At 67.1% G+C, this 57,671-nt stretch carries 49 protein-coding genes (2 of these 49 cut by a window edge); 23 read left to right on the top strand and 26 right to left on the bottom strand.

Going from position 1 to position 57,671, the window contains the following annotated elements:
* The 3 genes from CH42_RS02535 to CH42_RS02525 form a co-directional block, all read right to left on the bottom strand.
* Positions 1-1,088, bottom strand: partial view of an aspartate aminotransferase family protein gene (locus CH42_RS02535; RefSeq protein WP_082309249.1) — the 5' portion only. Its footprint begins 193 nt before the window's first position; 1,088 of the gene's 1,281 nt are visible here — the first part of the coding sequence; its start codon is at positions 1,086-1,088; the stop codon falls past the left edge of the window.
* An 18-nt stretch (positions 1,089-1,106) separates the two neighbouring features.
* Positions 1,107-2,054 carry a C-terminal binding protein gene (locus CH42_RS02530; RefSeq protein WP_053351640.1) on the bottom strand — a complete coding sequence of 316 codons (948 nt, stop codon included), beginning with the start codon at positions 2,052-2,054 and terminating at the stop codon, positions 1,107-1,109.
* Between the two features lie 222 nt (positions 2,055-2,276).
* The gene (locus CH42_RS02525) at positions 2,277-3,998 is read right to left on the bottom strand and encodes a helix-turn-helix domain-containing protein (protein ID WP_239683923.1); all 1,722 of its coding nucleotides are present in this window, start codon (positions 3,996-3,998) and stop codon (positions 2,277-2,279) included.
* 311 nt (positions 3,999-4,309) lie between these two features.
* On the opposite strand from CH42_RS02525, the gene CH42_RS02520 reads away from it, so the two are divergent.
* The gene (locus CH42_RS02520) at positions 4,310-4,804 is read left to right on the top strand and encodes a TetR/AcrR family transcriptional regulator (protein ID WP_156322446.1); all 495 of its coding nucleotides are present in this window, start codon (positions 4,310-4,312) and stop codon (positions 4,802-4,804) included.
* A 312-nt stretch (positions 4,805-5,116) separates the two neighbouring features.
* Here the strand turns inward: CH42_RS02520 and CH42_RS02515 are convergent, their stop codons facing one another.
* The 3 genes from CH42_RS02515 to CH42_RS02505 are packed head-to-tail and all read right to left on the bottom strand — an operon-like array spanning position 5,117 to position 9,178.
* Positions 5,117-5,770 (bottom strand): response regulator, encoded by a 654-nt coding sequence (locus tag CH42_RS02515; RefSeq protein ID WP_053351637.1) that lies wholly within the window; start codon positions 5,768-5,770, stop codon positions 5,117-5,119.
* On the bottom strand, positions 5,767-6,915 hold the full coding sequence (locus tag CH42_RS02510; RefSeq protein ID WP_162231056.1) for a sensor histidine kinase: 1,149 nt from the start codon (positions 6,913-6,915) through the stop codon (positions 5,767-5,769). Before CH42_RS02510 ends, CH42_RS02515 begins: the two co-directional genes overlap by 4 nt.
* A gap of 25 nt (positions 6,916-6,940) precedes the next feature.
* Entirely contained in the window at positions 6,941-9,178 is a 2,238-nt protein-coding gene (locus tag CH42_RS02505) for an MMPL family transporter (RefSeq protein WP_075205209.1), read from the bottom strand.
* A gap of 192 nt (positions 9,179-9,370) precedes the next feature.
* Here CH42_RS02505 and CH42_RS02500 point away from each other — a divergent pair, with 192 nt between their 5' ends.
* Both CH42_RS02500 and CH42_RS02495 read left to right on the top strand, forming a co-directional pair.
* Positions 9,371-9,991 (top strand): TetR/AcrR family transcriptional regulator, encoded by a 621-nt coding sequence (locus CH42_RS02500; RefSeq protein WP_075205208.1) that lies wholly within the window; start codon positions 9,371-9,373, stop codon positions 9,989-9,991.
* Positions 9,992-10,247: 256 nt separating this feature from the next.
* Complete coding sequence (locus CH42_RS02495; protein WP_162231055.1) at positions 10,248-13,517, top strand: glycosyl hydrolase; 3,270 nt, start codon at positions 10,248-10,250, stop codon at positions 13,515-13,517.
* Positions 13,518-13,765: 248 nt separating this feature from the next.
* On the opposite strand, the gene CH42_RS02490 is transcribed toward CH42_RS02495, so the two are convergent.
* The 5 genes from CH42_RS02490 to CH42_RS02470 all read right to left on the bottom strand — a co-directional run bounded on the left by CH42_RS02490 (position 13,766) and on the right by CH42_RS02470 (position 18,225).
* Positions 13,766-14,065, bottom strand: a complete 300-nt coding sequence (locus CH42_RS02490) for an MTH1187 family thiamine-binding protein (protein ID WP_053351633.1) — start codon at positions 14,063-14,065, stop codon at positions 13,766-13,768.
* 58 nt (positions 14,066-14,123) lie between these two features.
* The gene (locus tag CH42_RS02485) at positions 14,124-15,605 is read right to left on the bottom strand and encodes a DHA2 family efflux MFS transporter permease subunit (RefSeq protein ID WP_275575608.1); all 1,482 of its coding nucleotides are present in this window, start codon (positions 15,603-15,605) and stop codon (positions 14,124-14,126) included.
* A gap of 97 nt (positions 15,606-15,702) precedes the next feature.
* Positions 15,703-16,098, bottom strand: a complete 396-nt coding sequence (locus tag CH42_RS02480; RefSeq protein ID WP_053351632.1) for a cytidine deaminase — start codon at positions 16,096-16,098, stop codon at positions 15,703-15,705.
* Positions 16,099-16,180: 82 nt separating this feature from the next.
* Positions 16,181-17,323, bottom strand: coding sequence for an ABC transporter permease (locus CH42_RS02475; RefSeq protein WP_053351631.1), 1,143 nt, complete (start codon positions 17,321-17,323; stop codon positions 16,181-16,183).
* A complete protein-coding gene (locus CH42_RS02470) occupies positions 17,320-18,225 on the bottom strand; it encodes an ABC transporter ATP-binding protein (RefSeq protein ID WP_053351716.1) in 906 nt (301 codons plus the stop codon). The genes CH42_RS02475 and CH42_RS02470 overlap by 4 nt, the downstream gene beginning before the upstream one ends.
* Positions 18,226-18,374: 149 nt before the next feature.
* On the opposite strand from CH42_RS02470, the gene CH42_RS02465 reads away from it, so the two are divergent.
* The 3 genes from CH42_RS02465 (at position 18,375) to CH42_RS02455 (ending at position 20,804) form a co-directional block, all read left to right on the top strand.
* Positions 18,375-19,661 (top strand): sensor histidine kinase, encoded by a 1,287-nt coding sequence (locus CH42_RS02465; protein ID WP_053351630.1) that lies wholly within the window; start codon positions 18,375-18,377, stop codon positions 19,659-19,661.
* The gene (locus tag CH42_RS02460; RefSeq protein WP_053351629.1) at positions 19,658-20,371 is read left to right on the top strand and encodes a response regulator; all 714 of its coding nucleotides are present in this window, start codon (positions 19,658-19,660) and stop codon (positions 20,369-20,371) included. The genes CH42_RS02465 and CH42_RS02460 overlap by 4 nt, the downstream gene beginning before the upstream one ends.
* Before the next feature lie 70 nt (positions 20,372-20,441).
* A complete protein-coding gene (locus CH42_RS02455) occupies positions 20,442-20,804 on the top strand; it encodes a DUF3817 domain-containing protein (protein ID WP_053351715.1) in 363 nt (120 codons plus the stop codon).
* A gap of 30 nt (positions 20,805-20,834) precedes the next feature.
* Here CH42_RS02455 and CH42_RS02450 read toward each other — a convergent pair whose 3' ends face one another.
* On the bottom strand, positions 20,835-21,857 hold the full coding sequence (locus tag CH42_RS02450) for a LacI family DNA-binding transcriptional regulator (RefSeq protein ID WP_053351628.1): 1,023 nt from the start codon (positions 21,855-21,857) through the stop codon (positions 20,835-20,837).
* Between the two features lie 250 nt (positions 21,858-22,107).
* On the opposite strand from CH42_RS02450, the gene CH42_RS02445 reads away from it, so the two are divergent.
* The 6 genes from CH42_RS02445 to rhaI all read left to right on the top strand — a co-directional run bounded on the left by CH42_RS02445 (position 22,108) and on the right by rhaI (position 28,543).
* On the top strand, positions 22,108-23,637 hold the full coding sequence (locus CH42_RS02445) for a sugar ABC transporter ATP-binding protein (protein ID WP_053351627.1): 1,530 nt from the start codon (positions 22,108-22,110) through the stop codon (positions 23,635-23,637).
* Positions 23,634-24,665, top strand: coding sequence for an ABC transporter permease (locus tag CH42_RS02440; protein WP_053351626.1), 1,032 nt, complete (start codon positions 23,634-23,636; stop codon positions 24,663-24,665). Before CH42_RS02445 ends, CH42_RS02440 begins: the two co-directional genes overlap by 4 nt.
* Positions 24,662-25,729 (top strand): ABC transporter permease, encoded by a 1,068-nt coding sequence (locus CH42_RS02435; RefSeq protein WP_053351625.1) that lies wholly within the window; start codon positions 24,662-24,664, stop codon positions 25,727-25,729. Before CH42_RS02440 ends, CH42_RS02435 begins: the two co-directional genes overlap by 4 nt.
* A gap of 68 nt (positions 25,730-25,797) precedes the next feature.
* Positions 25,798-26,847: a rhamnose ABC transporter substrate-binding protein gene (rhaS, locus tag CH42_RS02430; RefSeq protein WP_053351624.1), complete on the top strand. Its 1,050-nt coding sequence runs from the start codon at positions 25,798-25,800 to the stop codon at positions 26,845-26,847.
* A 145-nt stretch (positions 26,848-26,992) separates the two neighbouring features.
* Entirely contained in the window at positions 26,993-27,346 is a 354-nt protein-coding gene (locus CH42_RS02425; RefSeq protein ID WP_053351623.1) for an L-rhamnose mutarotase, read from the top strand.
* Between the two features lie 27 nt (positions 27,347-27,373).
* Positions 27,374-28,543 (top strand): L-rhamnose isomerase, encoded by a 1,170-nt coding sequence (rhaI, locus tag CH42_RS02420; RefSeq protein ID WP_053351622.1) that lies wholly within the window; start codon positions 27,374-27,376, stop codon positions 28,541-28,543.
* Positions 28,544-28,688: 145 nt separating this feature from the next.
* Here the strand turns inward: rhaI and CH42_RS02415 are convergent, their stop codons facing one another.
* On the bottom strand, positions 28,689-29,450 hold the full coding sequence (locus tag CH42_RS02415) for a DeoR/GlpR family DNA-binding transcription regulator (protein ID WP_053351621.1): 762 nt from the start codon (positions 29,448-29,450) through the stop codon (positions 28,689-28,691).
* 142 nt (positions 29,451-29,592) lie between these two features.
* Here CH42_RS02415 and CH42_RS02410 point away from each other — a divergent pair, with 142 nt between their 5' ends.
* From CH42_RS02410 to CH42_RS16305, 4 genes are all read left to right on the top strand, one after another.
* Positions 29,593-31,635, top strand: coding sequence for a bifunctional rhamnulose-1-phosphate aldolase/short-chain dehydrogenase (locus CH42_RS02410; protein ID WP_053351620.1), 2,043 nt, complete (start codon positions 29,593-29,595; stop codon positions 31,633-31,635).
* On the top strand, positions 31,632-33,125 hold the full coding sequence (locus CH42_RS02405; RefSeq protein WP_053351619.1) for a rhamnulokinase: 1,494 nt from the start codon (positions 31,632-31,634) through the stop codon (positions 33,123-33,125). The genes CH42_RS02410 and CH42_RS02405 overlap by 4 nt, the downstream gene beginning before the upstream one ends.
* 10 nt (positions 33,126-33,135) lie before the next feature.
* Positions 33,136-34,401 carry an alpha-hydroxy acid oxidase gene (locus CH42_RS02400; RefSeq protein ID WP_053351618.1) on the top strand — a complete coding sequence of 422 codons (1,266 nt, stop codon included), beginning with the start codon at positions 33,136-33,138 and terminating at the stop codon, positions 34,399-34,401.
* 769 nt (positions 34,402-35,170) lie between these two features.
* The gene (locus CH42_RS16305) at positions 35,171-35,773 is read left to right on the top strand and encodes a hypothetical protein (RefSeq protein ID WP_156322445.1); all 603 of its coding nucleotides are present in this window, start codon (positions 35,171-35,173) and stop codon (positions 35,771-35,773) included.
* A 170-nt stretch (positions 35,774-35,943) separates the two neighbouring features.
* Here the strand turns inward: CH42_RS16305 and CH42_RS02390 are convergent, their stop codons facing one another.
* Positions 35,944-38,484, bottom strand: a complete 2,541-nt coding sequence (locus CH42_RS02390; RefSeq protein WP_053351616.1) for an MMPL family transporter — start codon at positions 38,482-38,484, stop codon at positions 35,944-35,946.
* 194 nt (positions 38,485-38,678) lie between these two features.
* Between CH42_RS02390 and CH42_RS02385 the strand changes: the two genes are divergently transcribed.
* Positions 38,679-39,263: a TetR/AcrR family transcriptional regulator gene (locus CH42_RS02385; RefSeq protein ID WP_053351615.1), complete on the top strand. Its 585-nt coding sequence runs from the start codon at positions 38,679-38,681 to the stop codon at positions 39,261-39,263.
* Between the two features lie 56 nt (positions 39,264-39,319).
* Here the strand turns inward: CH42_RS02385 and CH42_RS02380 are convergent, their stop codons facing one another.
* Entirely contained in the window at positions 39,320-39,919 is a 600-nt protein-coding gene (locus CH42_RS02380) for a GNAT family N-acetyltransferase (protein ID WP_053351614.1), read from the bottom strand.
* Between the two features lie 48 nt (positions 39,920-39,967).
* A complete protein-coding gene (locus tag CH42_RS02375) occupies positions 39,968-40,441 on the bottom strand; it encodes a MarR family winged helix-turn-helix transcriptional regulator (RefSeq protein WP_075205207.1) in 474 nt (157 codons plus the stop codon).
* Between the two features lie 76 nt (positions 40,442-40,517).
* Here CH42_RS02375 and CH42_RS02370 point away from each other — a divergent pair, with 76 nt between their 5' ends.
* Together CH42_RS02370 and CH42_RS02365 are read left to right on the top strand one after the other, a co-directional pair.
* A complete protein-coding gene (locus CH42_RS02370; RefSeq protein ID WP_053351612.1) occupies positions 40,518-40,886 on the top strand; it encodes a VOC family protein in 369 nt (122 codons plus the stop codon).
* Positions 40,887-41,148: 262 nt separating this feature from the next.
* Complete coding sequence (locus tag CH42_RS02365; protein ID WP_053351611.1) at positions 41,149-41,967, top strand: DUF1684 domain-containing protein; 819 nt, start codon at positions 41,149-41,151, stop codon at positions 41,965-41,967.
* Between the two features lie 171 nt (positions 41,968-42,138).
* Here CH42_RS02365 and CH42_RS02360 read toward each other — a convergent pair whose 3' ends face one another.
* From CH42_RS02360 to CH42_RS02325, 8 genes are all read right to left on the bottom strand, one after another.
* On the bottom strand, positions 42,139-44,343 hold the full coding sequence (locus CH42_RS02360) for an FAD/NAD(P)-binding protein (protein ID WP_053351610.1): 2,205 nt from the start codon (positions 44,341-44,343) through the stop codon (positions 42,139-42,141).
* Positions 44,340-45,362, bottom strand: a complete 1,023-nt coding sequence (locus tag CH42_RS02355) for a transporter substrate-binding domain-containing protein (protein WP_053351609.1) — start codon at positions 45,360-45,362, stop codon at positions 44,340-44,342. Before CH42_RS02355 ends, CH42_RS02360 begins: the two co-directional genes overlap by 4 nt.
* 132 nt (positions 45,363-45,494) lie before the next feature.
* On the bottom strand, positions 45,495-46,505 hold the full coding sequence (locus tag CH42_RS02350; protein WP_053351608.1) for an ABC transporter substrate-binding protein: 1,011 nt from the start codon (positions 46,503-46,505) through the stop codon (positions 45,495-45,497).
* A 61-nt stretch (positions 46,506-46,566) separates the two neighbouring features.
* The gene (locus tag CH42_RS02345) at positions 46,567-47,454 is read right to left on the bottom strand and encodes an amino acid ABC transporter ATP-binding protein (protein ID WP_239683922.1); all 888 of its coding nucleotides are present in this window, start codon (positions 47,452-47,454) and stop codon (positions 46,567-46,569) included.
* A 10-nt stretch (positions 47,455-47,464) separates the two neighbouring features.
* On the bottom strand, positions 47,465-48,508 hold the full coding sequence (locus CH42_RS02340) for an amino acid ABC transporter permease (RefSeq protein ID WP_075205206.1): 1,044 nt from the start codon (positions 48,506-48,508) through the stop codon (positions 47,465-47,467).
* The gene (locus CH42_RS02335; RefSeq protein ID WP_082309243.1) at positions 48,505-49,128 is read right to left on the bottom strand and encodes a GNAT family N-acetyltransferase; all 624 of its coding nucleotides are present in this window, start codon (positions 49,126-49,128) and stop codon (positions 48,505-48,507) included. Before CH42_RS02335 ends, CH42_RS02340 begins: the two co-directional genes overlap by 4 nt.
* Positions 49,125-50,537: an NtaA/DmoA family FMN-dependent monooxygenase gene (locus tag CH42_RS02330; protein ID WP_053351607.1), complete on the bottom strand. Its 1,413-nt coding sequence runs from the start codon at positions 50,535-50,537 to the stop codon at positions 49,125-49,127. The genes CH42_RS02335 and CH42_RS02330 overlap by 4 nt, the downstream gene beginning before the upstream one ends.
* Positions 50,534-51,850: an LLM class flavin-dependent oxidoreductase gene (locus CH42_RS02325; RefSeq protein WP_053351606.1), complete on the bottom strand. Its 1,317-nt coding sequence runs from the start codon at positions 51,848-51,850 to the stop codon at positions 50,534-50,536. The genes CH42_RS02330 and CH42_RS02325 overlap by 4 nt, the downstream gene beginning before the upstream one ends.
* A 273-nt stretch (positions 51,851-52,123) precedes the next feature.
* Between CH42_RS02325 and CH42_RS02320 the strand changes: the two genes are divergently transcribed.
* Both CH42_RS02320 and CH42_RS02315 read left to right on the top strand, forming a co-directional pair.
* The gene (locus CH42_RS02320; RefSeq protein ID WP_053351712.1) at positions 52,124-52,645 is read left to right on the top strand and encodes an NADPH-dependent FMN reductase; all 522 of its coding nucleotides are present in this window, start codon (positions 52,124-52,126) and stop codon (positions 52,643-52,645) included.
* Positions 52,642-53,208 carry a flavin reductase family protein gene (locus CH42_RS02315; RefSeq protein WP_082309242.1) on the top strand — a complete coding sequence of 189 codons (567 nt, stop codon included), beginning with the start codon at positions 52,642-52,644 and terminating at the stop codon, positions 53,206-53,208. Before CH42_RS02320 ends, CH42_RS02315 begins: the two co-directional genes overlap by 4 nt.
* 132 nt (positions 53,209-53,340) lie before the next feature.
* Here CH42_RS02315 and CH42_RS02310 read toward each other — a convergent pair whose 3' ends face one another.
* Together CH42_RS02310 and CH42_RS02305 are read right to left on the bottom strand one after the other, a co-directional pair.
* Complete coding sequence (locus CH42_RS02310; protein ID WP_239683921.1) at positions 53,341-54,393, bottom strand: alpha/beta hydrolase; 1,053 nt, start codon at positions 54,391-54,393, stop codon at positions 53,341-53,343.
* A complete protein-coding gene (locus tag CH42_RS02305) occupies positions 54,390-55,022 on the bottom strand; it encodes a TetR/AcrR family transcriptional regulator (RefSeq protein WP_053351605.1) in 633 nt (210 codons plus the stop codon). The genes CH42_RS02310 and CH42_RS02305 overlap by 4 nt, the downstream gene beginning before the upstream one ends.
* 172 nt (positions 55,023-55,194) lie before the next feature.
* On the opposite strand from CH42_RS02305, the gene CH42_RS02300 reads away from it, so the two are divergent.
* Both CH42_RS02300 and CH42_RS02295 read left to right on the top strand, forming a co-directional pair.
* Positions 55,195-56,424 carry an MFS transporter gene (locus CH42_RS02300; protein ID WP_239683920.1) on the top strand — a complete coding sequence of 410 codons (1,230 nt, stop codon included), beginning with the start codon at positions 55,195-55,197 and terminating at the stop codon, positions 56,422-56,424.
* A 62-nt stretch (positions 56,425-56,486) separates the two neighbouring features.
* On the top strand, positions 56,487-57,671 hold the 5' portion of the coding sequence (locus tag CH42_RS02295) for an amidohydrolase (protein WP_053351603.1). 459 nt of this gene lie beyond the right edge of the window; only the first 1,185 of its 1,644 coding nucleotides appear in the window; the start codon lies at positions 56,487-56,489; its stop codon lies off the right edge, out of view.

Here is a 57,671-nt window from a genome sequence, read left to right as displayed (position 1 = left end):
GGCACTGCGCGGAGCAACGAGCCGCGGCCGCGCACCTCCCAGCCGGAGTCTGCGATGCGCTCGCCCACAGCGGTGCGCACTGCATCACCGAGACGGTTGAGTCGCTGCACCTGCCCCGCGGTGTAGAGGCGCACTGCTGCTGCGCCCGCGGCCATACTGACGGGGTTGCCCGAGAACGTGCCGCCGTGCGGCAGGTTGCCGGCGCGCGTCGGATCGACCTCAGCCATGAGTGCGCCGAGCCCGGCCACAGCACCCACGGGGAATCCTCCGCCGATGAGCTTGCCGGTCGTGAGCAGATCGGGCTCGACGCCGTACTCGCCGCTCAGGCCGCTGTAGCCGAGACGCAGGCTGATGGTCTCATCGATGATGAGCACGATGCCGTGCTTTGTTGCGAGATCGCGTGCAGCTCGAACGAACTCCTCGGTGATGCTGAGCAGGCCGGCGCGGTTCGGCAGTAGATCGAGAATGATCGCCGCGTACGCCTGCGGCGCCGACTCGACCGCCTGCGTCAGAAACTCGATGTCATTCAACGGCACCGCGGTCACATCGTCGATGACGCCCTGAGGCACACCCTTCGTGTACGACGGCCCGCCGGGCACCAACGCGACGTCCGATGTCCCGTGGTAGCCACCCTTGGTCACAATGACCTTGTCGCGACCGGTCGCGGCACGCGCGATTCGCAACGCCGACATCACAGCCTCGGTGCCCGAGTTGGTGAAACGCACCTGGTCGAGCGACGGCAAGCGCTTCAGCAGCAGCTCGGCGAGCTCCCACTCCCAGAGGTTCGGAATGCCCCAGCTTGAACCGGCCGAAAGCGCCTTCGTGGCGGCTTCGGTGATCTCCGGGTGCGCATTGCCGTGGATCAGCGAGGTGAAGTTGTTGTTGGCGTCGATGAGCTCGCGCCCTCGGTCGTCCCACACCCGGAAGCCGACGCCGCGAATCGCGTACGGGCTGGGCTCCCCCGTGAAGTAGGTCGAGCGCCCATAGCCGCCGGGCAGCAGCGGAAAACCGCGCGGGCCGCGACGCAGGTGGGGATCTTCGGCGAGCACTTCGTGCTTGATGCGCTCAGTGGCGGTATTGGTATTCACGTCGTTGTCTCCCGATTCTCAGTTCACAAGGTCGATCAGCGGCTGCCCGGTGAGCGCACGGCGAACGCGGTCGACGGCACCCTCCTGCAGCGCACCCGTTGAGCGATTCGAACGCCAGGCGATATGCGGCGTCAGAATGGTGTTGGGCGCGTTGCGCAACGGGTGCTCGGCGTCGAGCGGCTCCTGCGCGAAGGTGTCGATGCCGGCGCCGGCGATATGGCCGCTGATCAGTGCTTCAGCCAGAGCCGCCTCGTCGACGAGCCCCCCGCGAGATACATTGACGACGACTGCGCCGCGGCGCATTCGTCCGAGAACCTCGCCCGAGATGAGGTTCCAGGTGTCATCGGTCAACGGCAGGTGCAGCGACACCACATCCGAGTTCTCGAGAATGTCGTCGAGCTCGGCGAGCGCGAACTCGCTCTCGGACACGAAGGGGTCGTAGGCGCGCACCTGCGCACCGACTGCGGTGTACATTCGCGCGACGTGGGCACCGATGCGCCCAAGACCGACGACGCCCACCTCCAGCTGCGAGAGCACCGGGGTGTCGTAACCGATGATGCCGCCCCAGGCGAAATCGCGAATCGCGGCATCGCCCGCGGGGAGGCGACGCGCGAGTGCGAGACCCATTGAGAACGCGTGCGATGCGACTTCTTCAGATGCGGTGCCCGGCACGATTGAGACCGGGATGTTCGCTGCGGACGCCGCATCGACGTCGATGTTGTCATACCCGATCCCGTAGCGAATCACTGCCTTGCACTGCTGCATGGTCGGGAAGTCGCTCGCCGTCAACTTGGCGTAGGGCGTAATCATCACGATCTCAGCCCCGGCGAGGCCCTCACGGAACTCATCGACATCGCTTGCGGCGACGAGCTCGTAGTTGAGCTCCTTCGCGAGCGCGTGCTCGCGGTCGAGATCGGGGAAGTGGTGGGGAGCGACCAGGATGGTCCCCTGTCCTTCGCGGTTCATGTGCAGCAATCCTGTTCTCGTCTGTGACGGTTGAGGTCCGCAGTCGAAATCGAGTTCCGTTCGCGGGGTGTGACCATTCCACCGCCCGCAAGCGAGCGCGAAACGTCCCAGATCGGTACACGGGAAGACGCCGAAAAAAGGCGTACTGCTGAGACCGTGGATTGCACGGTCTCAGCAGTACGCCTGGGTATCGTGCCGCGTCAGCGGCGGGTGTGAATCGAGTTAGAGATCGAGCCCCCGACTGCGGAAAAAGTCCATGCGCCGATAGAGCGTCGAGCGGCCGATCTGCAGCATCGATGCCGCCAGACGACGATTTCCCTGTGCCTCGCGCAATGCACTGCGAAGCTCGCTGTACTCGGCCTCTTCAAGACGTGACAAACGCCCGGTCGACGCAACGCGCTGGAACGAGATCGGCAGGTCATCCATTGTCGCCTCGCCGCCCCGTGCGCGTTCGACCGCATTGATCACGACCGATCGCAACTGCTCAACGTTGCGTTCCCAGTCAGAGTTCATGAGCGCCGAAAGCATCTTCCGAGAGAGCGACTTATCTCCGAGATCGGCGGCAATGGCTTGCGCGAGCAACGGGATGTCTTCCCGCCGGTTGCGCAGCGGCGCCACTTCGAGTTCAAGGGCACCGCAGAACTCAGAGATGCGGAGAGTGGTCGGTGTCGCGCGATGCGCGGTCAAGATCACCTTTGCCGTCGGGTGCGCCCCGATGGTGCGCACGAGCTCGATGCCGTCGAGCTGACTGAGTTCGTCGGCGTGGCCGATCACCAGCGTGTCGGGATGTGCGCCAAGTGACTGGGCCACTTCCTCGGTGAGCGACAGCGAACTGTTGCGATGGCGCGCATCGACGAAGACGCTGCTGCCGCGCAGCGCTGCAATCGCACCGGCGAGCCGCCGCTTCCCCGTGCCCGCTTCGCCAATGATGACTGCTGACCGAGATTGCTCGATGGCGCGGGCGGCCAGGGCAAGCGTCGTTTCAAACTCCTCGCTCGCACCGACGAGTCGCTGGCGCAGCTGAGTGAGAGCGAAAGTTTGCGTGGTCGGCTCGGAGGTCGTCGCGGGGGCTGTGCTCGCCGCCCGGCGCAGCGTACGTTGTTCCGCGCGCGGCCTCACCGTGACGATCGCGCCAACGCTCGCCCCTGAGAGCTGCACCGCCGTCAGTGTCAGCTCAGCCGAGCCGACCCCGCTGAGCGACACCGTCGCGGTACTTGAGCGACCCGATGACATCACCGACTTTGCATAGCCCTCGATGATGGCGAGATCGTTGTCTTGGAGGCGGGAGGTTGCCGCCGCGTTCATGAGCGAGTTCTTGCCGTCCATGGCGATGATAGGGGTGTCTCCCCTGCGCCGAGTCACCGTGAGGTACTCGTCAAGCAGGGCCCGCTCTTTCGACGACGTGCGCGTGGCGATATCGTGCTCGATGCGCGACGATACTCCCTCGAGCATGAGCAGGGTCGACGCGGGATCAATGTGCGACACTCTCGCTTCGGGGAACGTTAAACCGACCACTGCACGCACACGGTTGTGGAACGGGTCGCGGACGAGCGAACCGAAGCACCAGTTGCCCCGCATGTCTTCCCGGAAGTGTTCTTCGGGCGCGAGCCAGACGCCGCGACCTTCTTCGAGCGCGAGCCCCTCGCCGTTGCTGCCGCAGCTCTCTTCAAGCAGCGAGTATCCCTCGGGAAAACTGTCATCCGCCCGCAAGAAACTGGGGTGAATGAGCGCACCGTTCGGCGCCGTCAAGCTCACGTAGCCGCCGAGGTCGGACGCGACCTCATCAAGCTTGCGGAGGTGCGGTTCTGCGGCGCTGAGCGTGTACTCATCGACTCGACCGGCATCGACCATGCCTCGATCGGCCGAGCCGTCCACGCCCGCAGCTCGGCTGCGGTACCACGAGCGGGCGATCATCGGGCGCACGCCCGTAATCTCCGCATCCAAGGCCTCGAGAATTGAGTCTCGGGCTCGATCGGCGACTCTGAACTCGTTTACGCGCCGGGTCGAAACAATTGCATGACCAGTCATCGCGCACCTCCTGAATCTCCACACTGAGTGTCGGAATATGCGACGAAAGTAACACAGAAACATCACGCTCTGATGTCTGGAAAAGTCGAAAACGGGACACTCCGATTGGCAGAACATCCGAATGGGCGTCCCAACTTGGTGCAGGCGCACCGCTGGCATCGCGGTCACCGTAGGCTTCGAAGACGTCCGTGCACGATTTGCGGTACTTGGGCAGATCGGAGAATTGCATGACCTCGACGGCGCCATCCGAACCGCGGAAGCAGGTCATCACACGCGCGGCACTCTGCGTGATCGAGGAGGGCGGCTTGCGTGCGGCCAGTTTCCGACGCATCGCTGCGCGGGCGGAAGTGCCTTTGGGATCGCTGACCTATTACTTCTCAGGAATCGAGGAACTCCTCGACCAGGCGTTCACCATGTACGAGCACGCACTTCGCGCAGAGACAGTTTCGATGGCGCAGACATGTCGTGTGGAGGAGACTTGCACTGCTTCGAATCCTCAAGGACCGCATCGAAACTTTCCGGCGTTCTCTTCGCCGGCGTTCTTTGATCTCCTCGCGCACCGGAGCCGACAGGGTCGGGTCGCGCAGTTACTCGCCGATCTCCAAGAACTGTTTACAGTGTCGAGCCAGCCGCGGGGGGACTGCGTCTGCGCAGCGAGCATTGATCCGATTGCGCTGCACTTTGCCGTGAGCGATCACGAATCCGTAAGCGCCGAAGCCTGATCAGCTAAACGTCACCCTCGAACCCGGTGAGCGTCAATCGTGTGAGATCTCGGACGCGCTTCCTCGAAGCGGCTAGCGTGGAGACTTGGTACAGAGAAGGGGAGATTTGCACCTGCCGGCAAAGCCCTCCTTTTCGCGACAAAGACCGATTGGATTGGCCCATCTCATCCCGCGTCGGGTCGACGCAATCATCAGACCTGTGGCGCCCGCCAACCCGGACGCCATCACAGGCGCGATCCGGGGTCACGTTTCGGCGGAAAGCACCAATTCGTGATGTGCTTATTCGATCGCCCGAGTGGCGAGGGCCGGATGTCACATCAGCCCGCTGCGGTAGGCAAAGGCGACGAGCTGACCCCGGTCACGAGCATCGACCTTCGCCATTGCGCGGTTGAGGTGCGTCTTCACGGTATACGGAGAAATCGACATCTCGCGCCCGATCTCCTGGTTGTCAAGGCCGCGCGCGGCAGCGACCGTGACATCACGCTCACGAGCGGTCAGCAGGTCCAGGCGCGCCGCAAGCTCGGGATCGTGGAGCGGCTTCTGGCTACTCGCCAGATGACGGGTGACCGCTCGTGAGGCTCGCGGCGACAGTGTTGCTTCGCCGCGAGCCACACGTTCGACGGCCGCGATCAGCGCCTCGGGATCAGCCGACTTGCTGATGAATCCATCTGCGCCCGCGGCGAGGGCCTCGAGCACTTCCTCGTCGCCGTCGAACGTGGTGAGCACCAGAATCCCGCACCCGTCCGGCGCACCCGGCGCCCGGAGTTCCCCGATGCCGTGCAGCCCGTCGGCACCGGGCATACGGAGGTCCATGAGCACCACGTCCGGGCGGGTCTGCCGCACAGCGATTGCGCCCCGTTCACCGTCGGCGGCTTCGGCGACGATCTCCATCGCTGCCGATTCGAGAATGCTCCGAATTCCGGCACGAATCATCGCCTGATCGTCGACGAGCACGATGCGGATCATCGGGCTCCCCCGTCTCGAGCGTGCAGCGGCAAAATCGCACACAACTGCCATTCGCCGCTGCTGGCCTCGGCCGCGAACTCGCCGTGCACGCTGTCGGCCCGTTCCCGCATGCCGACGAGACCAAAGCCTGCGCCGCCGCTCGATGAGGCCTCGATCGTGTTGGAGACCTTGAGGAAGACGCGATCCTGCGTCGCCTCGATCGCCACGCGCACCCCACCATCTCCATGTTTGCGTGCGTTCGTCAGCGCCTCCTGCAGGATGCGGAAGAGTGCGAGCTCGACTGCGACCTCCATGGGCGGCAGATCTCCCTGCGTAAAATCGACCTGCATCCCTGCGGACCGTGCTGTGTCAATTAGTGCCGGGATTCCGGCTACTCCTGGAACCTCTGCAGTATCGCGCTCCTCGGGGTGATCTGCGCGGAGCACGGTCACGATGTCTTGCAGCTCTTCGATCACACGTCGGCTGGTCTCGCGCACCAGTGTGACCGATTCCCGTGCTCGCGCATCGTTCTCGCCGATGTGCCGGGATGCGGCGCCCGCGTGCACCGCGATCACGGAGACCGCGTGCGCGACCGAGTCGTGCAGATCGCGAGCAATACGCAATCGTTCCTCGCCGACACGTCGTGCGATTTCGTTCTCGCGATGGGCGATTGCGACGGCCGCCCGCTCTTTCAAGGCCTCAACGGAGTCGGCGTTCGCCCGAAGTGCGAGCCCAGTGGCAACGACCGCGCACGTCCACACCGGCAGCACGAGCGCCACGGGCTCATAGGGCAGTTCACGGAACACGACGATCGCTCCGGCGTACAGCAGTAGCGCGTGTGCCGCTCCGATCGCGACAGCGGTTTTCCGCCGAGCTCGAATGGCGAGAGAGAAGAGCACGACCTCGGCCATCACCCACACCGGCACCGCCAGACCGGGGTGAGCGAAGACGGCCGCGCTGCACGCCAGCGCCAAGCCGGCCGAGGTGCGAAGAAGGCATCGCCGTGCGCAAACCGCGGCAGCGGCGAGTGCGAGTTCGACGAACTCGATCCCACCGCCACCGCTGACGACCTGGGAGATACCGGCGATCAGTGCGATGACCGCAGCAATATCGAGCACCCATTCCCAGCGGGTCAGGCTGTGCGCTACTGCCGGTGACGCTCCCATAGTCAGCATTCTCCCACCCGGACCTTTAGTTCCGGCCTGCCCCCACCGCGTCTCGCGCGGAGACGGGACGAGGAACATCGGTCTCACGGTGGTCGATATGCATGCCTCCGGCCTGCGCAGTGGCCGAAGAGTCGGTATCAAGGTTTGCGCCTTCGACATCAATCGTCGGCAAGAGCCGGTCGAGCCAACGTGGCATCCACCATGCGGCACGGCCGAGCAGCGAAAGCGCCGCCGGCACGAGCACCATTCGCACGACGAAGGCATCAGCAATCACACCGATGGTCAGCGCGAAGGCTATCGACCCGACGAGCGATGAGTGGCTCATCGCGAACCCTCCGAACACGGCCGCCATGATTGCCGCGGCGGCAACCACGATGATCGCGGAGTGGTGGAATCCAGTGCGGATCGCATCGATCGGAGCGAGTCCGCGAGTGTGCGCTTCGTGCATGCGAGACACCAGGAAGACCTGATAGTCCATTGCGAGGCCGAAGAGGATGCCCGTCACCACGATGGGCAGCAGGCTCAGCAGAGGATTCCCCTGCGGCGATGGCACGATCGCATCAAGCCATTCCCATTGGAAGACGGCGACCGTCGCTCCCAGCCCGGCGCCCAGTGAGAGGAGAAACCCGATCGTTGCGATCAGCGGAATCAGGAGCGAACGGAACAGAATGATCATGAGAACGAGTGACAGCCCGACAATGATCGCGATGTACAGAAGCAGCGCTGACTGCAGTTGCTCGTTCGAGTCGAGACCGATCGCGGTGCCGCCGGTGACGAGGAGTTCGGCGCCGTCATCCGGGTCGCTGAGGGCTCGAATATCGTGCACGATGTCAGAGGTTCGTTCGTCGAGTGGGCCGTACTTCGATATCACCGTCAGCATTGCGACGGTGCCGTCGCTGGACACGGCAGCGGGCACCACCATGGCAACGTTGTCTACTTCTCCCAGTTCGGTCAGGAGCGTCGGTACCTGATCCGCAATCGCATCTTCCTGAGCGATCACGACGAGCGGATCTTGCGCTCCGACACCGAATTTATCGGCGACGAGCGTGTAGGCCACGCGCTGCGATGAGTCCGGATCCTCTCCGCCCGGCATATTGAGCGCCGTTTGCATCGAGAGCACTGGCACTGCGGTTACGGCGAGCACAGCGATGCCGGCGAGCAGGCTGACCACGCGATGTCGCGTCACGAACCGAGCCCAGCCGCCGATGAACCCGGAGCGTTCTGCAGCAGGCTGACCGACCTGCGCACGGTCCCGTCGCGATAGTGCGCGGTGTCCCATGAACGCCAGCATGGCAGGCACGAAGGTCAGCGCCATCAGCACGGCCACTGCGACAGCAAACGCCGCCGCGAGGCCCATTTCGCCGAGGAACGTGATGCCGACCACGGTGAGAGCGGTCAGCGCGATGACAACGGTCGCTCCGGCAAAGACGACGGCGGAGCCGGCCGTTCCGACCGCGGTGCCGATGGCATCGGGCACGGAGCGCCCGTCACGCAGTTCGGTGCGGAAGCGCGCGAGGATGAAAAGCGTGTAGTCGATGCCGACGGCAAGGCCGAGCATGACGGCGAGGATCGGGGTCAGCGATCCGATCGGGGTGATCGCGGAGAACGCCAATACACCGAGAATTCCGACGCCGACGCCCACTAGCGCGCTCAGCATGTTCGCTCCGGCCGCAACAAGTGAGCCAAAAGTGATGAGCAGCACCAGGAACGCAAGTGCGGCACCAACGACCTCGCTGGGCCCGAGAATGTCTGGGACGCCGTCCCCGAGCGACCCCCCAACTTCTGCGTTGAGACCTACATCTCGCAGCTGCTGGGCGACGTCGGTGATGTCATCAACCATGCGATCCGGGTCAGCGCCGGCCTCCACTTTCACCGTGGCGACAACCGTGCTTAAGTCTTCTGAGATGTACGGCATCGCGGGGTCGAACGGGTCTGAGACCGACACCACGCCGTCTACTGATCGCGCTGCGGCGAGGGCATCGGAGATGCTGGAGGCCGTCGCCGGATCGGTGATCTCACCGTCTGGCCGCTCTGCAACGAGCTGCAGCGTGCCCTCACCATCGCCGTCAGAGGGGAACTGATCTTCGAGCACAGTCATCGCTTTGCTGGAAGGAGTGCCCGGCACATCAAATCCACCATCTCCGAACTTCATTCCGGAGAGCGCTACCACCGCAAGAGTGCCGAGCAGCACTAGCCACGTCAGCACCGTCGCCCAACGGTGTCGTGCCGCGGAACGGCCGATTCGAGAGAGCCAGCGAGCCATAAATTTCCTTTCGTTGCGGACGCAATTGTGCACCGCTACCAGCCTGCGGCCGCACGGCGACAAGCGCGTCCTCCATGCGCAGCGACCGATGTACTGCAGATGCAGTAGCTTTGCGAGACAGTTGCCCTCCAGCGCACCAGCACCGCAATGCCGCAAGTGCCGCAAGTGCCGCAGGTGCGAAATACTTGAATCGTGACGACTCCTCCCGCCCGGCGCCCGCGCGGTCGCCCACGTTCGAGTCGAAGTCGCGATCTCATTCGCTCAGCAGCAGCACGTCTCTTTCTCGAGCGAGGATTTGACGCGACGAGCATGCGCGACGTGGCGACGGAAGCCGGCGTGGATCCCGCTCTCGTGTCCCGCAACTTCGGCTCAAAGACCGCGCTCTTTCTCGAAACGCTACAGGTCACCGATCGCTATGAGTCGCTCACTTCGGGCCCTCTCGCAACGCTCGGTGCCGCGATGCTTGACCGCTTGTACGGCGTCAACGGTGTAGCCCCGCGGTCCGAGCTGGTCGCGGTGATGGGAGCACTCGGCCAGACAGCAGTGCGCGAGTACCTTCTCGATTCGATGAATACCCACATTGTGGGCCCTCTTGCCCTTCGGTTGGCCGGCTCGGACACCCATTTGAGAGCCGAACTCATCGGCGCGCAACTGCTCGGGCTCGAACTGTCGTGGTGGGTGCTCGCTGAGGAGCAGGCATTGCCCCTCACACAGATCGTGCGATATTACGGTCCGGCGATCCAGATGCTCATCACGCCTCCACAGGGTAAAGGTGGCCGCATCGACAGATTTACGTCACCACCGATGACGTAAATCATTGACACCCCTGCGAGCGCTACATACACTGACGATGGCCGAACGTCGGCCACGATCGGCCCACCACTCAATGAGGAGTTGGATGCATCACATCCTCGCGTGAACTGCGCCATTCGTGAGCCAATCCCCTTCCCCGCAGTATTCGGGGTGACCCCGCACTCTGAGCGGAGTTGAGGCTCAACGCAGCTTTCCGAGCCCGGGTGCAACCCACTGACGAGCGATGCGGTCGATCGAGTCACCAAGGGATTACCGCATGAAAAAAATGAAACGATTCAATTACGCGACCCGGCGAGCCGGAGGTGCGCTGTTCGCCTCCGCAGCATTGTTCTCCTCATTGCTTATCGCGAGCCCGTCACCAAGCGCGGCCGTCGACGACGCGCCAGCAGCAGGCACGTTCGCGGCGGGCTTCGCACAGCCCGCCGCCGACTACCTCCCCTCGAACCGCTACTGGGTCGCCGCTGGCACAGGCGATCCTCAGCAGGTGCGCGCAGACATCGAAGCACAAGCGAGAAACGGAATCGGTCGGGTCACCTTCAACGACCTCGTGCTCGCTCAATATTACGGCGCCGACAAGGCATTTGGATCGCCGGCATGGACCGCGAAACTCACCGAAGCCGTGCGCGCTGGCATCGACAACGACGTGCAAGTTGACGCGCTGATCGCCCCGGGCTGGTCAGCGGGGTCAAATCGCGTCACACCCGACTCCCCCGGATCCGCGAAGACGCTGGGAAGCGCCCGCTCCGAGCCCCTTGCCGCCGGCGCAACATTCTCCGGCCAGATCCCACTGTCGAGTCTCGCGTCAGGCGTGCAACAACGTGAGCTCGTCGGCGTGCTCGCCGTCCGCTGCGAGAACGGATGCACCGATGCCCCGACAACACTCGCCGCCGATTCTGTCGTTGACCTCACTGAGCAGGTCGTACGCGATAGCGCCGACAACGCGGGGAACGGCCTGACTGTCGAATGGACGGCGCCCGAAGCGCCTGAAGACGGCACGTGGCTGGTGCTTTCGTACTTCAGCCAAGGCAGCGGCCTGAAGCCGACGGCCGGCATGGATGCGAACGTTCGCGGCACCGTCCTCGTCGATCACTATAGCCGCGAGGGCACCGATGCTCTCATGTCCACCTGGAACGAAGAAGTACTTACGGAGGAGCTACGCGCCCTCCTTGCCGAAAACGCGGGATCCATGTGGCTTGATTCTCTCGAGCTCACCGAGGCTTCAGATTGGACGCCGAGTCTGCTGCAGGACTTTGAAGCACGTCGTGGCTACTCACTCGTTGCTGGCCTCCCCTCGATCTCACTCGAATCGCCCGAATTCGTGTTCTCCGACGGTTCCGACGAGCGATATCGCTCAGACTGGAAGCAGACGATGAGCGAGAACTTCATCGAGTACCACCTCGCACCGTTGCGCGAGTGGTCACACGATCTCGGCATGACCCTGCGTTACCAGACCTACAGCAGCTCAGGCCCGGTTGCGATGTCGCCGAGCGACGCGTGGCAAGCAGTGGACGTCCCCGAATCTGAATCGCAGGATTCCCGCGCAGTCGCTTCCGCAGCGGCATTGCAGGGGACATCTCTCGTTCCGACCGAATGCTGTGCATTCATCAACTTCGGCAACAGCTCGTGGCGTCAGCAATGGTCTGACGTGCTGTACCGCGTGAATCAGACCTTGTCGACCGGCTCGACCCTGGTGGAGTTCCATGGTTTTCCCGAGCAGAACGTCTCGGACTTGATGTTCATCTTTGGGCAGAACGAATGGCCTGGCTGGTCACCGTTCATTCCGGTCACAGGGATCGCCGAACCGTGGGATACCCGCCAGCCCTCGTGGGGGCATCAGACGGCAATCAACGAGTATCTCGGCCGCAGCCAATACGTACTGCGACAGGGCGCACTTTCCACAGACTTCGCAGTGTACGCCGACGACGTCAACGCGATGGGAGACGGACCCCTCTCCGAACCGGCTCTCGCCGGCGCTGGATACAGTTGGGGCTACTTGAGCAGCTCCGATCTGAGCGCACAGGGCGTAACAGGCGGTGTACTGGCCGCCGACGGTCCGGGATACCGCGCGCTCGTGATCCAGAACCAGCAGACATTCTCGGTAGCCTCGGCAGAACGAGTACTCGGGTACGCGCAGGCTGGCCTGCCAGTGATCCTCGTCGGCGAGCAGCCTTCACGCGCCGTCAATACAACTGGCGCGACCAATGAAGACGCAAAGCTCGCAGCCGTCTGGTCAGAGATCACCGCGCTCGACAGTGTCGTATCGGTCGGATCGACCGCTGAGCTCGCGGGCGCACTGTCGGCCACTGGGGTGTCACCTGCCGCTCAAGTCGCCGAACCGAGTGGCCTGCAGATCATGCATCGCACCTCGCCGTCCGAGGATTACTACTTCTTCTTCAACGCATCGGATGCCGCGCTGTCGACGAGTGTTTCGCTCAGCGGAACGGGTTTCGCATACAGCATGGACCCCTGGAGCGGCGATACGGGCATCGTGCCCGGCACAATCCGTGGAGACGGCGCCGTCACTGTTCCGGTGAACCTGCAGCCGGGCGAGACGGGCATCTTCGCGGTCACCGCAGACCCTGAAGGCCTGGGGTTCGCACCTGCACCAGCCGATCCGATCGTCGCGGCTTCGGCACCGCTCGTGACGACCGAGGATGCCGTTCGTGTGCGCGTCACCGAGCCGGGCACGGTCACCGCCACGACTGCGGGTGGCGTCGAACTCGCAGCGGAGGTGACCAATGTGCCGGTCGCACCCGAGTTCGCACCGTGGACCTTGGAGATCGAATCGTGGCAACGACCGGCGACCGGATTCACGACCGACAAGATCGCACTTAAACCGCTCACGATCACGCCGAACGAAGACGGCAGTTTCCCGACTTGGGACGCCCTGGGGTATCCCGACACTTCGGGCATCGGCCACTACCGATCATCGTTCTCACTGCCCGAAGACTGGAGTAACGCCGCCGGTCTCATCTTGCAGCTCGGACCGCAGGCTCACACCTACGCGGTCACGGTCAACGGGATGGAGTTGCCCGTCAGCCAGATCGACACAACGGTCGATCTTGGCCCCGCCGTGCAGGCCGGCGACAATGAGATCGAGGTTTCCATCGCGACCACCCTGCGTAACGCGGTTGCCAGCCAGTCTCCGGCCCAGGTCGGAGGCTCGGGCCTCGAGCGCCAGATATACGGAATGACCGGGCCGCTCGTGGTCTCAGCGTATCTCGATGTGCAGCCGCTGGCCCCGGGTGACGATGAGGCCGAGGTCGATGCGGATGCGGATGCGGACGCAGGGGTCGCGGCAGACGCTGATTCCTCTGCGGCCGCAGAAGCCGATGCGGGTGGCGCGGGTACTGCGGACGCTGACGGTGCCGCCGGTTCCGACAGTTCGGAGGGCGCACCGACGGCCTCAGAACGACCCAATGGGAAGTTGAGCCAGACTGGCGGAGCCCCGTTGTGGGGTGCCGCATTGGTCGCGCTGCTACTGCTCGCGGGTGGGGGCTTTGCGCTGATGCGCCGCCGTCGCTGAACATCGACGGAGTAGACCTGTCTGGTGTGGTCGCGCACGTGAGGTCGCGACCACGCCAGCACTCACTTACAGCAGCGGAGCGAAGCCGCTACGCTTCATTAGGCCGGCACACAGTGCCAACCTCGCTACTCATCGACGTCGCAACAGGCCCGATCAAACACTCAGCCAAGGGTCCCGCGTCGCCGTGGCAAAACCTTAAAGCGGATGCCAGACCGATCACGGGCATTGCGACCGCTGGCTGCACTCACTTACTTGCCCTCGATCGCCGCCTCCAACCGCTCCAACTTCCCGTCAAGCTCACCCTCGAACCCGGGGCGGATGTCGGCTTTCATCACGAGCGACACCCGCGACCCGAAGGGCAGCACCGCCTCGGTCGCGCGCTTCACGACGTCGAAGACCTCATCCCACTCACCCTCGATCTCGGTGAACATCGACGACGTGCGGTGCGGCAGCCCCGAGGCGCGCACGATCTTCACCGCCTCGGCGACGGCATCTGAGACGGAGGCGTTGCCGGTGCCCGACGGGGCGACGGAGAAGGCGAGAATCATGAAGGATCCGTTCGTTCGGGGCGGGGTGATGCAGGTGGGGCGTTCGCGACTCGGGAGGTCAGGCTTCGGCGGGCACCTCGACCGGCCGGGTGGTCGCCTTCTGCGGGCGTCGACCGAACCAGAGCGAGATGATGGCACCGAGCAAAATGGCGGCGATCGGCAGGTACAGCGACTGCCCCATCGCTGCAGCGAAGCCCGCGTGCAGCGCCTCGGGCAGCTGGCCCGCGGCCCCCGAGGACTCACCGCCGCTCATACCATCGGCCGCGCCAGCTCCGAGTTCGGCGGAGATGCGTGACTGCATGAGCGCGGCGATCGCAGCCGAACCGAGCACCGCGCCGACCTGGCGCGACGTGTTGTAGACGCCCGAGCCCGCACCGGCGAGTTCGGGTGCGAGGCTGAAGGTCGTGATCGAGGCGAGCGGGCCCCACATGCAGGCGTTCGCGATGCCGAGCACCGCGCTCGGCACGAGCAGGAGCCAGAGCGGGGTGTCGGGCTGCAGCAGGAAGCTGTAGAGCAGCATGCCGGCACCGACGAGCACGAGACCGAGGGTGGCTATGCGGCGGGGGTCAGTGCGGTCGATGAGCAGGCCGATGGGCCGTGCGAGACCAGCGGAGAGCAGTGCCATCGGAACGAGCATCAGGGCCGACTGCGTCGGCGTCAGGCCGCGCACGAGCTGATAGTAGAACATGAGCGGCAGGCCCATACTCGTGACGGCGAGACCGACCATCGTGATGGCGGAGGAGCCGACGGAGAAGTTGCGGTCGCGGAAGATTTCGAGCGGCAACAGTGGTTCGCCGCGCTGCACCCGCTGCCAGATCACGAAGAGCGCCAGCACCACAACGCCCAGCACGATCAGGCTCCACACCGAGATCGGGCCCCAGATCTGACCCCAGTCGTAGCTCTCGCCCTCTTGAATGCCGAAGACCAGCATGAACATGCCCGCGGCACTCAGCAGCACGCCGACCCAGTCGAAGCGGTGCGCGTGGGTCTCAAGCTGCGGCACGAAGCGCATCGCGAGCACGAACCCGATGATGCCGACCGGCACGTTGATGAAGAAAATCCACTCCCAGCCGAAGCCGTCGAGCAGCACGCCGCCCAAGATCGGGCCGACGAGCGTCGCCACGCCGGCGGTGATGCCCCAGACGGCCATCGCCGAACCGCGCTCGCGCGGCGCGAAGATACGGGTGATCACGGCCATCGTCTGCGGCGTCATGAGGGCGGCGCCGAGGCCCTGGAACACGCGGGCGATGATGAGCGCCTCGATGGTGCCCGAGAGCCCGCACGCGAGCGACGACAGCGTGAAGATGGTGAGCCCGAACAGGTAGATGCGGCGCGGGCCGAAGCGGTCGCCGAGTCGCCCGGTGATGAGCAGCGGCACGGCGTACGCGAGCAGGTACGCGCTCGTCGCCCACAGCGTCGCGACCATGGTGGTCTCGAGCCCTTCCATGATTGACGGGTTCGCCACCGACACGATCGTCGTGTCGACCAGGATCATGAAGAAGCCCAGCACCAGTGACCAGAGTGCCGGCCAGGGTCGAATGTCGGGTTTGGGCGCCGGGGTGGTGCCGGGAGCGGGCTGACTGGCGGAGGGGTGTTCGGAACTCACCCGAGCAGACTACTCCTGGGCGCCGACATTGCTAGGGGGTCGCGAGCGCTGCCGGGCCAAACCCCTCGGGCAGCATCTGCTCGATGGTGGCGAGCCCCGCGGGAGTCTGCAGCAGCATGCCGGGAGCTGAGGCCTCCGAAAGCACCTGGCGGCAGCGCCCGCACGGGGTAATGACCTCACCGTTGCCGACGCAGGTGAACGCGACGAGGCGCCCGCCTCCACCGAGATGCAACTGGCCGACCATCGCGCACTCGGCGCAGAGCGTCACCCCGTAGCTGGCGTTCTCGACGTTGCAGCCGGTGATCACCCGGCCGTCGTCGACCAGCGCGGCGCACCCGACGGAGTAGCCGGAGTAGGGTGCGTACGCGTGCTCCGCAGCGGCGAGTGCCGCCTGCTGCAGCGCGGTCCAGTCGATCTCGGGTGCCATGCGACCAGCGTATCGGCGCACATCGCACTGCGGGCCCGGAGCGCGACAGCGCCCCGGGCCCGCAGTCTCGCAGGTTCGCCCGTTAGCCCTTGAGCGCGTCGCCCAGCTTCACCCGGGCACCGGTGCGCAGAATCGAGTTGCTGTAGATGCGCGACCCGATCGAGATGACGATCGCGATCGACACGGCGAGGATGCCGAGCGATGCGATCGGCTCCCACCATTCGGCGGTGCCGAGGTAGAGGCGCATGGGCATGCCGACCGGGGCCGAGAAGGGCAGGTAGCTCATGATCGCGAGCACGGTCGGGTTGTCGTAGAACACGATGACGCCGATGTACGGAAGCATCACCAGCATCATGACGGGGCTGGTCACCGAGCCGATGTCTTCCTGACGCGAGACCAGGGCGGCGAGTGCGGCGTACATCGCGGCGAGCAGCACGAACCCGAACGCGAACAGGATGCCGAACCAGATCAGTGCCGTGCCGAGTTCACCCAGCAGCAGGTCTTGCCCGGTCGCGAGCATGCCCACGGAGGCCAGCGCCGCGATCGCGACGACCTGGGCGAGCGCGAGAATGCTGTTGCCGAGAATCTTGCCCGCGAGCATGGTGCGGGCTGAGACAGTGGCGAGCAGAATCTCGACGATGCGCGTCTGCTTTTCTTCGACCACGCTCTGCGCGATCGTCGTGCCGAAGGTGATCGCACTCATCATGAAGACGACGCCGAAGGCGATCGCAATGATGTAGGCCAGGAAGGGATTCTCACTCGTCGGCTCGAGCAGCTCGACCGTCGGCGATGCCGAGAGCGCCTGCAGCAGCCCGGTCGGAGGGCTGTCGTTCGCGAGAATGGTGAGGCCCACCGGGGTATCGCCGCCCGGCACCACCGCGGCGTCGACCTCGCCATCGCGCACGGCCTGTTCGGCGGCCGCGCGATCCGCCACCTCGGTGACCTCGAAGCCGTTGCCGTCGAGCGGATCGACCGTCGCAGCGGCCTCGCCGACCACCGCCACTGAGGTATCACTGGCGAACCCGCCGTTCTTCGCCATGAAGCCGCTGAAGAGCACCGAGCCGAGCACGAGCAGCAGCAGTATCACCGTCGAGATGAGGAAGGCCTTGCTGCGCAGTTTCGTGGTGATCTCACGCTCGGCGACGAGCCAGGCGCCCTGGGCGCCGCTCACTGGGCGTGACGTGGATCGCGACGACTGCGTCGCAGCGGGTGTGGGGGCGTTCATCGCACGACCTCCTTGAAGATCTGGGCCAGAGACGGGGTGATGGGGGCGAATCGGCGCACCGTCACGCCGGGCTGCGCCTGCTGCACGGCGGCGGTCAGCACGCCCTGAGCGGCGTGCTCGTCGATTGCGTCGAAGCGCGCGAACCCGCCGTCGAGATGCGTCACCGTGATGCCGGTCTGCTCGCGCACCCACCCGGCGTCGGCTCCGGTGCCGACGACCTCGAGCTCGAAGCTGCTGCCGGAGTGCTGCGCACGCAGCCCTTCACGTGACCCCGAGGCGAGGATCTTGCCCCCGCCGATCACGACCACGTCGTCGCAGAGGCGTTCGACGATGTCGAGCTGATGCGAGGAGAAGAGTACGGGCACGCCCTGCGCGGCATAGTCGCGCAGCACGCCGAGCACAACCTCAACCGCCATCGGGTCGAGCCCCGAGAACGGTTCGTCGAGCACCAGCGCCGACGGGCGGTGCACGAGGGCGGCGGCGATCTGCGCGCGCTGCTGGTTGCCGAGCGAGAGGCTTTCAAGCGTGTCGGTTGCGCGCTCGCCGAGGCCGAGCCGTTCGATGAGCTCGGTCGCCGACGCCTTCGCATCTGACGCGCTGAGGCCATGGAGCCTGCCGAGGTACACGAGTTGTTCGAGCACCTGCATCTTGGGGTAGAGCCCGCGCTCTTCGGGCATGTAGCCGAAGCGCGCCCGATCTGCTGGAGTGAGCGGCGACCCGTCGAGGCTCACCGTGCCGGCGTCGGCCGACAGCACCCCGAGAATGATGCGCATGGTGGTGGTCTTGCCCGCGCCGTTGCCCCCGACGAAGCCGGTCATGCGACCGCCCTCGACCGTGAAGCTCACGTCGTCGAGCACGCGTCGGTCGCCGAAGCTGCGGGAGACGCCTGCGATGTCGATCATCTCGATCCCTTCTGTCGTTGCCTCCAGCTTGGCGGGTGCCGTCGACATTGCGCTTCCCCCGAGCGAATGACTGCGGGATCGCCCGGCCCCGCCAGTGCTCCCCCTCAGGGCGGATGCCCGATGTCGGCAGCTCCCCCTACGCTGGAGTCATGCAGCCACACGCCGCCTGGAGTCGCCCCGCGCCCGATCGTCGCGCGCTGCGCGCCGATATCGGGCTCGCGGTGCTCCTCGCCTTCGCGTCCGCCACCACGGCGCTCCTGTATGCGCGCACCGGCATGTATGAGAATCCGGCGCCCGGTTGGGTCTGGGTCATCGGCCTGGGCCTCGCCACACTGCCGCTCGCGGTGCGCCGCAGGTACCCCGTGCCCGTCGCCATCGTGGTGGCCATCGGCTTCTTCGTGTGCGGGCAGTTCGGTGTACCCGAGGTACTCATCGTCAACATCAGCTTGTTCTGTGCGATGTACACGGTGGGCGCCTGGGAGCGGCGTCGCGCGCTCGCCGTGTGGTCACGCGTCGGCATCGGCGTGATCATGATCGTGTGGCTCGTGATCACGCTCATCATCGCGTCATCGCAAGAGGATGCGTTTCCGGGTATATCTCGCTCGGGCATCTTCTCGGCGTACGCGACGTACGCCGTCATTCAGATCATCACCAACCTCCTGTACTTCGGCGGCGCCTATTTCTTCGGCGAGCGATCCTGGAACGCGGCGCGTGCACAGGCGCTGCTTGAGGCGCAGGGGCGCGAGCTCGAACTCGAGCGGCAGACGAGCGCGGCGCAGGCGGTCGCTCTTGATCGCATCGCCATCGCGCGCGAACTGCACGACGTCGTTGCGCATCACGTATCGGTCATGGGCATTCAAGCCGCTGCGGCCAGACGCAGCATCGCGCGCGACCCCGAACGCGCGGTTGCCGCACTCGAAGTCGTCGAAGAGAGCGCCAGTAACGCTGTCGCCGAGTTGCGCGCACTGCTCGGCACACTGCGCGACCCGGGCGGCGACGCCTCGGCCCCGACCACCATCGGTGTCGCTCATCTCTCGACGCTGGTCTCCGAATCACAGAGCTCGGGCACCCCGGCAACACTCATCGTCGCCGGAGAACCGCGCCCGGTACCGATGCTCGTCGACGTTGCCCTGTACCGGGTGGTGCAGGAGGCACTGACCAACGTGCGCAAGCACGCCGGCCGCGGCGCCCGCGCAGAAGTGCGCCTCCGGTTCACTCCCGACGCCACCGAGGTCGAGATCTCGGACGACGGCGTGCGCCAGGAGCTCGGCCAGCGTGCTGCCGGCTCCGGGCTCGGGCTGCGCGGCATGCGCGAACGCATTGGCGCCGTCGGCGGCACCGTGACCGCCGACCGCCGCGAGCGCGGCGGATTCATCGTGCGGGCCAGCGTGCCCGTTTCCTCCTCAGCATCCGCCCTGATTGAAAGGCCCGCATGATTCGCGTGCTCCTCGTCGACGACCAGGCGCTGGTGCGCTCGGGTTTCCGCATCATCCTCGAATCGGAGCCCGACATCGAGGTCGTCGGTGAAGCCGAGAACGGCGCAATCGCCGTCGAGCTCGCTGCCGAACTCGCGCCCGACGTCATCTGCATGGACGTCGAGATGCCGGTGCTCGACGGCATCGAGGCCTCGCGACGCATCCTCACGGCAGCACCCGCTGATGCCGCACCTTCGGTGCTCGTGCTCACCACGTTCGGTCACGAGCAGTACCTCTTCGACGCCCTCGCGGCGGGAGTCAGCGGCTTTCTTCTCAAGACGTCTCGCGCCGAGCAACTGATCGACGCGGTGCACTCGCTCGCAGCCGGCAACGCATTGCTCGGCCCCGACGTCACGCGTGCCGTCATCGAGCGCGTTGCAGCAGAACGAAGCACGGGGGGCGGCACCGTTTCCGCCGCAGATGCGGCTGCCCCGTCACCTGATGCTGAATCTGACCTCGACGCCACGAGCGCGGCGATGGAGGCGGCCGGGCTCACGGAGCGCGAGCGCGAAGTCCTCGGACTCGTCGCAGAGGGGCGTTCGAACGCTGAAATCGCCAAAGCGCTCTTCCTCGGCGAAGCCACCATCAAGACGCACGTCTCGAACCTGCTACAGAAGCTCGGGGTGCGCGACCGCATCCAGGCTGTCGTCTGGGCGCACACTCGGGTGTAACACCCGGGAGCAGCCGCCGACGCTGCAGCTTCACGGGACCTGCTGATCCTGCATCGATAGGATGCCGACCATGACGAAAGCCACAGGAATCGGCCGCGCCTACGCTTGGATCGCTTTCGTGGAGGCCTTCACCTGGGCCGGTCTGCTCGTCGGCATGTTTTTGAAGTACGTGACTGAGACGACCGCGATGGGCGTTACCATCTTCGGTTCGCTGCACGGCGGCGCGTTCATCATCTACGGCATCATCACGATCGTCGCCGCGATCCGGCTGCGCTGGGGCTGGTGGGTTGCCCTGCTCGCACTCGCCGCTTCGGTTCCGCCGCTCGTGACGATTCCGATGGAGATCTGGCTGCGCCGCACCGGGCGCCTCACGCGTCGTGACGACGCCGCGAAGGCCGCCGCTCTCAAAGACGCAGCGCTGGCCCAGGCGTAGGCCCGGGGCAGCACCGCAGACAGACCCGCCTCAGCTCACCGCGTCCGCACCGACGGTCGATGCGCGCACGACGAGTTCGGGCGTGAACTCGATCTGCTCGCGCGGAGCGTCGGGCCCGGCCTGGGCCTCCTTGATGAGCAGCCCGACCGCGGTCGCACCGATCTCGATCGCCGGCTGACGCACCGAGGTGATGGGCACCACGGCGGCGTTGGCGAAGTCGATGTCGTCGTAGCCGACGAGTGCGATGTCTTCGGGTACGCGCAGCGATCCGGTCATCACGAATGCCTGCAGCACGCCCATCGCCAGCAGGTCGTTGGCCGCGAAAACGGCGTCGGGCCTGCGCTCGGGGGGCAGAGCCACGATCTCTTCGGCGATCCGGCGCCCCTCGATGACACTCAACGCCGGCGTCTCGTGCACGGTGAGCGTGGCATCGGGGGTTTCGGCGACGACCGATCTCGCGCCGTTCAGTCGATCGGAGACCTGCTTGATGCCGAGCGGGCCGCCGACGAAGGCGAGCCGCCGCCGCCCGAGCGAGAGCAGGTGGCGCGCGGCGATGCGCCCGCCCTCAACGTCATCGACCGACACCGATGAAAAGGAGCGGTCACTCGAACCGCGGTCGACGAGCACGACCGGGGTGCCGGCCTGCCGCAGCTTCCAGAGCTGCGTGAGGTCGGTGTCGACGGGTGAGATGAGCACCCCGGCGACGCGATGCTCCTCGAACATGTCGAGGATGCTGTGCTCGCGCGTGCTCGAGTCGTCACTGCCGCCCATGAGCACGGTGTAGCCGTCGTCGATCGCGCGGCGCTGGGCGCCGTGAGCGAGGTCCATGAAGAACGGGTTGCGGGTATCGAGCACCACGAGCCCGAAACTGGTGCTGCGCCCGGCACGCAGCTGGCGCGCGGCGTCGTTGCGCACGAAGCCGAGTTCTTCGATCGCCTGCGTCACGCGTTCCACGGTCGCTGCGGCCACGATCTCTGGCCGGTTCAGCACGTTCGAGACCGTGCCGACCGACACCCCCGCGGCACGCGCGACGTCTCGGATACTCGCTGCCATAGCGTTGTCCCCTATCCGGTCGTCAGTGTCCTGTATTCGCCAGAGTCTATTCGATCCGCTCACGATATTGAAACGCTTCAATAACGACTTGGAAACCGTGTTGACTTCGACTTGACGCATTTCGATCGCCGTGCGTAAACTCAGGCTCACTGATATTGAAACGATTCATTGATCGATTGTTCAATCGGTCGTCGATCCGTTTCAGCAACACCCTGAGATGCCCTTCCAATGGCAGGAAGTCGTGAGTTCAATGAAGAAACCACCCGCTGGCGAGCCGCTGCTCGAACTGCGCGGCGTTGCCAAGGCCTTCGGCCAGGTGATCGCGCTGCGCGACAGCACGCTCGCTCTGCACCCGGGATCAATCCACGCCCTCGTGGGCGAGAACGGCGCCGGCAAGTCGACGCTCGTGAAGATCATTGCCGGCCTGTACCGCCGCGACTCGGGCGACTTCCGGCTCGACGGCGAGACCGTCGACTTCGCGTCGACCGCCGAGTCGAAGGCCGCCGGCATCGCCGTGATCTACCAGGAGCCCACGCTCTTCCCCGACCTCTCGGTCACCGAGAACATCTTCATGGGCCGCCAGCCTCGCGGCCGCTTCGGCCGCATCGATCGCGCCGCCATGCGCACCGAGGTGCAATCGCTGTTCGCTCGCCTCGGCGTGGCCATGGACCCGGATCGCACGGCCGACGGGCTCTCCATCGCCGACCAGCAGATGATCGAGATCGCGAAGGCCATCTCGCTCGATGCCCGCGTGCTCATTATGGACGAGCCCACAGCAGCTCTCTCGGGGGTCGAGGTCGATCGCCTGTTCCAGGTGGCCCGTGCACTGCGCGATGAGAACCGCGCCCTCGTCTTCATCTCGCACCGCTTCGACGAGGTGTTCGCGCTCTGCGACACCATCACCGTCATGCGCGACGGCAGCTACGTGTCGACCCGCGCCATCAGCGAGACCGACCCCGACAGCGTGGTCGCCGAGATGGTCGGCCGTGAGATCACCGAGCTCTTCCCGAAGCTCGAGACCGAGGTCGGCGAGCCGCTGCTCGTCGTCGAGGGGCTCACGAGCCCCGGCGTCTTCAACGACATCAGCTTCACCGTGCACTCCGGTGAGATCGTTGGCCTGGCCGGCCTCGTCGGCGCCGGCCGCAGCGAGGTCGCTCGCGCCGTGTTCGGGGTCGACGGGTACCGCAGCGGCAGCGTGCAGGTCGCGGGCAAGAACGTCGCCAAGGGCAAGCCGACCGCCGCCATGCGCGCCGGCCTGGCACTGGTTCCCGAAGATCGTCGCAAGCAGGGCCTGGTGCTCGAGTCGAGCGTCGGCCGCAACACCACCTCGGTGATCTTGGATTCGCTGGCGAAGCTCGGCATCGTCACGACCGGCGCGGAGAACCGCGCCGCGCGCCCGTGGTCAGAGAAGCTCGAGGTGAAGGCCAACGCGCTCACCACGATCGCCGGCACCCTGTCGGGCGGCAATCAGCAGAAGGTCGTGCTCGGCAAGTGGCTCGCCACCGACCCGCGCGTACTCATCATCGATGAGCCGACCCGCGGCATCGACGTCGGCACGAAGTCTGAGGTGCACCGCCTGCTCTCGACCCTCGCCAGCCAGGGCATGGGCGTGCTGATGATCTCGAGCGAGCTGCCCGAGGTGCTCGGCATGGCCGACCGCGTCGTCGTCATGCACGAGGGGCGCATCACCGCGACGATCGACCGCGAAGACGCGACGCAAGAGAACGTGATGCGTGCCGCCACGCACAGCGCGAACGCAGATACGGAGCAGCACGCATGAGCGCCACCACCCTGAATGCCCCGAGCGTCGGTTTCGGCGCGATCGTCGGGCGCCTGACCCGGGCTCGCGAGGCCAGCATCTTGCTTGCCGTGCTGCTCGTCGTCGCGGCCGCCACAATCAAGAACCCGAACTTCCTGTTCTCGACCGACGGCTACCGCGACCTGTGGCTCACGCCCTCGCTGCTGCTGCTCGTCGCGGTCGGCCAGGCGGTCGTGCTCATCACGCGCAACGTCGACCTGTCGGTCGGCTCCATCTTGGGCCTCAGCGCATACCTCACCGGTCGTCTGTTCATCGACATGCCGGGCCTGCCGGCGATCGTCGTGGTGCTGATCGCCATCGTCTTCGGCGGCCTGCTCGGCTTGATCAACGGTGCACTCGTCGCCTTCGCGAAGGTGCCCGCGCTCGTCATCACACTCGGCACGATGTACGCGTTCCGCGGCATCAACGTGCTCTGGACGGGTTCTGATCGCATCAACGCCTCCGACATGCCCCGTGGCTTCCTGGCGCTCGGCACCGCGCAGGTCTTCACCATTCCGGTACTCACGATCATCGCCCTCGTCGTGCTGATCGCGGTCGCGTGGTGGATGAAGAACACGCGCGCCGGTCGCGAAAGCTACGCCATCGGCTCCGACCCCGATGCGGCTCACCTCTACGGCCTGCCCGTCACCCGCCGCATTCTCGTCGCATTCGTGCTGTCGGGCGCGCTCTCCGGCTTCGCCGGCGTGCTCTATGCCGCGCGCTACGGCACGATCAACTCGCAGGCGGGCTCGGGCTGGGAGCTCGACGCCATCGGCGCAGCGGTCATCGGCGGCGTCGCGATCTTCGGCGGTGTCGGCTCGGTGTGGGGCGCGGCCATCGGCGCCTTCCTGCTCATGACCATCAACCGCGCCCTCCCCGTGCTCGGTGTGCCCGACTTCTGGCAGCGCGCCGTCGTCGGCGTGCTCATCATCGGAGCCATCGTGCTCGACCGCGTGCTGTCGCTCAGACAACATCGCAAACTCATCGAAGAACGGGAGACGCAGCGATGACCGCGATCACCACCGCCACCGCGACGACCGGCATCCGCCACATCGCGGACTACGACCGCCCCCTCTGGCAGCGCCTGCTGCTGACCCGCGAGAGCGCGATTATCGCCCTCTTCGTCGTGGTCGTGCTCGTCGCCGCGATCCTGGTGCCGAACTTCGGCAGCAAGATCACGATGACCTACCTGCTGCTCGACATGTTCCCGATTCTGATCATCGCCCTGCCGATGACCGCGATCATCGTCACCGGCGAGATCGACCTCTCGGTCGCCAGTGTGGTCGGGCTCTCGAGCGTGCTCACCGGTGTGCTCACCCAGGCGGGCGTGCCGTTCGGGATCACCATCGTGCTCGCCATCGCAGCCGGTGCGGTGGGCGGCGCCATCAACGGCTGGCTCATCACCGCCGTCGGGCTCCCCTCGCTCGCGGTGACGATCGGTACGTTGGCGCTCTACCGCGGCATCGCGGTCGGCCTGCTCGGCACCACCGCGGTCACCGACTTCCCGTCGTTCTGGACCGACCTGGCCAAGGAGAAAATCGGCTCGACCGGCATTCCCGTCGTCATCGTGCTCTTCGTGCTGCTCGCCGCTGTCTTCACAATTCTGCTGCACTTCACGAAGTTCGGTCGCGGGGTCTTCGCGATCGGCCTCTCGCCCGAGGCTGCGCGCTTCTCAGGCGTCGACGTCGCCCGCACCAAGATGGTGCTGTTCGTGCTCAGCGGTGCCGTTGCCGCACTCGCCGGCATCTACTACACGCTGCGATACGGCAGCGCTCGCGGCGACAACGCGACGGGCATGGAGATGCAGGTCATCGCGGCAGTGCTGCTCGGCGGTGTCTCGATCTTCGGCGGCCGCGGCGCATTGCACGGCGTCATCGCCGGCGTGCTGCTCATCGGCGTGCTCGGCAGCGCGCTGCGCCTCGCGAACGTCACCTCCGACGTCATCAACATCATCACCGGCGTGCTGCTCATCGCCGCCGTGATCTCGACCAGCGTCATCGCAGCATTCAAGAACCGGCGAAAGACCGGCAGAAAGCTGCAGATCGCCGGCGCACGGGCCGCCACCACGGCCTGACCCTGACTCTCACGACCCACCACACCCACACCCCCGCACTCGCGGGCCAGGAAAGGAAACACCGAACGATGTGGTTCACGAAGAATAAGAAGAAGGCGGGCGCGGTTCTCGCGCTCGCAGCCAGCGCAGCGCTGCTGCTCTCGAGCTGCTCCACCGGCGGCGGCGACGCGGGCGACGGCGGATCGGACTCGGGTTCGGGCGGATCCGGCGCCAGCGTCACCTTCCTGCCCAAGAACCTCGGCAACCCCTACTTCGATACGTCGAGCAAGGGCGGCAAGGCAGCCGTCGAGGCCTTCGGCGGCACCTTCAACGAGGTCGGCCCCACCGAGGCAACCCCCGACGCGCAGGTGAGCTTCATCAACACCGCGACGCAGCAGGGCGTCGACGCGCTCGCCATCTCGGCGAACGACCCGAAGGCCATCTGCGACGCGATCAACGAGGCACGCGATAACGACGTCAAGGTGGTCACGTTCGACTCCGACACCAGCGCCGACTGCCGCGACCTGTTCATCAACCAGGCCGATGCCGAGGGCATTGCAAAGGTGCAGGTCGACATGATCACCGAGCAGATCGGTGACAAGGGTCAGATCGCGATTCTCTCGGCCGCGGCGAACGCGACCAACCAGAACGCCTGGATCGACCTCATGAAGGAAGAGCTCAAGGCCAACCACCCCGACGTCGAGCTCGTCGAGACCGTCTACGGCGACGACGACGATCAGACCTCGTTCGACAAGACCGCCGCGCTGCTCCAGACCTACCCGGAGCTCAAGGGCATCGTCTCGCCGACCACCGTCGGCATCGCCGCAGCCGCGCGCTACGTCTCGACCTCGGACGCGAAGGGCAAGGTCGCAGTGACCGGCCTCGGCACCCCGAACCAGATGCGCGAGTACGTCGAAGACGGCACCGTCACCGAGTTCGCACTGTGGAACCCGGAGGATCTCGGCTACCTGACCGCCTACGCCGCCAACGCACTCGTCTCGGGCGAGATCGAGGGCAAGGAGGGTGACACCTTCACCGCCGGCGACCTCGGCGACTTCACCGTGGGCAAGGACGGCGTCGTGCTGCTCGGCGACCCGTTCCGCTTCAACGCAGACAACATCGGCGACTTCGACTTCTAAGCCGCCACGGGGCGGGGGCCGGATCGGTTGCGATCCCGCCCCCGCACCACCCCGCTCTGTCACGCAGTTCCGCAGCACCGCACCACCGCACCACCGCCCCACCCCGCGCAGGCCAGGCCGCGCCCCACCAGACTCGGAGACTCCCATGCGCGTGTGCTTCCAAATGCAGGTCAAGCCCGACCGCCTGGCCGAGTACGCCGAGCACCACGCGGCCGTCTGGCCCGACATGCTCGAGGCCATCGCCGACGCCGGCCGCCGCAACTACTCGCTCTTCCTGCGCCCCGACGGGCTGCTCATCGGCTACTACGAAACCGATGACGACGAGGCCGCGCAGCGAGCGCTCGAAGCCGACCCCCGCACCGCCACGTGGGAGGCGAAGATGGCCGACTACTTCGTCGCATCGACCGGCCGCCCCGACCAGGAGGCCCCCCGACTTCCCGAGGTGTTCAACCTCGAGGACCAACTCGCCCGCCACCACGCGAGCACGAATCGCGCATAGCGCAGTACCGGAAAGAAAGCGCAGATCATGAGCTCACTGTTCACCCCTGAAATCCAGCAGACCCTCGCCCAGCAGGCGATCGAGGTGCCGTCGTGGGCCTACGGCAACTCGGGCACGCGATTCAAGGTCTTCGGCACGCCGGGCACCCCGCGCGACCCGTTCGAGAAGATCGCCGACGCCGCCGAGGTGCACCGCGTCACCGGCCTCGCGCCCGCCGTCGCGCTGCACATTCCGTGGGATCTCGTCGACGACTTCGCGGTGCTACGCAAGCACGCGGAAGACCTTGGGGTCGAACTCGGCACGATCAACTCGAACACGTTCCAAGACGACGAGTACAAATTCGGCGCCCTCACCCACGTCGACGCCGCCGTGCGCCGCAAGGCCATCGACCACCACCTGAAGTGCATCGACGTCATGGACGAGACCGGATCGCGCGACCTCAAGATCTGGCTCGCCGAGGGCTCCAACTACCCGGGTCAGGCCGACATGCGCGGCCGTCAGGATCGCCTCCAGGAGTCGCTCCAGGAGATCTACGCACGCCTCTCCGCCGACCAGCGGCTCGTGCTCGAGTACAAGTTCTTCGAGCCGGCTTTCTACCACACCGATGTTCCCGACTGGGGCACCTCGTACGCGCAGGTGTCGTCGCTCGGCGAGAAGGCCATGGTCTGCCTCGATACCGGCCACCACGCACCCGGCACCAACATCGAGTTCATCGTGATGCAGCTGCTGCGCCTCGGCAAGCTCGGCTCGTTCGACTTCAACAGCCGCTTCTACGCCGACGATGACCTCATCGTGGGCGCGGCCGACCCGTTCCAGCTCTTCCGCATTCTCGTCGAGGTCGTGCGCGGCGGCGGGCTCAACAACCCCGACGTGGCCTTCATGCTCGACCAGTGCCACAACGTCGAAGAGAAGATCCCCGGCCAGATCCGCTCCGTGCTCAACGTGCAAGAGATGACGGCCCGCGCCCTGCTGCTCGACCGCGACGCCCTCGGCGCTGCTGAGGCCGCCGGCGACGTGCTCGGCGCCAACGCCGTGTTCATGGACGCGTTCTACACCGACGTGCGCCCCGCACTCGCCGAGTGGCGCGAGTCGCGCGGCCTGCCCGCCGACCCGATGGCCGCCTACGCCGCATCGGGCTACCAGCAGCGCATCAACGCCGACCGCGTCGGCGGCGCTCAGGCCAGCTGGGGCGCGTAGTCGCTGACTTCCTTGCGATCGGGGTAACTTCGGACCGGTGTTGGGGCGGAATCGCCGTGTCACACTGGTCCGAAGTTACCCCGATCGCACTGGGTGGGGGCAGCGGGGCGCAGGCGCTCAGCAAGCGATCAGCGCGATGTGGCCGCTAGACGCGATCGACGTCGACGCCGAGTGCGCGCCAGGGCGCGGCGTCTGCCTCACTGAATTCGTCATCGGTAATGAGGCGATCGACCGCCGAGGCGGGAACCACGCTGTGCTGACCGAACCCTGACGCCTTCGAAGAGTCGAACAGCCCGACGACGCGGTTCGCCGCCAATGCGATCGCCCGTTTTGTTTCCGCCTCGGAGAACGAGCGCTCGAGCAGCCCCTGCTCGGGCGAGAGCGCCGAGACCCCGAGAAACGCCATGTCGATAGTGCCGTAGCCGCGCAGCAGTTCGGGCGGAAAGCCGACCGTCGAGAATGAGGTGCGTCGCACCGTGCCGCCGAGCATCACGACCGCCGGGCCGGAGCGCTCGGCGAGCTGGCTCGCCACACGCAGTGAATTCGTCACCACCGTCGCATCCGCCCGCTCGGCGAGCTCCAGCGCGAGGTAGTAACCCGTCGATGACGAGTCGATCGCGATCACCGCTTCGCGTTCGACCAGCTCGGCCGCGCGACGGGCCACCGCGCGTTTGGCGGTCACGCGCTGCCCCAGGCGCTCGGCCAGCGGCCCCTCTTCGCCGGTGCGCAACCGGGCGCCCCCGCGCACGCGCTCGATCAGCGCGCTGCGCACCAATCGTTCGAGATCTTTCCGAATCGTGACTTCCGAAACCCCGACCTGTTCGGCGAGTTCGACGACCGGCACCTGTTCGCGGCCCTCGAGAAGGTCGAGAATGCGCTCATCGCGTTGATCTGCCGGTGGGGTCATAGTTGTTGATGATACCGCGATCCAGCACCCCGAGTGCGAGTTTCGAAACGCATCTCCTTTCAAACGGAATCAGTTGTACTTGTTTTCGAAAGCTCAAGTGCCTATGGTTGACTCGTACCCATCGGATCTCGAAAGGCCGCCAATGACGCACACCGATCCCACCGCCCAGGCACTCATCGCCCGCTCGAACCGACTGGGCGCCGATAAGAAGAATACGAACTTCGCCGGCGGCAACACCTCGGCCAAGGGATTCACGAAAGATCCCGTGACCGGCGACGACGTCGAGCTCATGTGGGTCAAGGGGTCGGGCGGCGACCTGGGCACGCTGACCGAGGCCGGCCTCTCGACGCTGCGCATCGACCGCCTGCGCGCACTCGTCGGCGTGTACCCGGGCCTCGAGCGCGAGGACGAGATGGTGGCCGCACTCGACTACTGCCTGCACGGCAAGGGCGGGGCAGCACCCTCGATCGACACGGCCATGCACGGCCTCGTCGACGCCGCGCACGTCGATCACCTGCACCCCGACTCCGGCATCGCCATCGCGACCGCCGCCGACGGCGAAGCCCTCACCAGCACCATCTTCGGCGACAAGGTCGTCTGGGTGCCGTGGCGCCGCCCCGGCTTCCAGCTCGGCCTCGACATCGCGGCGATCAAGGCCGACAACCCCTCGGCGATCGGCTGCATTCTCGGCGGCCACGGCATCACCGCGTGGGGCGACACGAGCGAAGAGACCGAGCAGAATTCACTCTGGATCATCGACACCGCTGCGGCGTACATCGCCGAGCATGGTGCTCCTGAGCCGTTCGGCGCCGTCGTATCCGGCTTCGAGCCCCTGCCCGAGGCTGAGCGTCGCGAGCGTGCCGCGCGCCTCGCCCCCGTCGTGCGCGGCATCGCCAGCACCGACAAGCCCATGGTGGGTCATTTCACCGACGCCGACGCGGTGCTCGACTTCCTGTCGCGCGAGAAGCTCGCCCCCCTCGCCGCACTCGGCACCAGCTGCCCCGACCACTTCCTGCGCACCAAGGTGAAGCCGCTCGTACTCGATCTGCCGACGTCGGCAACGATCGACGAGCAGATCGCGCGTCTCCAGGAGCTGCACGCGGCGTACCGCGACGACTACCGTGCGTACTACGAAGCGCACGCCGACGACGCGAGCCCGGCCATGCGTGGCGCCGACCCGCTCATCGTGCTCATCCCCGGAGTCGGCATGTTCAGCTACGGCGCGAACAAGCAGACCGCACGCGTGGCCGGTGAGTTCTACGTCAACGCGATCAACGTCATGCGCGGCGCCGAGGCGCTCTCGACCTACTCCCCGATCAGCGATGCCGAGAAGTTCCGCATCGAGTACTGGGCGCTCGAAGAGGCGAAGCTGCAGCGCTTGCCGAAGCCGAAGTCGCACCAGGGACGCATCGCGTTCGTAACCGGCGCGGCATCGGGCATCGGCAAGGCCATCGCAACGCGCCTCGCGGCCGAAGGCGCCTGCGTCGTCGTCGCCGACCTCGACCTCGAGAAGGCGCAGGCCGCAGCCGCAGAGCTCGGCGGCACCGACGTCGCGATCGGCGTCGCCGCGAATGTCGCGGACGCGGCAGCCGTGCAGGGCGCCATCGACGCCGCAGTGCTCGCCTTCGGCGGCATCGACCTCATCGTGAACAATGCGGGCCTGTCGCTCTCGAAGTCGCTCCTCGACACCACCGAGGCCGACTGGAACCTGCAGCACGACGTCATGGCAAAGGGTTCCTTCCTCGTCTCGCAGGCTGCGGCACGCGCCATGATCGCCCAGGGCCTCGGCGGAGATGTCATCTACATCTCGTCGAAGAACAGCGTCTTCGCGGGCCCCAACAACATCGCCTACTCGGCGACGAAGGCCGACCAGGCGCACCAGGTGCGACTGCTGGCCGTCGAGCTCGGCGAACACGGCATCCGCGTCAACGGCATCAACCCTGACGGCGTGGTGCGCGGGTCGGGCATCTTCGCCGCCGGCTGGGGCGCCAACCGCGCCGCGACCTACGGCGTCAAGGAAGAAGATCTCGGCCAGTTCTATGCGAACCGCACGATCCTCAAGCGAGAGGTCGTCCCCGAGAACGTGGCCGACGCCGTGTACGTGCTCACCGGGCCCGAGCTGACTCGCACCACCGGCCTCCACATTCCGGTCGACTCCGGCGTCGCGGCGGCGTTCCTGCGATGACTACTCCGGCTTCTGACTCGACGGTCAACGCAAGCGGTGCCAGCGGTTCGACCGCCGGCACCGCTGTCGCGGCCGTCGACCTCGGGGCGACCAGTGGGCGCGTCATCGTCGGGCGAATCGTGCAAGGCGCTGATGGTGCCGAACTGCACACGCAGCACATTGCACGATTTGCGAACGACCCCGTGCGCACGCCTGACGGTCTGCACTGGAATTTTCTCGAGCTCTACCGCCAGGCACTCCAGGGTCTGGCCGCCGCCGAGCGCAGCGCTCCCGGTGAGATCGCGTCCGTGGGCGTGGATTCCTGGGCAGTCGACTACGGACTGCTGCGCCACGGTCGGCTCCTGGGCATCCCATTCCACTACCGCGACGCGCGTTGCGACCTCGGCGTCGCCGCCGTGCATGCCCGCGTACCCGCCGACGAGCTCTATGCACGCAACGGGCTGCAGCACCTCACCTTCAACACGATCTTCCAGTTGGCGGCAGAAGACGGGCTCCTGGAGGTCGCAGAACGCGCGCTCCTCGTACCCGATCTCTTCAACTATTGGCTGACCGGCGTCGAAGCTGCCGAGCGGAGCAACGCGTCGACGACTGGCCTGCTCGACCCGCGCACCCGCGAATGGGATCTCGAGTTGGCGGAGGCCGCCGGCATTCCCGCACGCATCCTGCCTCCGCTCATCGAAGCCGGTGAGCGACTCGGTCAGATCACAGAGGAAGCCGCCCGGGTGATCGGCCGGTCATTCGACGTCGTTTCGGTCGCATCGCACGACACCGCTTCAGCAGTCGCCGCCGTGCCAGCCACTCGCCCAGACTTCGCGTACATCTCGTGCGGCACCTGGGGTCTCGTGGGCTTGGAGCTCGATGCTCCAGTGCTCACCGACGAAGCTCGAGAGGCCAACTTCACCAACGAAGGCGGGCTCGAAGGCACCACGCGATTCCTGCACAACGTGATGGGCACCTGGCTCTTCTCCGAGTCGCTCCGCTCCTGGGAGCCTGGCGCGACCGACGCTCAGCGTTCGAGTCTACTCGGAGAGCTTCTTGCCGAGGCCGCAACGCTCACCGGCCCCGCGCCGGTGTTCGATGCGAACGACGCTCGGTTCTTCCCGCCCGGAGACCTCCCCGAGCGCATTGTGGGCTGGTTCACGGAGCGAGGCGAACGCGCACCCGAAGGCCGAGCCGAGATCCTGCGCTCCATCACCGAGAGCCTTGCGGTGGCATTCGCCGATGCGGTCACCACCGCGAGCCGCCTCGCCGATCGCGAGGTATCGGTGATTCACGTCGTCGGCGGCGGGTCCCAGAACACACTGCTCTGCCAGCGCCTCGCAGATCGATCCGGTCTCGAGGTGCTCGCCGGCCCCGTCGAGGCGACCGCAATGGGCAACCTGCTCATTCAGGCGCAGGCGCTTGGGCTCATCGCACCCGGTCTCGCCGAGCTGCGCGCCGTCGTAGCTCGATCCACCGCTCCCATCCGTTACATCCCGAGTTCTTCGTAAGGTTTCAACCATGGTCTCCCGTCAGCTTCCCAACCCCAAAGAGCTCTTCGAGCTCATGCAGTTCAAGCGCCCCGAACTCGACGGCAAGAAGCGCCGCCTCGACTCGGCGCTGACGATCAACGATCTGCGCACGATCGCGAAGCGCCGCACCCCGAAAGCCGCCTTCGACTACACCGATGGTGCTGCCGAGGGCGAGCTGTCGCTGGCGCGCGCCCGTCAGGCGTTCGAAGATGTCGAATTCCACCCCGGCATCTTGAAGCCCGCCGCCAACGTCGATACTTCTGTCGAGATTCTCGGCGGCACGTCGGCGCTCCCCTTCGGTATCGCTCCGACCGGGTTCACTCGTCTCATGCAGACCGAGGGCGAGATCGCCGGCGCCGGCGCTGCAGGGGCCGCAGGCATTCCGTTCACGCTTTCGACGCTCGGCACGACCTCGATCGAGAATGTGAAGGCCGCGAACCCCGAGGGCCGCAACTGGTTCCAGCTCTACGTCATGCGCGACCGCGAGATCTCATACGGCCTCGTGCAGCGTGCCGCCGAAGCCGGGTTCGACACCCTGCAGTTCACCGTCGACACCCCCGTTGCGGGCGCCCGCCTGCGTGACAAGCGCAACGGCTTCTCCATTCCGCCGCAGCTCACCCTCGGCACGATCGTCAACGCGATCCCGCGCCCTTGGTGGTGGGTCGACTTCCTCACCACGCCGAAGCTCGAGTTCGCGTCGCTGTCGACCACCGGCGGCACCGTCGGCGAACTGCTCGACGCGGCAATGGATCCGACGATCAGCTTCGACGACCTCCGCGTCATCCGCGACATGTGGCCGGGCAAGCTCGTCGTCAAGGGTGTGCAGACCGTGGAAGACGCCGCGAAGCTGACCGACCACGGCGTCGACGGCATCATCCTGTCGAACCACGGCGGGCGCCAGCTCGACCGCGCACCGATCCCGTTCCACCTGCTGCCGCAGGTCGTGCGCGAGGTCGGCGAAGACGCGACCGTGATGGTCGATACCGGCATCATGAACGGCGCCGACATCGTCGCGTCTATCGCGCAGGGTGCGAAGTTCACGCTCATCGGCCGCGCCTACCTTTACGGTCTGATGGCCGGTGGACGCGCAGGCGTCGACCGCACCATCGCGATCCTGAAGAGCGAGATTGAGCGCACCATGAAGCTGCTCGGTGTCTCGTCGATCGAGGAGCTCGAGCCGGCGCACGTCACCCAGTTGCAGCGCCTCGCGCCGGTCGAGCCCGGCCTCGCCGCCCGCGCCCGCGCGGGCCTGTAACTCGTCGGGCCGCACGCGGCCCCTCGATCACTCCCCCAGACTGCGAACGCGGTCGGCCAGCGGATGTCGCGCCCACGACGCCCGCCGGCCGGCCGCGTTTGCGCTGTCTGCGGCGTGTGCGGCGCGGTGCGGCGTAGCGGCTGCCGCAGCGCCTCCTCCGCGCCACCCAGTCTCCGACTCACGCGATCGGGGTAACTTCGGACCAGTATTTAGGCTCTCAACCGTCTGAGCACTGGTCCGAAGTTACCCCGAACGTGCGATACGACGGCGACCGCCCACACGCCCACACGCCCACGCGCCCACGCGCCCACGCTGATGATGCGCTCACAGTGCGCGGATTGCCGCTTGCTCTCGCGCGCTCTCCATAGATTGCTCAGAATGGCGAATTGCAGTATCTCCTGAGCTTGAAGCTAACCGCATGACTCGTCGCCGCCCACTTCATCTCAATCCCCGCGTGTACCGAACTTCTGAGCTCCGAGAGCACGGGGTCTCGGCGCAAAGGCTGCGTGCCACCGACATTCGCCGCATCGCACGCGGCTATGTTATTCATCCTGCACTGCAATTCGACCCGTTCGATTATCGGCAGCGCTGCATTGCAGTGGCAGAAACACTGCGTCAAGGCCACTTCATCTCGCACCGATCTGCCGCCATCCTGTGGGGAGTGCCCGCGCCAATGGCCCCTGGCGGACGCGTCGATGTGTCCTCCTTCAGCCCGCTCAAAGCGCCACAGACCCGCATCGTGTCGGGGCATCGGGTCCGAAACGGATCGGTGGAATGGGCAGAGATCGGCGGGATCATCACACCGACACCGGCCGACATCTGGTGCCAACTCGCTGCAGTCGTCACGTTCGAACAGCTGGTCGCCGCAGGTGACTTCCTCATCTCTGGCGCACCGATCGTTGACGTCTCCGCACGCTCGCACGCGGCTCAGCGGCGCACGCCACCGCTCTGCACACTCGACGACATCGAGCGAGCTCGCCGACGCCATCAACGCACCACAGGCTCGCCTCTTCGGCGCCGGGCTGTCTCGCTGCTGCGGGCTCCCGTTGACTCACCGCCTGAATCGTATCTGCGTCTGGCGATCCTCCGCGCACCACTCCCCGAGCCCATCGTGAGCTGCCCCGTTGCGACACGCGAACGTGTGCTCTTCGCCGATCTCGGATACCCCGAGCTTCGCATCGCAATCGAGTATGAAGGCAAATACCATTTCGCCAACGCAATGCAGGTGAAGTTCGATCTGCGCCGTCGGCGAGCGATGATCGATGCTGGCTGGACAGTATTGCAGGCCACCGATGAGGATCTGGCGGACCCCACGGACTTCATCGCCGCGCTCGCCCGCGCGATCGCTGTGGCGACCGCAGCACAGCGCTAGGTCGCCGATCGGGGTAACTTCGGACCAGTGTGGAGCGCCATTTGAGCGTCAACACTGGTCCGAAGTTACCCCGATCCGGAAAGAGCAGAACGGCCGAGCGGCGGAGCGGCAGAAGGCCGTGCGGCAGAACGGCGGAGCAGCAGCAGCGGCAGCGCCCACCGCCCCGCCGCTCACCCGTGGTGCACGGGGTGGCGGCGTTCGAGCGCCGCGCCCTCCACGTCGACGTTGGGAATGATGCGGTCGAGCCACTTCGGCAGCCACCAGGCGCCTCGCCCGACGAGGTGCATGAGCGCCGGCACGAGCAGCATGCGCACGATGAACGCGTCGAACAGCACGCCGAGCGCGAGCCCGAGACCCATCGACTTGATCATCACGGACTCCGAGGCGATGAAGCCGCCGAACACGGCGACCATGATGACGGCGGCCGCGATCACCACGGTGCGCCCCGCCCGGAAGCCCTGCGCGACCGCAAGCCGCGCCGGCGCACCGTGCGCATATGCCTCACGCATGCCGGTGGCGAGGAACAGCTGGTAATCCATCGCAAGCCCGAACAGAATGCCGACGAGGATCACCGGCAGGAAGCTCAGGATCGGCCCGGGGTTGTGCACGCCGAGCAGACCGCCGAGCCAGCCCCACTGGAACACCGCGGTGACGGCCCCGTAGGTCGCGAACAGCGACAGCACGAATCCGCCGGTGGCGAGCAGCGGCACGAGCAGCGACCGGAACACCATCACCATGATGAGGAATGAGAGCCCCACCACGACGGCGAGGTACTGCGGCAGCACGTTCTGCAGGCCCTCGGAGATGTCGATGTTGATCGCAGCCTGGCCAGCGACGCCGAGCGTGATGTCGCCGCCGTCGGAGCTGATCGCGGGCAGCGCCCGCAGGTCGCGCACCAGAGCCTCGGTCGATTCGCTGTTCGGCCCCTCGGCGGGCACGACCTGGAACGCTGCCAGCCGGTGGTCGTCGGAGACGGCGACCGGCGCGACGGCGACCACGTCGCTCTGCTCCGCGAGCAGGCTGGCGACGTCGACCTGCGCGTCGAGCACCCCGTCGTCGTCGAGCCCGTCGGGCAGGTCGGCGGTGATGAGCAGCGGCCCGTTGGCCCCCTCACCGAACGCGTCGTTGGTCAGGGTGTAGGCGCGGTACGCGGTCGATCCGGCGGCTTCGGAGCCACCGTCGGGCAGCCCGAGGCGCATCGACATCGAGGGGATCGCAATGACGAGCAACACGATGACCGAGACGACGGCGGTCAGGATCGCCCGAACGTTACTCATCGGCTTCACCGAGCGCATCGGATCAGGTGCCGTTCCAGGCTCGTGCGCGGCAGCCTCGGCGGCGCGAGCGCGCGCTCGACGGCTGAGCACGCGGGTGCCGGCGATCCCGAGCAGTGCCGGGGTCAGCGATACCGCGATGAGCACGGCGACCGCGACGCTCACGGCTCCCGCGGTGCCCATGAGCCCGAGGAAAGGAATGCCGGTGATGTTCAGCGCGAGCAGCGCCACGATCACGGTCGTACCGGCGAAGACGACCGCGTTGCCGGCGGTGCCATTCGCGAGCCCGATCGATTCTTCGACGCCGGCACCCTGCAGCAGCTGGCGGCGGTGACGATAGAGAATGAACAGCGAGTAGTCGATGCCGACCGCGAGCCCGAGCATGACGCCCAAGATCGGCGTGACCGAGGCCATCTGTACGAGCCCCGAGAACGACAGCGTGGCCATCGCCCCGACGCCAACGCCGACGAGCGCGGTGACGATCGGGAATGCTGCGGCGAGGATCGAGCCGAGCACGACGATCAATACGATCGCCGCGAGCAGCACGCCGATCGCTTCGCCGACCCCGAGAATCTCGGGAACGCCCTGCGAAATGTCCGTCGACAGCGCCACGTCGACGCCGTCAATTGCGGTGCCCTCGAAGTGCTCGATCACCGCGTCCTTCGACTCCTGCGAGAGATCGAGGCGGGGCTCCGTGAACGAAATGTTGACGAGCGCGGTCGTGTCGTCGTTCGAGACGAGGCGAATATTCTCGGCGAACGAGGCGAGTTTCGCGCCCTGGTCGAGCTTGACCTGGTTCGCGTCGAGCTCGGCGACGCCGGCATCGACCTGCTGCTGCTGCGCATCGAGTTCGGCGTTGCCGGCATCGAGCTGCTGCTGCTGGGCTTCGAGTGCGGCGAGCTGCGGGGCTCGTGCTTCGTCGGGCATCTCGATCGCGGCGAGCTGCGCGTTCGCGGCGTCGAGCTGCGCCTGGCCGTCGGCGATCTGCTGGCGTGCGGCTTCGAGCTGCTGTTGGCCGGCCTCGGCCTGCGCGCGACCGTCGTCGAGCTGCTGCTGCCCGTCGAGGAGTTGCTGCTGCTGGTCTGCGAGCTGCTGCTGGGCTTCGAAGGGATCGATCACATCGGCGACGTCGGGCAGATCTTTCGCGCCCGCCGCGAGCTTCGTGATCTCTGCGCGCTGTTCGTCGGTGAAGGCCTTGCGGTCAGTGGAGTGGAACACGACGGTTCCTGACGCACCGCTGAAGTCGGGCAACGAATCTTCAAGCTCTTCGAGCACCTTGCCCGACGCCGTGCCGGGCACGTCAAAGCTCGAGCTCAGCCCCTTGAACCCGATAAGGAAGCCGCCGACCGCAATCCCGACGATCACCGCCCAGGCGATGATCACGGTCCAGGCGCGCCGCGCGGCGAACGTTCCCAAGCGGTGCAGCAACTCGGCCATGCAATCTCCCTCAGCTCACGGGACGACCGAGATACCGGTCGCCATCGTCTTCGACCAGCATGGGTAAGATAACACGGACCGTCTCGTCTTTACTGGACGAATCGAAACGACGCGCTCGAAGACCTCACTAACCGGCGCACCGCGCCGAACTGAACCGAACTGAACCGCCTCGCACCGCCTTGAAAGGAGTCACCGTGACCGCTTCCACGCGCTCCGGCCCGGTACGCAGTGAAGCTGCACGACGGGCGATCCTGACGGCGGCCGTCGAGCTGCTCGCCGAACGCGGGTACGACCATCTCGCCATCGAGGGCATCGCGGCGCGCGCCGGCGTCGGCAAGCAGACTATCTACCGCTGGTGGCGGTCGAAGAGCGCGATCATCGCGGAGGCGCTGCTCGAGGGCATGATCTTGCGCGAGCGACTCGATCTGCCGAACACCGGCGATGTGCGCGCCGACCTCGGCGCGTGGCTCAAGGCCATCGGCGAAGTGCTGCTCAGCCCGCAGGGCGAGGGGCTCGCTCGTTCGCTCATCGCAGCTGCAACGGACAACGCCGATGTGGGGCGCCGGCTGCGCGATGCGATCGCGGGGTCGGGCGCGCTGTCGACGAGACTGCACGCCGCGACCGGCACGGAACCGAACCTCACGCCTGGCGCACCGATCGACGAGATCGCCGAGGCGCTCGTCGGGGCACTGCTGCTGCGCGCCCTCAGTCGCTCACCCCTGGATGACGCGGCGATCCGGGGCCTCATCACTGTCGCGCTGGGCCCAGAGGCCCCCTGAGTCACGCGCGGAAGACCCCATCGGCCGCGCGCTCCTGGTCACCGACCCTCGATGACTCAGCGCACGCGGTGACGCGCAACGCGATACTCGAGCCCGAGCTTCACACCGGCCCACTCGGGCTGCGTGATCGAGAACACCACGGTGTCGCGCACGTACCCAGCCGGGGGCCGCAGGTGCGCGCGAAGAATGCCGTCTTGCTTCGCACCGAGCCGTGCAATCGCCGCGCGCGACTGATGATTGTTGTGATCGGTGCGGAACTCGACCGCTGAGCAGCCCCAGACCTCGAACGCGTGCTGCAACAGCATCAGCTTGGACTCGGGGTTCGTGCCCGTCGCCTGTGCACTCAACGCGTTCCAAGTGGAACCGATCTCGACGCGCGGGGTGACCGCGTCGATGTTCATGAACGTCGTCATGCCGATGATGGCACCGGTGTCGTTGCGCCGAGCGGTGAACGGCAGCATCGACCCGGCCTCTTGCAGGCCGAGGCGACGTCGAATCTCCGCTTCCATCTCGTCAGGCGCCGGAATCGACGTGTACCAGACCTTCCACATCTCACCGTCAGCGGAGGCAGCGGCGAGCCCCTCCAGGTGATCGAGTGCAAGCGGTTCAAGGGTGACGAGGGCACCGCGCAGTGTGCCGGGGTGATCGAGAGCCATGTCGGTATTCTGCACCGACCCGCCGACAATGGGCGGTTCGCGCGCCGATCAGTCGGTGCCCGACACCGTGTCAGATGCGATCTTGGAGCCGGAATCGAGCAGGGCATCACGGCAGAGGCGCAGGATCGCCAATGCCTGCACCACGTCATCACTCGAGAGCCCGCCCGTCATCACCCGCGTGACCTCGCCGACGACCCGATGCGCTCGGATCAGGAGCTGCCCCGACGCCTCCGTCGGCATCGCTGCGCGCTCGCGCCGCGGTCCGGGCTCGGTCGAACGCTCGACGAGCCCGTGTTGCTCAAGTCCCTGCAGCAGCACGTTCATCGACTGCCGAGAGACGAACGCTCGACGCGCCAGCTCCGAACTCGTGAGCCCGGGTTGCTCGTGCAGCGCGTTCAGGCAGGCGTACTGCGGCACGCTCAGGCCGAGAGGTCTCAACGCTTCGGTCATGCGGAGGTGGAGCATGGCCTGAGCTTCTTTCACCAGCAGGCCGAGTTGATCGGCGGGCGCCATTCCATCCATGTCAACAGTTTGACACAGATTGCAAATCAGTGTCAGGATATTGACACACATACAACTTCATTCCGAAGGAGCCCTCATGACCCAGGCACCCGCGCTCGACTTCCTCTCGCTCCAGGTGCGCGACCGCGCCGCATCCGCCGACTTCTACGAGCGCCTCGTCGGCCTCACCGCACTGCCCGCTCCGAACCCCGTCGTCTCCCTCTTCACGACCGGTGGCCTCACGTTCGCCGTGCGCGACCTCTTGCCCGGCACCGACCTCGAGTCGGGGCAGCCCGGCGTCGGCATCGCACTGTGGTTCCATTCCGACGACACCCTCCGCCTGCACGATCGACTGGCAACCGCCGGCGTCGAGATCGCCGAGGCCCCCACCGACGGCAAGTTCGGGATGCAGTTCACCTTCGTCGATCCTGATGGATACCGAATGACCGTGCACTCGGCCGCGTAACCGAGCAATCGCCCTGCGCTTGGCGGGGTCGGCATGAGGGCAGCAACCCGCTCTTCTCAGCACTCAGCGGAAGATCTGCACTCAGAGGCACGAATTCAGCCAATACGGTTCCTCTGAGCGCAGATCGGCTACTGAACACGAGCATGCCCGGCGGAGGGGCCCATAGCCTCGGCAGTCAGTGCAATCTGCGGTCACACTCGACCGAATGTCGGTGGCCTGTGATGGGCTGGTGATCACGCGCCGACCGCATCGAGGGAGCCTCATGACCGAATCCATCAGCAGCACCTCCTTCGCCGACGCGCACGCCGCCTGGCACGCGCAGGTCGAGGCGGCGCGCGTCGCACCCTACGGCCCGCTGAGCGTCACTGCGCTCCACTGGCTCACTGCGACGCCGACTTCACTGCCCGGTCTCCCCGGAATCTGGAGCGCCGATGCCGACGGTGTCGCCACCGCGGTGCTCGCCGAATCCGACGGTGTGAGCCCTGACGGCGCCCCACTCTCTGGCGAAGTGCGCATCGGGCCGCTCACCGGCATCGAGTCGACCACGATCGTGTGGGGCGAGATTCAGATCGAGGTCGCCGCGCGCAGCGGGGCACTCGTGGTGCGGCCGCGCGATCCGGCCGCGCAGGATCGCATCGACTACGCCGGCACGAACACCTTCCCAGCAGATGAGCGCTGGGCCGTCACCGCCCGCTTCGCCCCCGCCGAGCCGCACATCGTCGAGGTCGGCAGCGCCGCGGGCGAGGGCCGCACCCAGCACTACGAGTCCGCGGGGTCAGCCGAGTTCGAGATCGACGGGCAGCCCGTCGCTCTGACGCTCTTCGGGTCACCCGAGGCCGGCAATCTGCGCGCGTTGTTCGCCGATGCAACCGGGGGCGATCTGACGTACCCCGCGGTGCGATTCGTCGGCGCGCAGGTGATCGACGCCGACACCGTGCGCATCGACTTCAATCGCGCGACGAACCCGCCGTGCGCCTACTCCGACGCGGCGACCTGCCCGTTCCCGCCGACCGAGAACCGTCTCGACGTGCGCATCGAAGCCGGCGAACTGCGACCCGGGGTCGCCCTGAGCGGCGCGTAGCCCAGCGCGACCGCCCGGGCGCCGGCAACTCGCCAACAGCCTCCACCTGCGTGTTCCGTCACACCGGAGAAATTCGCTCATGCGGTGCACCCTGCGCGGGTTCACTCGCGTGAACGAATTTCTCCTGCAGGAGCGTCAGCACACCGGGAGCACCCGGTCCCCCCAGCAGACTCAAGCCACCGCGATGTCGTGCAGCTCGGCTTCGAAGCCGCGATTCGCAGTGGCAGCGGCAGGAGCACCGGCAAGGGTGTCGACGATCGCCCGCGCCACACGGTCGTGCATGCGGAAGGGCAGCGAATCGAGGCCCGGTCGCGTGAACGCACCGCCGCTCGGTGCGGCGACAAACGGGCCGAGCGCGAACTCGGTGTCGCTCCCAAGGATACGCCCGCCCGGCGCGACGCCGATCTGCCCCGTTGACGAGGTCCCCTCGGCGTCGGTCACCGAAAGCTCCGCCGCACGTCCAGTCGCGACGAGCTGGCGCAACAGCGCGTTGTCGCTCCGCGAGGCCCGCGCCTCGGGCAGCCACGCATCGATCAGCGTGCGCGTGGTGACGGTGGCGCTCGCGGTCACCGGAGACGCATCTTCAGCACCAGCGGCGAGCACGACGCTGCCGCGCGCGGTGAAGACCCCCAGTGCGTCGTCGGCGTCGAGCTCGACATCGCCTCCAAGAAAACGCACCACACCGGCTTCGGCGAGTGCGACGAGCTCCTCGAGCCGATGCCCGGGCGGGCCGCTCGCAAGGTAGCTGAAGTAGGTGTGCCAGCGGCGCGGCAGCAGGCTGGTGCGGCTGCGCGCGTTCCAGCGCTCGGGCGCCACCTCGGCGAGTGAAATGTACGCGAAGAGGCAGGTCATGAACAGCGCCTGGGTCGCGCTGTGATCTTGGCTCGTGCGGTGCCGCAGATCGGTGGCGATGTGCTCGATCACGCGGCGCTGCACCGCTGCGGCGCCGGCGTCGGCGTCGGCATCTGCCGAGACGCCAGCACCGGTATCAGCGTCAACACGAGCATCTGCACCAACACCAACACCAACACCAACACCAACACCAACACCAGCACCATCCCCACCCTCAGGCGCAAACGCGAGCGGCCGGTCGAACGCTTCGAGGTCGAATCGATGATCGGCGTCGGGCACGTGCTCGGCAATGAGGGCGGTGAGCCGCGGCGAATCCCAGCCGCGTTCTTCCGCGAGCGCTGCCCGAAGCGCGGGAGCGAACGCATCCCAGGAGCCGACGACGAGCTCGGGGTGCCCGGTGAAGAGTTCGCGGTAGTACCCGGTGACGAGTTCGGCGGCGATCAACGGCCACGCATCGTGCTCGAAGTCGAGAGGTTCGGTGCGCTCGGCGAGCTGCGCATGGAACTCGGCTCCGAGGTACTGCAGCGCAACGGGATCACCGACCATGCGACTCGTGATCTTCGAACGGTAGGGCACACCGCGGCGCGATCCGAAGTGCAGCACGGGTTCGCGCCCACTGGGAGTGTACGCGAGTGTGCCGTCGGCCCGCGTCGAGAATTCGCCACCTCGTCCGCCCGTGAGCATCACGGCGAGGTCGATGGCGGCGAGTCCGAGACCGCGCACGATCACCTCGGTGCCGGGCTCGATGAAGTCGAGGTCGAGTTCGGCGGTGAACGCCGGCGCGACGTAGTCGAGGCCATGACGTGCGGCGAAGGCTTCGAGACGCAGTGCGTCGGCCGAGGGGTCGGTGCCGTTGTGCCCGAGGGTGTAGACGACGAGGTCGGCGTCGATCGTCCGCCCCGAAGCAAGTTGCACACGATGCGCGGCGGGGCGATGCGCGGCGGGGCCATGCTCGGCAGAGCCATGCGCGGCCGAGCGATCCTGTGCAGGATCATCAGCAACATCAGCACCGGCACCAGCACCGATCGCCACCGCCGTGTCCTGATGCCAGGTCACGGAGAACGCGGGATCGGCTCGCCGCAGGGTCTCGTCGTACGCCCAGCTCAGGTAGGCGTTGTTGAGGCGTCGCGTCGGAAAATCGCGGTCGCCGATCTCGGCGATCTCGCGTTCGAGTGCCGCGTCGATCCACTCCGGTCGGGCGATGTCGCCCGCACGCACCGCACGCACCCACTCGGCGAGCGACGGGCCGGGAGCGATGGGCCCCTCAATGGTGCACGAGGCGTCGGTGAAGAATGCGACGTCTTCGAGCATCGAGTTGAGTTTGAGCAGCGGCGACTGCTCGCGACGCCAAATGCGCCCGCCGCCGGGTCGGTGCGGGTCGATGAGGTGCACCGCCACCGGGGTGCCCGGGGTATCGCGGGCGTGGTTCGCGATTACGCGTTCGAGCAGCATGATCGCGCCGGGGCCGGCCCCCACCCATGCGATGGTGACCGGCGCCGCGGTTGCGTGAGAGAACTGCGTCACGGCTTCGGAAGTCCCGGCGGATTGATGAGCGATTCAGCGACGGCCTCTTCTTCTTGGCCCCAACGCTCGAGCACGGCGTCGTAGGTGCCGTCGGCGAGCAGCGCGGTGAAGACGAGCTGCACGGGTTCGATGAGCCCGCTGCCCTTCGCGGTAACCGCCCCGACCTGGCCGTCGACCGGATAGGCGCTGTTGAACTTGCCGACGATGCGCGTGTCGCCGAGCGTGGCCTGTTGGAATGCGGCGAGGGCGTACGGCGTGATGTTCGCATCGGCGCGACCCGACGAGAGCGCGAGCGTCGCGGCGGCGGCGTCGTCGTAGTAAACGGGTTCGCCCGGGTCGATTCCGGCCTTTTCGTTCTGGTCGAACCAGTCGAGCAGGTACGCCTCTTGATTGGTGCCGCTGCCGACGATCACCTTGAGCCCGGAGACATCGGCGGGCTTCGAGATCTCGGTGATGTCCGATCCGTCGGCTACGGTGAACGCCATGACGGCGTCGCGATAGGTGGCGAAGTCGAAGAGCTCCTTCCGCTCTTCGGTCACACCGATGTTGGTGAGGGCGATGTCGTACTTGCCCGACTCGACGCCGAGCGGCCAGTCGGCCCAGGCGACGTTCTCGGGCGTGTATTCGAGTCCGAGCCCCTCGGCGAGGAGCGAGGCGAAGTCGGCGTCGCTGCCGAGAATGGTCTGCGCGTCGTCTTCGGCGAAGAATGTGGTCGGCGGGGTTCCCGCGCCGTTGATCGCGACGGTGAGCTTGCCGGGCTGCACCGGCTCGAAGCCGCTCGCCTTGAGCGCGGCGACGGCCTCTGGCACCGCATCGATGTGCGGTCGGGTGTCGAGGTTCGCGGTCGTGAGGTCGAACGGTGCTTCGGTTTTCACCGCGGTCTCGCCCGTCGACTTCGCGGCGGCGTCGTCTTCGGTGACCACCGCGGAGCAGGCGGTGAGCGCGAGGGTCGCAGCGGCCAGCAGGCCGACGAGCGTCGCGCCCCGGCGGGCGATTCGGGCGGTGGTGAGGGTGGTCACGATGTTCTCCAGAGTGTGTGGTGCGGTGATGCGGGATCACCTGGCCGTGCGTCGCTGCGCGTGCACGGTCGTGCAAGTGGTGCGAAGAGGGGTGCTGGGGCGCGCCGATCGACGCGCCCCAGCACGCGACCGCTACGGGCGGGGCAGTCCGGGCGGGTTGATGCGCGACTCGTCGATGGCCTCATCCGCGAGATTCCAGCGATCAAGCGCCTTGGCGTAGGTGCCGTCTTCGATGATCGAGTTGAGCACGATCTGCACGGGCTCGATGAGGCCGTTGCCCTTCGCCGTGGTGACACCGATCTCGGCGTTCTCGGGGAAGCCGCCGTTGAGCGTGCCGACGACCTTGGACTCGCCGCTCACGGCTGCGACGTACGATGCGGTCGGGTTCGGCCCGAAGATCGCGTCGACGCGGCCCGAGACGAGCGCGAGCTGGCCCGCCGCGTTGTCGTCGTAGTACACGGCTTCGCCGGGCTCGAGACCGGCCTTCTCGTTCTCGGCGAACCAGTCGAGCAGAATCTTCTCCTGGTTCGTGCCGCTGCCGACGACGACCTTGAGGCCGGAAACGTCTTTGGCTTCCTTGATCGAGTCGATGTCGCTGTCGGCGGCGACGGAGAAAGCGAGCACATCCTGGCGGTGCGTCGCGAAGTCGAAGATGTCTTTGCGCTCTTCGGTCACCGTGACGTTCGAGACGACGGCGTCGTACTTGCCCGACTCGACGCCGAGCGGCCAGTCGGCCCAGGCGACGTTCTCGGGGGCGTATTCGAGGCCGAGACCGTCGGCGACGAGGTTCGCGATGTCGGGCTCGATGCCGAGCAGGGTCGTGTTGTCGTCTTCGGCGAGGAAGCCGAGCGGGGCCTCGTACGCCGAGTGGGCGACGGTGAGCTTGCCGTCTTGGATCGGCGTGAATCCGCTTTCCTTGAGCGCCTCGACAGCCTCGGGCACGGGGTCGATGTGCAGTCGCTCGTCGGCGTTCTTGCTCGTCAGGTCGAAGGGCGATTCGCCCTTCGTGACCTCGCCCGAGTCGGCCTTCGCGGCGTCTTCATCGCTGACGACGGCGCTGCAAGCGGTGAGGCCGGCGAGTGCGAGTGCGGAGAGCGCGACGAGCGCGGAGCCGGTGCGAACCCGGCGTGTAATGGTGGGCATGCGTGATGTCCTTTGGGTCATGAAAGGGAATATGGGGGTGTTGCGGGGTGGTACGGAGGGGTCAGATGACCCAGTCGAGGAACTCCTGGGTGCGGGCCTGTTCGGGGGCGTGCAGCACCTGCTCGGGAGTGCCCTCTTCGATCACGCGTCCGCCGTCGAGAAAGACGACGTGGTCAGACACTTCTGAGGCGAAGCCGATTTCGTGCGTGACGATGATCAGGGTGGTGCCGCCGTGCGCGAGGTCGCGGATCACCCGCAATACCTCACCCACGAGCTCGGGGTCGAGCGCGCTCGTCGGCTCATCGAACAGCAGCACGTCGGGCTGCAGGGCGAGCGCGCGGGCGATCGCGACGCGCTGCTGCTGGCCGCCCGAGAGCTGGCGGGGGTAGTGGTCGGCCCGGTCGGCGAGGCCGACTCGCTCGAGCAGCACCTTGGCCTGGGCGATGGCCTCGGCGCGCTTGGCGCGCTTCAGTCCGATCGGTGCCTCGATGATGTTTTCGATCGCGGTGAGGTGCGGAAACAGGTTGAAGTTCTGGAACACCATGCCGACGCGGGTGCGGCGTTCGAGCACCTGCTTCTCGTGCAGCTCGTGCAGCTTGCCGCCGCGCTGCTCGTAGCCGATGTACTCGCCGTCGATGGTGATCGACCCGGCATCGATGGTCTCGAGGTGGTTGATCGCGCGCAGCAGGGTCGACTTGCCCGAGCCCGACGGGCCGAGCAGCGAGACGACCTGACCGGGCTCGACGCGCAGGGTGATGTCGTGGAGCACCTCGTGGGCGCCGTACGACTTGTGCACGCCGGTGATCTCGACGAGCCCTTTGCCCGATCGAGCGGCGGGGGTCGCGACGGCTTCGGGAGTCGCGGCGCTGCCTGTTTCGACGACGGGCGCTGCGGCGTCTGAGGTCGGCGCCTCGACGGCCGCCGTGGCTGATGCGGTGGTGATGGTCATGACGGCCTCCTTACTGGGCGCTCGCGGAGGTGGCCGCGCCGGAGTGGGTGGACAGGGCGGTACCGGGGGCTGCGGCGACGGGCGCCGACGGTGCGACGGCGGTGCCGCGCCCGGTGAACTGCGAGATGCGGCGACGCAGCTTCTGAATCGGCGTCGGGGGCAGCTCGCGGGCGGTGCCGCGTGCGAATCGTCGCTCGATGTAGAACTGGGCGATGCTGAGCACGGTCGTGAAGATCGTGTACCAGACGGCCGCGACGAGCAGCAGGGGCACGACCTGCTGGTTGCGGTTGTAGATCACCTGCACCGTGTAGAAGAGTTCGGGCAGCGCGACGATGAAGACGACCGAGGTGCCCTTGAGCAGGCCGATGACCTCGTTGAAGGCGTTCGGCAGAATCGCGCGCGCCGCCTGGGGCAGCACGATGCGGAAGAAACGGCGGCCGCGGGGAATGCCGAGTGCGCGGGCGGCTTCGAGCTGGCCCTGATCGACCGAGAGCAGACCGCCACGGATGATCTCGGCGGAGTAGGCGGCCTGGTGCAGCGACAGGCCCAGGATGGCCGCGACGGAACCGGAGAGCAGGCGCACCGTGTCGAACTCGACCACGAAGAAGTCGTACGTGAACGGCCAGCCGATCCCGAGCGTCGGAAAGAGGTAGCCGAGGTTGTACCAGATGACCAGCTGCACCACGAGGGGCACGGAGCGGAAGAACCAGATGAAGCCCCAGGCGAATGAGCTGAGGATCGCGGATCCCGACAACCGCGCCACCGCGAGCAGCCCGCCGAGAATGAACCCGATGACCGCCGAGACTGCGGTGAGCCAGAGCGTCAGCCACAGGCCGCGCAGCACCGCATCGTTGAAGAAGTACTCGGCGAAGATGTGCCAGCGCCACTGCGGGTTCGAGAAGAACGTCCAGACGAGCTGGGCGAGCAGGAAGACGCCGATGGCGCTGAATGCCCAGCGCCACCAGTGGCGCAGCGGCACGACGTCGAGCTTCTGCTTCGGCTTCGCGGTGCGGTTCACCACCTCGGCCTGGGGTGCGTCGAGTGTTGCGGTCACGATCGTGCCTCCTTCGCGGTGTCGGCGGGGGATGTTGCGGATTCCGCACCATCGCGTGAGGCGATGGGCGGCAGAGCTTTTTCGAACGCGTGCACGCCGATCTCTTCGGCGGTGAGCGCCGGGTCGAAGAGCGGGGTGTACCCCGTGCGGAGGTACAGCGTCACGGCTTCCGGCTGACGCGGGCCGGTCGTCAGGTACACCCGGTCGTAGCCGAGGCGAGCCGCCTCCTGCTCGAGCGCGGTGAGCACGCGACGCGCGAGCCCGCGGCCGCGCAGGTCGGCGCGCGTCCAGATGCGCTTGAATTCGGCGGTGCGCTCGTCGTACCGCATGAAGGCGCCGCCCGAGACGGGCGCACCGCCCTGCAGCAGCAGGAGGAAGGTGCCGTTCGGCGCCGTGAAGTCGGCGACCGGGTAGCGGTTCATCTCGGCCGAGGCGGGCTCTCCGAAGACCTCGACGCCGTACCGCGCGTCGTACTCGCGCTCGAGGTCGTCGAGCAGCGGCCGCGCGAGCGCGTCATCCGGGTGCACGATGCGGATCTCGAACGCATCCTGATCCGGCACCGTGAGCTCGGGCTCCGTGACGGCCGGGCCGGTCTCGGGCAGCGCAACGGTCACGCTCATGCGGCGGCCTCGGCGGTCTCGCGCTCGGTCGTCGCGCGCACCGACGATGCGTCGGCCGGCCCGGGAGGGGTCGGCAGACCGAGCGTACGGCGCAGCGTCACCGGGGCACCGGTCGCCGCATCGGTCTCGTACTGCTCGCGAAATACGCCGCGCTCCTGCAGCAGCGGCACCACCTGGTCAACGAACCCGTCGAGCCCGCCCGGGGTCAGGTGCGGCACGAGCACGAACCCGTCGGAGGCGCGGCCCTGCACGTAGCGGTCGATCTCGGACGCGATGGTCTCGGCCGAGCCGACGAACGTGTGCGAGGCGGTCTCGGCGGCGACCAGCTGGCGCACGGTGAGGCCGTCGCGCTGGGCGCGATCCCGCAACTCGGCCGCGCGTGCCGCACGGTCGATCTTCGTCGCGGCCTGCCCTTGGCGCTGCTCGGTCTCTTGCGGTTCGACGGTCGGCAGCGGCCCATCGGGGTCGAGGCCCGGCAGCTCCTGCCCCCAGATCGCCTCGATCCAGGCGACGGCGGTCTGCGGGGTGGTCTGCGCGAAGCCGATCTCGCGCGACGCTTCGCGCGCCTCGGCATCGGTGTCGCCGAGCGCGAACGTGGCTGCGGGCAGGATCAGCAGCGACTCTTCCGTGCGCCCGGCTGCGGGCAGGCGACCCTTGACGTCGCGGTAGAACGCCTGGCCGTCGGCGAACCCGGTGTGCCGCGAGAAGATGACCTCGGCGTTCGCGGAGGCGAAGTCGCGGCCGGCGGGCGAGTCACCCGCCTGCACGATGACCGGGTACCCCTGCGGGCTGCGCGGCACGGTGCTGGTGGCGGTGACATCGAACTGCGGGCCGGCGTGGGTGACGCGCTGCACGCGTGCCGGATCGACGAAGCGTCCCAGCTGCTGGTCTGCGGTCACGGCGCCCGTCTGCCACGAATCCCAGAGGTGCTTCGCCAGCGTGACGAACTCTTCTGCACGGGTGTAGCGCTCGTCGTAGGGCAGGAACCCGCCGCGGCGGAAGTTGCCTCCGTGGAACGCGTCGGGCGAGGTGACGACGTTCCAGCCCACGCGACCACCCGACAGATGATCGATGGTCGCGAGCTGGCGCGCGAGCTCATAGGGCTCGTTGAACGTGGCCGAAAGCGTGCCGACGACCCCGATGTGCTCGGTCACCGACGCGATAGCGGCGAGTATCGCCAGCGTGGCCGGGCGACCCGCGACGTCGAGGTCGTGGATCTGCCCGCCGTGTTCGCGCAGGCGCAGGCCCTCGGCGAAGAAGACGTAGTCGAAGAAGCCTCGCTCGGCCGTGCGGGCGAAGTGCTCGAACGACGCGAAGTCGATCTGGCTACCCGACTCGGGGTCGCTCCAGACCGTCGTGCTGTTGACACCCGGGAAGTGCGCGACGAGTCGCACCTGACGCTTGCTCATGCTGCGGCCTCCTCGGCGTGCTCGGATGCGGTGCGGGCCGCGGTATGACGGTTGACGGCGTTGCCGAGATCGAAGCGGTCGCGCAGCGAACCGGCGGCGGCGACCCCCGCGAGACCGCGCTCGCGCAGCAGCGGCAGCAGCTCGGCGGCGATGAGGTCGAGGTCGAGCGGGAGGGCGGCCGGGCGCAGACGCACCCCGTCGATGCCGGCCGAGTGCCACTCGGCGATGCGGTCGGCAATCTGCGCGGCGCTGCCGGCCTCGATACGTGCATCGCTCGCGAAGGCCGCACCGGCAGCATCGTCGAGGCGCGCAATGCGATCGACGGCGAGCTCCTCCGTCGTATCAAGTGCGACGACCAGGTCGGCGATGATGCGCAGTGGGGCCAGACCCGCCGCAGCACGGTCAGCCTCGGCCTCGGCGGCGCGCACTTCGGCGACGATCTCGGCCGTGCCTTTGCCGCGCGACGCACCAGCGTTCGGGGCGTCGTTCTCGGGAGTGATGAAGACCACGTCGGCGACGCGCGCGGCGAGGCCATAAATCGGCGCGGCGTGCGCGAGCAGCGTCACAACGATCTGACCCTGCGGCGAACGAGGCACGATCGACGGCCCGACGACGGAGAAGCGCTCGCTCTCAAAGTTGATGTGGTGCACGCGATCGCGATCCAAGAAGCGGCCCGACTCGAGGTCGCGAATGATGGCGTCGTCTTCCCAGCTGTCCCAGAGTCGGCGTGCGACCTCTGCCGCATCGTGCGCATCGTCGAGCAGCTCGGTCAGGCCCGCGTCGGCCTCGCCCGCCAGCACGCGCTCGACATCGATCTGCGGTGCGGCGCGGCGCCCGAACGCGTCGGCCGATACCGACTCGGCCGAGAACCGGAGCTGCCAGCCCGCGCGTCCGGCAGAGACGTGATCGAGTGTTTGCAGCGCGGTCGCGACGTGGAACGGTTCGGTGTGCGTGGTCGTGACCGTCGGAATCAGGCCGATGGTGCGCGTGCGCGGGGCGATCCAGCTGGCGGTGAGTAGCGCGTCCAGGCGCCCCTCGACGATGGTCGGATCGATGCCCGCATCAGCGGTCGCATCGGCCGCTCCGCCGAGCATCGGAGCGCTCTGCAGACGCAGCGCGTCTTCGAACGTGACGTAATCGGCACCCGCGGCTTCGGCGGTGTCGACGAGCTGCTGCCAGTAGTCGGCGGTGAAGAGCGCATCGGGCCGAGCACTGGGCTCGCGCCAGGCCGCCGGGTGCCACCCGGCGCCGTCGAGGGCAATTCCGACCGTCGGAACGGCGGCACCCGCTGCGGGTATCGTTATGGAAGACATGCGTGGAGCTTATGCGAACCGATCACGATCGTGAAACAAAGATGACGAACCATGACCGTTACGCCCGGTTGCAGCCGAATCTTCACCGCAGCGAATGTCAGCCATACACTGGAGCACAGTTCCCCGGGATGAGATCCCGAGGCGACTCCGCGACATCACACCGTGGATCATGACCCAACCGCCCGCATGCAGCCGATGAAGCCATGCGACGCCGAGCGCGCTCATGAGCACGACCGCGGCGCCGCACCCAGCTGCTTTCCCGAAGGGAGCGTCTTGTCCACCATCTCCGTCATCGTCGGCAACCCGAAGCCGCAATCGCGCACGCGGCAGATCGCCGAAGACCTCGCACAGCGCGTCGCAGCGACGACCGGCGCCGAGGTACTGCCGACGGTCGACCTCATCGACCACGCCGCCGAGCTCTTCGCCTGGCCCGCGCCCTCGGTCGACTCGCTGAACGAGCAGCTGCGATCCTCCACCTACGCGATCATCGCGACCCCGACCTACAAGGCCAGCTACACCGGTCTGCTGAAGGCATTCCTCGACCGCTATCCGGCACGCGGCCTCGACGGCGTCACCGCGATTCCCGTCTTCACCACCGCGTCAGACGAGCACGCCCTCGCCGTCGAATTCACCCTGCGCCCCCTGCTCGTCGAGCTCGGGGCGAGCGTGCCCACCCGAGGCCTGGCCTTCGCCACCCCGCGCTTCGACCGCCGCGACGAGATTCTCGACGAGTGGACCGCATCTGAAGGGCGCCTGCTGCTGCCCGCACTCGACCGAACGGAGGCCTCCGCATGAGCACCGACACCACCACCATCGAGCTCCCCGACACCGCCACCGCGGTCGAGCCGGCCGTCGAGGCCGCGGCCCCCGTCGCCGCGTTCGACCAGCGCGAGTACCGCGACGCCATGGGCGGCTTCGCCTCGGGCATCACCATCATCACCACCCACGGCCCCGACGGCCCCGTCGGCTTCACATGCCAATCCTTCTACAGCGTGTCGATCGACCCGCCGCTGATCTCGTTCTCGGTCGCCCGCACCTCGAAGAGCCTCGCCGCCGTGCGCGAGCACGGGCAGGTCGTCGTCAACTTCTTGAGCGCGGAGCAGCAGCACCTCAGCGGGCAGTTCGCCCGATCCGGCACCGACAAGTGGGCCGGCGTCGACTGGTACCCCTCCGAGAGCAACGGCGCACCGACCCTCGCGGGCGGCACCGGCTGGGTCGCGGGCGAGATCGAGCGCGAGATCGAGGCGGGCGACCACCTCATCTTCCTGGTCGCCGTCTCGGGCATCTCGACCGACCCCGATCGCGCGCCGCTGCTGTTCTACCGCGGCAAGTACCACGAGCTCGAATACCAGATCTGAGGCGCTCAAGCGCGGGTCACAGCACGTGCCCTCGCGCACCGATTCGACGAACTGATATCAGTTTCGGCGAGAAACTGTCTGCCTTTCGTCGAATCGGTGCGCGAGGACGAATCAGGGCCGGATCGCCGCACGTCAGCGCGCGGCGACGATCTCTCGCAGCCCCGCGACGAATCGCTCGATGGTCTCGCGTGCGTCGGCTTCGGCCTGGGGCGACTCCTGCGGCCGGCTGAGGTACCCGTGATCGGTGCCGGGCTGCAGCGACTCGGCGACCGGCACCCCGGCCTCGCGCAGCTGCGCCGCGAACTGCTCGCCCGACGCGCGCAGGTCGTCGAGGTCGGCGTTCACGATGACGGTGGCGGGCAGCGCTGCGAGGCGCGCGGCGGGCAGCTCGCCGACCACGTTCGCGTTCGCTGAGCCGTCCGCGGGTTCTGCCGCACCGCCGAGATAGAAGTCGTACATCTCGGCGATCCGCTCGGCCGAGAACTGGCGCCGCTCGACGAGGCCGGCCGTGGCCGCTGCGATCGCCGCGTCGTGCCGCTGCACGCGATGCAGGGTCGGGTACTCGAGCAGCACGGCGTCGGCCCGGCGCACCACGCCGAGCGGGTCGGCGTCCGCGCGATCCGCCTGCTGCAGCGCAGCCTGCACCGCGAGCTGCCCGCCGGCGCTCGCCCCACCGACCGCGATGGGCCCGTCGGTGCGATCCGCCACCCAGGCCAGCACCGCGGCCACGTCGTTCGCCGGCGCCGGAGCTTTCACCGAGTCGGAGGCGACCCCGTAGCCCACCGCGTAGACGCGCACCCCAGCTTCGGCGAAGCGGCGCGATACCCAATCGGATTCCGGGCCGTCGAGGGTGCCGTGCACGAACGATCCACCGTGGGCCCACACGAGGGTCGCCCATACGGCGCCCTCCGGCTCGTAGGCGCGTACGGGAACGGCGGGCAGCCCCAACCGGTTCGGCGAGTCAAGAATCGCGCCGCGCGCCGGGCCGGCAACGGTCAGATCAGTGATGCTCACGGGCTGGGCCTCCTGGGTGGCGAGCGGGTCGGCCTCAGCGGAAACCGCGGGCCCGGGAGCGATCACGGCGACAGGCACGGCTGCGGCGAGCGCGACCAACGCCATCCCCGCGAGGAGCGGGGACACGAGCCGGCCGCGCGGTGCGGAGCGGCGACCGGAGGGGCGCGTCACTCGGACAGTGTAAGCGAGCTCCGCTGGGATGCGGCACGGGCCGTGATGCCCGAGAGTAACAATTCGAGACCGAGGTCGAACAATCGGCGGTTTCGTGCGGCACCGGTGGGGTGATCCGCCATCAATGCACCCAGCACCTCGCCCGCGCTCGCCGGGTCGAGAATGGTGTCGGGCGAGAGTGTATCGAGCGCCGCACCGAAGGTGAAGGCGTCGATGACCTCGATCGTCGAGAGAATCTCGCCCGACGGCAGACCCGCCTCGGTGAGGGCTTCGGCGAGCGCGTTGTAGAAGCGCATCACATCTGGTTCATCGATCACCGACGTCACCATGTACTGCAGCACGCGCGGGTGGTCGGCGTACATGCGCCAGGTGCGCTCGACCTCGAGGCGGATGCGCTGCTCCCAGGTCGCCCCCTCGGGCACCTCAAGCAGATACCGGGGCACCAGCACCTCGCGCATCGCGCGGATGACGCCGTCGCGCCCGTTGACGTGGTGGTAGAGCGACGAGACGCTGACGCCGAGCTTCTTCGCGAGGGGCACGACCTGCAGCTCTTTACCCGACTCCGCCAGCTCGATGGCGGCGCGACCGATGATCTCGCGGCTGAGGCGCGCGGTTTTCGGTCGGGCCACGGGGTGTCTCCTGGGTTCGCGGTTCGGGTGTTACGGGTGTTTTAGGCGTCAAATCGGGTGCAGGATCGCCGCCGTCTTGACAGATCCTCCCACAGCGAGGAGCATGGTCGCAGCAAAACCGAAACTGATTCGGTTAACGAGCCCGGCGACGCAGCCGAAGAATCGAGTTCCCTTGTCATCACAGACGATGCCGCCCCGACCGGCCGACACCGATCCCCGCCACCCGCTGAGCCTCCGCAACGGGAGCGCGACCTTCCTCATCGCCCTCGCGAGCCTGATGATGGCGAATCTCGCCCCGTTCATCATTACGGCGCTCATGACGCTCGGCTTCGACGCCGTCGCCGCCGGCAACATCCTCACCTGGGCGCTGCTCGCCTCGGCCGTCGTCGGGCTCGGCACCGGTCGCATCGCCTCCGGGCGCCTGCGCCGCCCGCTCGCCATCGCCGGGCTCGTCGTCGCGGTGCTCGCGTTCGGCCTCGCCACCTTCGTCACCGCCCCCGCCGTCGCCATCACCGGGCTCATCGTCGGCGGCGCGGGCGTCGGTGCAGCGATCTCGACGTCAGGTGCAGCCATCGCGGCCCTTCGCAACCCGAACCGCGTCTCGGCGACGAGCGGGCTCGTCAACCGTGCCCTCATCACCGTGATTCTCGCCATCATTCCGCTGATCGGGATCACCCAGGGCAGCGTATTCGGCACCCTCGCGGGTATCTCGCTCGTCGGGCTCGCCCTGACCTCCTGGCTGCCGAACGCGCCCGAGCACGCCGCCCCCGTCGACGTCACCTCATCGCTGCAGATCGCCGAGCCGCGTCGCATCACGATCGCCGGCATCGCGATCCTCTTCCTTTTCCCGCTCTGGGGCACCAGCGAGGATGCGATCTGGACCATGGCGCCCGTCATGGGCGACGCCCTCGGCATCGGCGAGCAGTCACTCGGATTCACCCTCAGCCTCGCAGCGGGCGGCGGCATCGTCGGCATGGTGATCGCCGCGATCATCGGCGACCGCTTCGGCCGCGCCTGGCCACTCGCGATCGCCCTCGTGATCGGCGGCGCCCTGAAAGTCTGGACCGGGCTCACCACCGACCCCACCACCTACGCCGTGCTCATCATCGCCGTCAGCTCGATCTACGCGTTCGCGTTCGCGCTCTTCATCGCGACCGCCGCGGGCCTCGACGCGCGCGGACGGTGGTCGGGACCACTGCTCGGCGCCTACCTCGTCGGCTCCAGCTTCGCACCGCTCATCGGCGGTCTCTTCATCGCCTGGTTCGGCATCGGCGGATTCACGCTCATCACCGGTATCGTCAGCTTCGCGGTGATCGTTCCCGTCGTGCTCGTCGCGCGCGTCTCGACGGGTGCCGAACGAGCGCTGGCGCGATCCGCCGCCCGCGAGGCAGCGAACGCCTGACCGCGCGCACCACCGCACCACGACAGCACCACCCCGCAGCACCCCGATTGAAAGCGAGCTCTATGTCGGCCCCCACCACCGTTTACACCAATGCCGTCGTCTTCACCGGACCCGCCGACGCCGACACCCAAGAGGCCTTTGCCGTGCAAGGCGACCGGGTGCTCGCGGTCGGCAGCCTCGCTGAGGTGCGCGAGGCCGCCGGTGCGGGTGCGGCTGAGATCGACCTCGCCGGTTCCTTCGTCACCCCCGGCATCACCGAGGGGCACGCCCACATGCTCATGCTCGGCGAAGCGCTCGGCAAGGTGCAGCTGCGCGACGCCGATTCGGTCGCCGAGGTGCAGCGCCGCCTCGCCGCCGCACGCGCGGCCCAGCCCGACGCCTCCATCGTCACCGGCGTCAGCTGGCGCTTCGACATCTTCGCCGAGGGCGAGCGCCCCACCGCGGCCGCCCTCGATGCGGTGATCGCCGACGTGCCCGTCGTGCTCGACGCGAACGACCTGCACTCGGTGTGGGTGAACACCGCGGCCCTTGCCGCCATGGGCATCACGCGCGAGACCCCCGATCCCATCGGCGGCGAAATCGTGCGCGACGCCTCGGGCGAGGCGACCGGGTTCTTGCTCGAGACCGCCGCCGTGAAGTACGCGTGGGCGTACCTTGAGTCGGTCGCGACCGACGCCGACCGCGACCGCTTTCTCGCGAACGCGTTCGCCGCGTACCTCGAGACCGGCGTCACCGGCGCGACCGAGATGTCGTTCGGGCACGCCGACCTGGCCACCTACCGCCGCATCCTCGACCGCGACGGGCGCCTGCCGTTCCCGGTGAACGCGCACTGGCTGCTCACCGCATCGGGCGACCTCGAGACCGACCTCGCCGAGATCGCGGAGGTCGCGCGCATTCGCGACGAGATCGCCGCCACCTACGGCGACACGTGGCTGCGCATTGCGGGCGTCAAGTTCATTCTCGACGGCGTCATCGATGCCTGCACCGCCGCCATGCGCGCGCCCTACGCCAACGGCGAGCTGCCCGGGCCGATCTGGGAGCGCGAGTTCGCGCTGCCCGTCGCGGTCGCCGCCGACGCCGCCGGGCTGCAGTTCGCGCTGCACGCCATCGGCGACGAGGCGAGCACCATCGCACTCGACATGATCGCGGAGACCGTGCGCATCAACGGCGAGAACCCGAACCGCCGCCCCCGCGTCGAGCACCTCGAATACGTCGCCGACGACACGATCGCACGCATGGCCGAGCTG

The organism is Leucobacter musarum subsp. musarum (assembly GCF_001273845.1).
In the GTDB taxonomy this organism is placed as follows: Bacteria; Actinomycetota; Actinomycetes; order Actinomycetales; family Microbacteriaceae; genus Leucobacter; species Leucobacter musarum.
This window is presented reverse-complemented; position numbering and strand designations above follow the sequence as displayed.

Excerpts from the sequence above, each read along its gene's own strand:
- CH42_RS02465 (WP_053351630.1), top strand. The coding sequence starts at position 18,375 with ATGCAGCCACACGCCGCCTGGAGTCGCCCCGCGCCCGATCGTCGCGCG.
- CH42_RS02425 (WP_053351623.1), top strand. The coding sequence starts at position 26,993 with ATGCGCGTGTGCTTCCAAATGCAGGTCAAGCCCGACCGCCTGGCCGAG.
- CH42_RS02505 (WP_075205209.1), bottom strand. The coding sequence starts at position 9,178 with ATGGCTCGCTGGCTCTCTCGAATCGGCCGTTCCGCGGCACGACACCGT.
- CH42_RS02370 (WP_053351612.1), top strand. The coding sequence starts at position 40,518 with ATGACCCAGGCACCCGCGCTCGACTTCCTCTCGCTCCAGGTGCGCGAC.
- CH42_RS02480 (WP_053351632.1), bottom strand. The coding sequence starts at position 16,098 with ATGGCACCCGAGATCGACTGGACCGCGCTGCAGCAGGCGGCACTCGCC.
- CH42_RS02350 (WP_053351608.1), bottom strand. The coding sequence starts at position 46,505 with ATGCCCACCATTACACGCCGGGTTCGCACCGGCTCCGCGCTCGTCGCG.
- rhaI (WP_053351622.1), top strand. The coding sequence starts at position 27,374 with ATGAGCTCACTGTTCACCCCTGAAATCCAGCAGACCCTCGCCCAGCAG.
- CH42_RS02415 (WP_053351621.1), bottom strand. The coding sequence starts at position 29,450 with ATGACCCCACCGGCAGATCAACGCGATGAGCGCATTCTCGACCTTCTC.
- CH42_RS02365 (WP_053351611.1), top strand. The coding sequence starts at position 41,149 with ATGACCGAATCCATCAGCAGCACCTCCTTCGCCGACGCGCACGCCGCC.
- CH42_RS02410 (WP_053351620.1), top strand. The coding sequence starts at position 29,593 with ATGACGCACACCGATCCCACCGCCCAGGCACTCATCGCCCGCTCGAAC.
- rhaS (WP_053351624.1), top strand. The coding sequence starts at position 25,798 with ATGTGGTTCACGAAGAATAAGAAGAAGGCGGGCGCGGTTCTCGCGCTC.
- CH42_RS02405 (WP_053351619.1), top strand. The coding sequence starts at position 31,632 with ATGACTACTCCGGCTTCTGACTCGACGGTCAACGCAAGCGGTGCCAGC.
- CH42_RS02440 (WP_053351626.1), top strand. The coding sequence starts at position 23,634 with ATGAGCGCCACCACCCTGAATGCCCCGAGCGTCGGTTTCGGCGCGATC.
- CH42_RS02325 (WP_053351606.1), bottom strand. The coding sequence starts at position 51,850 with ATGTCTTCCATAACGATACCCGCAGCGGGTGCCGCCGTTCCGACGGTC.
- CH42_RS02390 (WP_053351616.1), bottom strand. The coding sequence starts at position 38,484 with ATGGCCGAGTTGCTGCACCGCTTGGGAACGTTCGCCGCGCGGCGCGCC.
- CH42_RS02455 (WP_053351715.1), top strand. The coding sequence starts at position 20,442 with ATGACGAAAGCCACAGGAATCGGCCGCGCCTACGCTTGGATCGCTTTC.
- CH42_RS02460 (WP_053351629.1), top strand. The coding sequence starts at position 19,658 with ATGATTCGCGTGCTCCTCGTCGACGACCAGGCGCTGGTGCGCTCGGGT.
- CH42_RS02510 (WP_162231056.1), bottom strand. The coding sequence starts at position 6,915 with ATGGGAGCGTCACCGGCAGTAGCGCACAGCCTGACCCGCTGGGAATGG.
- CH42_RS02515 (WP_053351637.1), bottom strand. The coding sequence starts at position 5,770 with ATGATCCGCATCGTGCTCGTCGACGATCAGGCGATGATTCGTGCCGGA.
- CH42_RS02400 (WP_053351618.1), top strand. The coding sequence starts at position 33,136 with ATGGTCTCCCGTCAGCTTCCCAACCCCAAAGAGCTCTTCGAGCTCATG.
- CH42_RS02335 (WP_082309243.1), bottom strand. The coding sequence starts at position 49,128 with ATGAGCGTGACCGTTGCGCTGCCCGAGACCGGCCCGGCCGTCACGGAG.
- CH42_RS02450 (WP_053351628.1), bottom strand. The coding sequence starts at position 21,857 with ATGGCAGCGAGTATCCGAGACGTCGCGCGTGCCGCGGGGGTGTCGGTC.
- CH42_RS02490 (WP_053351633.1), bottom strand. The coding sequence starts at position 14,065 with ATGATTCTCGCCTTCTCCGTCGCCCCGTCGGGCACCGGCAACGCCTCC.
- CH42_RS02375 (WP_075205207.1), bottom strand. The coding sequence starts at position 40,441 with ATGGATGGAATGGCGCCCGCCGATCAACTCGGCCTGCTGGTGAAAGAA.
- CH42_RS02530 (WP_053351640.1), bottom strand. The coding sequence starts at position 2,054 with ATGAACCGCGAAGGACAGGGGACCATCCTGGTCGCTCCCCACCACTTC.
- CH42_RS02315 (WP_082309242.1), top strand. The coding sequence starts at position 52,642 with ATGAGCACCGACACCACCACCATCGAGCTCCCCGACACCGCCACCGCG.
- CH42_RS02470 (WP_053351716.1), bottom strand. The coding sequence starts at position 18,225 with ATGATCGACATCGCAGGCGTCTCCCGCAGCTTCGGCGACCGACGCGTG.
- CH42_RS02520 (WP_156322446.1), top strand. The coding sequence starts at position 4,310 with ATGACCTCGACGGCGCCATCCGAACCGCGGAAGCAGGTCATCACACGC.
- CH42_RS02330 (WP_053351607.1), bottom strand. The coding sequence starts at position 50,537 with ATGAGCAAGCGTCAGGTGCGACTCGTCGCGCACTTCCCGGGTGTCAAC.
- CH42_RS02380 (WP_053351614.1), bottom strand. The coding sequence starts at position 39,919 with ATGGCTCTCGATCACCCCGGCACACTGCGCGGTGCCCTCGTCACCCTT.
- CH42_RS02435 (WP_053351625.1), top strand. The coding sequence starts at position 24,662 with ATGACCGCGATCACCACCGCCACCGCGACGACCGGCATCCGCCACATC.
- CH42_RS02475 (WP_053351631.1), bottom strand. The coding sequence starts at position 17,323 with ATGAACGCCCCCACACCCGCTGCGACGCAGTCGTCGCGATCCACGTCA.
- CH42_RS02345 (WP_239683922.1), bottom strand. The coding sequence starts at position 47,454 with ATGACCATCACCACCGCATCAGCCACGGCGGCCGTCGAGGCGCCGACC.
- CH42_RS02495 (WP_162231055.1), top strand. The coding sequence starts at position 10,248 with ATGAAAAAAATGAAACGATTCAATTACGCGACCCGGCGAGCCGGAGGT.
- CH42_RS02445 (WP_053351627.1), top strand. The coding sequence starts at position 22,108 with ATGAAGAAACCACCCGCTGGCGAGCCGCTGCTCGAACTGCGCGGCGTT.